We start from the raw sequence: 57,671 nt of genomic DNA, 5'->3' as shown, positions 1-57,671 counted from the left end.
ATTCACCGTAGCGGAATGTCTTTCAAAGCTGCCCGCTGCATTTCAATCAATATGTTATTATTTTCTGTTGGTATATCGTTATATTTCGGTTGATACATATCAATATAAATTCGTTCAATTCCATCAATACTGTAAAGTAATTCTGTTGTTGGAACTATAACCACATCTTCAATATCGTCTTTATCGCTTATTGCAGAACTGTAAGGACTTATTCCTAAATGCTGGGCGATTCTGCTTTGGATATTTACTGATTGTCCGATATAGATAATATTATTAGATTTATTTAAAATTGCGTATATCCCACTTATCTTAGGTATAGCTTCATTCTTTAACTGATACTTGCCAGTTGGAGGATGAAACTTAGAAATGCATGGTCTTGCTTTATATCGTGTAAGTTTAGATAGTTCTGGTATGTTTATTTGAATCATTATTTTCTATCCTTTATTTTGTTATATAGTGTTTTTTTAGTCATTCCAAGCATCTTTGCAATAGACGGTACGGATATTTGCTTTTCAATCATTTCATCGAATTTCTTCCAGTCCACTTTTTTAGGTGGTCTATGCATAGGTTTTCCGGATTTAGTACCATTCTTTAAAGCATGTTTTATCCCCGCCTGTGTTCGTTCAAGGATTAAGTCATGCTCAAAGTCATTGAAAAGAACAAAGATACCAAATTGTAGCCTTCCGTGTGGGGTAGTAGTATCAAGTTGTTCTTTAATCAAAATCAATTCTTTATTATTATGAGTAAGATTGGTCTTTGCTTCAAGAACAAAATTAGTTGATCTTCCAAACCTTGACAAAGTATGACATATAATCCCATCGCATGAGTTTTCAGGTTCAAGTATTATTTTCATCATCTTATCATAGTTGGGTCTATACTCATAAGCACTTGAATCATTGTCAATAAACCATTTTAAGATTTCAATGTTATTTGCTTGAGCATAGTTTGTAATAGCATCTTTTTGAATTTTGATGCCAGACTCTAAATCTATACTTTCTCGACAATAAGCATAGAATTTCTTAGTTTCTGCGTTTGGTGTAAGAACCATATCCTTATAGATGATACGTTAGTATAAAAAGCTTATCCTTTTAAAAGTGCTAACTTATTACTCCGATGGAAACTAACCAATATCTTTATAAGGATGTACGTAGTATGTATGTATGTACGTACCAATATGCTAAGATAAAAGGAGGATAAGAAAATGATAAACAAGGAAGCAATAGAAAAATTAAAGTCTGAAACAAAAATAGGCGATAAATTCGGAGTGTATTATAATGGTAAAACTTTCAAGAATTATACTGAAGTTGTAAGATTCAACGATAAATCTGTGTGGCTTAAATGTGAGTCCGTTAGCCGAGAATCATGGAATACGGTATTAACTTACTTAAGAATGAAAGTATATCAAAAGGTTTAAATTTTTGAGGTGAACTACTATGGCAAAAGGACATTTTAGAAATTGGGAAACATATCGATGTGAAAAGTGTGGTTTCAGTGAATATGTCAAATACTCTAAAAATAAGGGTATTTGCCCAGATTGTAAAATTGCCCTGAAAATAATATGAGGTAAACTACTATGAAAAAAATAGAAATACATAATTGTATAGAGTGCCCAAATAAAAAAAATACCTCTAATATACAGGGAGCTTTTTGTGATAAGGCAAAGAAATTTTTAGGAAAAGAATTAACAATTATTCCTAAATGGTGTCCATTACCAGACGATGGTGTCTTTGAAGAATACTGTGGCGCATGTCTAAAGATAAAACCGAATTGTATCGATGATCCACACAGTAATCTTGGAAATCCGAGTTTTATATGTCTGGATTGTTTGAGGTAAATCATGAAATTACAATGTAAACGCCCTGACTGCAAACACTGTTGGGAATATACTGGACTTAAGAACTATCCTGCTCAAGTATCCTGCCCGATTTGTGGGAATAAACTGAGATTACCGAAGCCAACGCCAAAAGAAGACTCAACATGACAAATCCATTGATGGTTCATCATCAACCGTAAACTTGACAGAACCATCGAACACCAAAGTATATATACCTTCAAACCAATTAACATGTGGTGATAACATGAATTTCAAAGACAAATGCATAGAATTCTCAACTAAGAGAAATAACGAACAAAAAATCAAGCAAGAAAGAAGAGATCAAGTATTCATCGAAAAAGCGACAGATAATATTCGAAAAGTTTTCAGTTTGGGAACAAATAAATATGACGCCATTGAATCATTCAGTGGCATAATCGACGTAAAAAGAAAAGGTGGATATATAATTTTCACCGTGGATAACATAGATTTTTATATTAGTTCTGATGACAAAATAAATGTCATCAAAACATGCGACATATGTGGTGACAAATATTGGCACCCTGTTGAATGTCTTGCCGATATCGGCAATGTAATCAATACTCCACATCCAGATAATGGTTGCCGACGTATCAAAGAGCACACCGAAAAAATCCCAGTAGAACAACAACTTGTAAACCTGATCCACCAAATCGCACGAGAAGAATAAGATGCAATCAACATCACTTGATAACACATTACCACAAGAACCACCATCAGAAAAACAGATGTGTGGCTCTTTTTTCGTTGGAAAAGATGGTCTTGAGGCAAGTATTCGGCTTGACCTTAATGTGCAGCACAAGAACTACAAACAATTCAAAAAAGCCCTTGACGATATAATTGACCAATTCGAAGGCGATGGCCTGATTGTGTATATGAGTGGTGTGTGATAAATGCCATCAGGAGATACAGGACTCATGCGCGTTAAAAGAAGCGTGAAATCAAGAACAAAATACTGTAAGTCTAAACATTGGGCGGAGTGTACCTATGGCACTCTGACAGAGAGAAATGCTAAGATATGTGCATTACAATTCTGCCACTACAAAACCGCCGATGGTTGCAGAACAGTGGTATTTGCCGGAGGGAATGTTGAAAAAGAACGAAATTCCTTACATGGCTTAAATTCATAACAATCATCGTCGTTATCACTTTAGCCATCGGTTTCATCTCTACAACAATATCATTGTACCCAGAACATTATAACGTATTATTATGGATACTTGTTATTTTTGGTATCCACCACTATACAATTGGAAAAGTAAAAGAATGAGAATACAAGTAAGGAATAATCAAATGACAAAAATAATAATTATAGACAAATGTTCACATTGTCCTTATAGGAAAACAACAGGAAAGAAGTTTTTTGGAAAAAATATCCATTATGTTTGTTTAAATTCAACAACAACATATACATTCGATCCAGAGAGCCAACCAAGAGAAATCGTAGATATAAATACAATTCCGGAATGGTGCAGATTGAAAGAAGCGATTCCGAATTTAAGGGGATTGCAACACGAGTACGATATAAAAGAAATGATGAAGAAATATCTAGGCGAGAAAAATGAAACAGTGGGAAGAATTTGATTTAACAACCGGAAAACCAACCGGTCAGACAATGCTATTTATGGATGGAATTACACCTGAGTATTACCTGAATATCTGTAATTCTGGATGGATAATGAGTGATTCAGGTAAGACATGTATGAATCCAAAAAGCGACAAGACATGGCATATAAGAAAGTCATGAAAGAGGTAACAATAAACTAATTCTCCTTGCCATCTCCCAATACTTCTTTTTTCTTGCCTTTAAATTTCACTTATAGGACGATTTCTTACCGCGTCCTATATCAAACTACCCCACCAAGTCCTATAACTCAAATTTAACCGCACCTCTACGCTTCCTATTTTCCGAAATTTAGTGAATAATTAAATAATTATTCCGTTATTCCATTATTTAACTCAAATCCTTTATATACAAATACAATACTTATATTCTTCATTATGTCTAAAAATATCCCCGTTAATGACCCAATATTTAATTCTTTTAGCCAGTTCAAAGAATTTACAGCTAAATTAATTGGTGACAGAAAATTAACTAATGATAAATTCCTTGAAATGTTAATGAATGATTTTACAATGAAACCTCAAGTTCTTGAGTACATTAAAAAAGATGAAGAAATAATCAAAAAATTATCTAAGGTGTAACCATGAACAGAAAACTACTCTTAATCTTATTTGCCATTACATTTCTGACCAGCACAGCGATGGGTGCGGATAATTTCATGGTCACATCTACTATGGAAACAGTTCAGGCAACAGGAGGAGCAAATGCATGGTCAACACCAATATCATTCACGCTTAACTTGACGGATTCCAAAACCATATATGGTACGACTGTAACATATGCGGATATCGGTAATCAAAATACCATAATACTGTTCCGTATCGTGGGCGGGACAGCAACCGATGCAGCGCTTGGGAAATCACAATCTGCGTGTATCAAAGGAACATGCATAAACACGCCAAATGAAACAACTCCTCAGAACGTCGGTGATATCCGACTCACTGTTACAGACATAAAATTACTCACAACATCTTCTGCCAACACATCCGGAGGTTCCGGAGAACCAATAGATGTGTACTTGAAACCAGACTCATCCAACCGGATCAATGTACCAAAGGATGATGCATCAGCAACTTTCGACATAATCCAATATAATCAGAAATCGGGCTGGTCGTCAAGCACATCACAAAAATCCCTTAATCTATATATTCACCGCAACTACGGCGAAATATCAATCATGTCTGTTGAAACAGATGGTATATATGATGATTTCCAGCCGGTACAGGGCGAAGATACGATGTATTATGTCCTGAAATCAAATACGAAATACACATTTAAAATCAAATCCACCACTACTGGAACATGGTCAACGGAAAAAACCAATACCTACACAATTACAATCAAAGGACTGGCAGAATCAACATCATCCTCAAAAACCGCACCGCTTCCAACTGCACCGTATGATGTAGTTGTTGGTGTAATCAAGACCATGCCAATGTCGGAGAATGGAAAATTCGACACATTAGGTGGAGTAACAATATCGTCACAGACTGCAAATACTCATGATCTGACTTTCAGCCAACCAGGTACATACACACTCATCTACAAGACAGATTCTGGCACAACACAGCAAGTAGTATTCAATGCAGCATCAAAACAAGATGGTGTCGCACCTGTTGCAACAGTAAAGGCTAACCAGGTTCAACCCACTGTCGGAGGATTCGACACCAATATGATATTGATAATCCTCGGTGCGGTTATTGTTATCGTGATTTTCTACATGAAGAAAAAGAAAGGCGGTGGCGGGAATCACATACAATCGGGTAATAGAATAGGTTAACCAAATGACCGAAATAAATTTTGCATATCGGTCTTACTGGTTGTTACCACATATCTCATTAATTGAGACTACTGGTAAAGGATTTGCCGTGACACCAATAGGAATATACGATCCTGAATATGGTATTAGGGCACCGCCATATGTACCAGGAAAGTTCCTTGATGAAACCGGTAAGACAGTATATCCCGATGACATGTATCGTGACCATGAGGCATTGTTTTTCGCAATAAAACATAAACCTCTCGGTAATTTTCCATACCTGCGCAATATTGGCGATGGTCATTTTCACGACAAGTATATTGTTTCCACGAATGACATATCTCCAAATTCCGTAAAATGTGTCGACCCAGACGGTAACATACTCATATGGGGAAACCTGAAGCAAAACCCGCCACATTCAGAAACACTATGGAATAATCGACAACTCACATTAATAGAAATCACACCGCAGCTTTCACCCGAAGAATTACAAGAGCTGGCACTTAATGAAGATTATGTATCAAAAGTTCTTCAAGAAAACAAGAAATCAATAGCAGATGTCTATAAACACAGGAATGAAAACCGACTTCTAGTAACCCGTGTTGCCGGTGGTCTATCCACAATCGCATTACTACAGGCAAAAATAAGCAGTCTCCTTGACAATTATGAATTGATGATGGAAGAAGTGATTAACCTGCGTCTCGAAGTCAAAAAAGACATGAACAAAGGAATAAAACTAGCCGAGGGAAAATATGGTATCAATGCGCCATGGGATAAAGTTCACGACGATGAAATGAAAAAGACAGTAGAACAGATTCGTCTGGAAATGCGTAAAATCACCGCTATGGCAGAAGCAGATGGTGTGATGAACGATCCGATGAAAGCAATGTTATTCCAGCAGGTGCGAACGGTACTTGGTGATGATTTTATCCGTAACATCATCGGTACATCAGTGCAGACACAACCAGTTACACCGGTATCACCAACACAGCAGGTAATGAACTATGCAGCACAGCATGACAATAAACAATTATCTGATACCGAATTACAACTCCGCATCAAAGAAATGTTAGATAAAATGGAAAGAGAACAATCAACACCTAACTCGGCCACCGCACCAAACCAGGAACAACCACCGCAAATAATCATCGGCGGAAAACCACTACAGGCACAACAATATGTCAGATAACGAACTACAGGCACCGATAGTAAAAGAACCACTCGACCTAGAATTATCTGACAGTGAAAGAGAAAAACTTAAGGAAATCGCAACCGACCTTTACATACTGGTTTCCCAGATAAAAACACCATTTGAAACACTTGAAACACTGATGCAAAGAAAAGTCATTGTCAACGATAAATTACATTTCCAGCTAAATGAAGAAGAGGATATAGAATTTTTCCAGAAAATCCTGAGTCTCAATCAAACACTTGGCGCGGCGCATAGCACACTGGATTCATATATCAGGTTCACGAAATCATCACCCGATTTCGATAAATTCCTCAATATAATCTATAACTTCGTCCAGAATTACAATTTCCATCGTGGCACACTTTTTTTTCAGTACAACGCAGAACTGGGCGTTTATCTGTATCCATACTTTGATGTTGACCCAGCTCTGAAAAAAATGAATCTGTTATATCATCGCTTATGTGGCACCCTTGGTGTAGGCGGCCGATATATTGAGATCCAACCACCATCAACCCGATCTTCTACAGACCCATCCGACAACTTTATGCGGCCACCATACGAACCATATCTTCCATATCAACAAACTGAGTATAAACCAAAATCAAGAGACATAGGAGATGCATTCGATACATGAGCGCAATTACATTTCTCGATCGTCGGATGCCGCAAACCGGTGTTGCACATACTCCATTCAGGCGCATCCACCCCGGACGTACACATCCCATCACACAACGAAAAGACGAGATACCGCGTCAGGAACGCGCAATCAGGATTGGAGACCACATCAACCCGTACACTGGTGAAATATTCCCAGGTCAATCATATCTTCCATTCTCCAAAATTGTCGGTACCAACTGGGCAATAGGCGTATTCGGATCAAGTGGCAGTGGAAAAAGCGTCGCTATGCGTAACCTTATTGAATATTTTTCCATCGTGGAGGGACGATGTGTAATCATTTTTGATGATACAAAAAACCAGTACTGGTCATTCAAACATAAACAAGACCGAGAACCAATGATAGCGAAACTTCGTTCACTTGATATCGAACCTGTTGCGATACCCGAAGTCATCGTTTATTCGCCATCATATGATGAACCAGTACTCGGATTAGATACTATGCGACGAGATTTTCACGTAGACAAACTTTTATCCATAAAAACATCTGCCATCACCGCAGAAGCATTTTTTGAACTGGGTAATGTAGATGCTACAGGACGAATGTACCACAATCAATTAAAACGAATCCTGAATATTCCGAATCACGAGAAGACAATTGATTATATCAAAACACAACTTTCCACGGGTATGGAAGATCCGACACTCAAACGGTCAATCTCATCACTGATAAATATTTTTGACCCACTTTGTCTCATGGGAATAATCAGAGACGATGGCACAGATGTAAAAGAAATGCTTCACCCACCCCGTGCAAACCGACCCGGCCGCATATCCGTAATCAACCTTGGAACATCAAAAGCAAATGATTGCCGTAAAAATGCAATTGTTTCTACCATCTGCCAGCAGATTTTTGACGCAATGCGTGCAGACAGGACACTACAACCTGTAATAGTACTCGATGAAGCCAAATCCTATATCGGGAAAAAAGCATCAGATGCAACATCAGATGGATTTTCACTTATTCATCTACAGGCTCGTGCATGGGGAGCAACTCGTATCTGGGGATACCAGAACCAGGATGATATACAGGAATGGGTCTTCAACGGAAACACACCATATTTTATCCAGATGTCAAAATCTCTCACGTTAAAGAACGGAACCACACTAAGTGGGTCAGGATTTGCGCACATATTCATAAACGGCAGTGGCGACCCATCCATCCCCGACCTCGATATGTATGCAAAAATCCTCCCTTGTAAAACAAAACACGTAGATTAAATTCACTATGTACACAAAACCATCACCAAAATTCGATACGGTACTGAACGAACTCATATTTGAATGTAGTATATGCCACAAATGGAAGCCGCAGCGTCAAATACAAATTCACGATGGATTCGATACCTGCATCGACTGCGATGAGCCAGTGAAAACAAATCCACAACACGACCTTCCAAAAGTTATCATCAACGGCGATGTAATACTTCCTACTCCAACGGCTTTTAACTTGTTCTATGACGATTTTCTGTTCTTCAAGCAACCAATCATCCCATCTCTTAATGGCACAACTCTGTTACTGACATCCGGTAAACAACAAATCCAACTCAGTCTCACTGGTATCATTCAACTCTTACTTGAAAAATATCAACATCCGCAACTATATGAATCTCATTTCCAGACCACATCACCAGAATTACAAGTCCAGATACGTGAATCGTATACATCTATCCAGGATTTTCTTTCATCCTGCCTGCGCCGTTTCGATAAAATTATCCTCTTCGATGATCCACGAATCTCAGAATTTGCCAAATCATACTACACAATATGTTCAGTACCTCTCAACCTGAAAATTCAATACATGGAATGGGAAAAAACCCTGATTTCAGCCTACGTTTCCCAAGAAATCCAGAAAGGTCTCCATGAAAAAGACAAAGAACTTAACCGTATCCGTCAGGATTACATGACAAAACTTGACCAGGAACGAAATGGAAACAATGCAAAGAAAGAAGCATACATCCGGGAAATCCATACTTTACAGTCCACTGTCGAATCTCTCAACTCTGCCCATGCCCGCATGAAAGAAGAATCTACTAACAACAAAAACCTATCCGACGAGTTGTATGAAAAAATAAAATCACTCGAACATACTAACGGAGACCTTGAACTCGAACTGTCTAAGGTGAAAGCAAAATCCGACGACCTTGAAAAACAGATGAAAAGGTTTGAAAAACAGACATGGACACAAATAATGGGTTTCACGCCGGAACACCCGACATACATCAACAAAGTTGCCGGAGAAACAGTATCATTCCCATGTCCTCTCTCATCTTTCGCATCTAAATATAGTTTCCATGAACTCAAAGACGGAGAGATGATTTACAAATCAAAAGATTCCGACGCATTATTTTCCGTCCCTGAAGCACTGGACACTATGTTAATATCAGAGTCCCGTTCCGATGAAACAACTACACCGGAACCTTCTACGAAAGAAAAAACCAAAACACCAAAATACATGGAACTCTTGGAATTCATACCATACGGCGAATCTGGTGCTATAGGATTCGCGGCGTTATCAGAATTATCAGGTGTAGATAAAACAAATCTTTCACGATATGTTAAAACACTCAAAGTCAGTGAACTAATAGAAGAGAAATTTGATATTACAGAAAAACTAAGAAAAGTGTATAGGATTGATGAAACTTGAAAGAAAAAAATAAATTCAATGAAACAAAATTCCTTATACTTTCGGTAATCCATGACTCTGACAAATACTTATCATCAAGAGAAATATCTGAATTATCAGGAGTCGATCTTCATACAGTACGAGACCAATTAAGCAGGCTGGTTGGAGTACAACGTGCAAAACAATCCGGATATATCTGGAGATACCAAAATCCCAATCTCACAAAATGCAAAGACCGATACCTTTACCGATACCTGAAAAACAAAGGGCGTCGCATATATGAAAAATATGCTGAATACAAAGAATTAACCAGAGTAACAGGAATAGAAATCCCATTAATCTGGCCAAGACATGGAATAGAAAAAAGTAATATTGTAAAAGCAAGACAACTCTATGCAAAACTCAACTCCACAATCTCGAAAAGATAAAACAACCTCCTCGCACAACGAACAACTGTGGTGGCTGTACAAGCTATGATTACAACTTTACAATTCTACAAATTTACAACTACACATGACTGAAAATCCTCCAAACCGAGAACAAATCCTACTGGATATAGAAAATAAAAACGACATACGTAATGTCAAACCGGAATATCGTGTCGTCTTGGATATGCTTCAGATAACCACGCCTACGTCAATACAAGACCTGATAAATGACATCAATGAAGAATACAAATGTGAGATGTTCAACTACAAGCAACTTTATGATACCGTCAAATCCCTTTCTAAGATCAATGTTGTCCACATCAATGAATTAAAACAAATCTCAATCGACCCGAATTACATCCTGAAATCCCAACCCGCTACCATTCCCGTGTACCAAATGTATGTACTTATCGGAACAGTTGTATTCCTCATGATAACACTGGTGTTCAACCAGATGATACCAATATCAATCACTGCTTTGATAACAAGTATTCTTTGTACGGCAACTCATCTGTACAGTAACCGATAATTTTAAATATTATGTATACGTATAATGATTTGGATGCGTGGCACATTTTTATACAACCCACCAACACTCCCTATTCCCACGCATCCCCTATCCAACTAACAAGGTGATAACAAATGTCAGAACAAAAATCAGAGTACAATAACTTCACAAAACTCTGGGACACGTCAGTAATAATAATATGCGGACTTATTTTCTTGAATATAATAAATCATATGACAGAATTCATTATACATGATGATCCGAGATTATTACTTAAGTTGATTGCATATGCACTATCAAGTATATTAGCATTTATTATAGTCTGTGTTATATTTGGTATTTTGTTATCGGAAAATAGTATTAAAATTATCGATACATGCGCATATAATATTACTGTTGTTATAGCATTCCCATTCTTCATATGTATGTTAGCGACAGTAATTATTTTTTTATTGTTTTTCCTCTAACAAAACATTTTCTTATTTTTTAAAATCACGATACGTCTTTTTTCATGTCTCCCGTGTGTCTTTCGAAATCTCGAATTTTTCAACATTGTTCACACTTCCTTGAAAAACGGACTTTTCGAAATTTCGAAATGAAAAATTCAAAATTTCGAAATGAAAAACGATAAGTTTCTTTATATACCCCAACATAACCAATTAGTTGTATCTGTTCAAAAAATTTACTTTTGAACAGGAGGTTAAGAAAAAAATGACTAAACAAGATAAAGGAAATCTCCTTAAAATACTCGCAATAGTAGCCGTGGTGCTAGTTGGATATTGGATGTTCACTGCGCCATCAAGCACACCGACACCGACAACAGGATCGCTTTTATCGGGGCAAATTTCACCGCAGGGCGGAGAACCTGTTAGAAATACAGTTATTGTTCAACAGGCTGCAGCTCCAGTCAGTATGACCCCTGTAACCGGAACAATCACATTGAAACCCCTGAGTGCAACCGGTGCATCCGGTGTTACGTCAAATATGGTCTTACTTGATCAATCATATGCAGTCTATAATGAGAGAGGTGCATTTGATGAACAGGCAACAAGATATAAGATCATGAAACAGATAGCTGATTACGGCGTATCAACACTCAAATCATATGCAGGCGGACAGCCAGCAATACTCACTCCATCATCTGGCGCATGGTCACAGTCAATCACCGGCGCAATTGGTGATAAGTTCGTAGTTTTCACAGCAGTCGGCGCATCCTTGAATACAGCACCGGCAAAAGAAATCAACGCATCAACCGCAAAACTCGCAACAATCACTGATTTCAACCGTGCAACAGAAAATTTCTTCGTTACACTGAACGATGGAAAATCCACATGGTCACTCTTTGATTATGCAGCATACAACTTTACCGATACCACATTCCAGGACAGGACAAATTACACTGTCGGCGATGGTGGAACAGCAGCAGTATCACAGACTGTAACATTCTATTCGAATGCAACCGCAACCGGTGCAGGATGTTTCGACTGCGCAATATACATGAAAGCAGATAAGAACTATACAAGCAAATTCAAAGACCTTGTAATCTCTGCCCGCGCAGTTAAACCAGGATCAACCGAACCATCAAGTGTGAAGTTCACATCCCTGAGAGTTGGCGATACCGACTTGGCAGCACAGGTACTTCCGAGCGCAAATACAACTGAAGCAGTCTACTTTGTTGGGTATATCCCCGATAACTTTGACACTGTCAGAACAGCATCAGACAAGAATCACCTGACATGGACTCTAACCACCGATACATACGGCAGTGACGAGTACGTCAGACTGTACATTGTCCACAATGCAAGAGCAATGGGCACCACAAATGGTATCTTTGATGCAGACCCTGAAATAATGGAAATCCAGTTAAGCAATAGTGCTTCAAGCGGATTCGACGTGGCAATTTAAGAATGATTGTGGCATAGCCCACATCATTTTTTAAAATGAGGAAACATATGAAGAAATCAATAATCGTACTGTTCATGGTCATAACAGTAGCACTATTTATACAGAGTGCATCTGCCGCAGTTTACTACTTGAACGGTACAGTCAATGCTTCCGATACCACGCTGGGATTATCAGGTGTCACCGTCACTGGAAACACCACAAACACTACAACCACTAACGCTAATGGATTCTGGTCACTGGCTAACAACAACAACGGTACTGTGTCGTTGACCTTCAAGGCTAATGGTTACACAACAAAATCAAACAATACTTTGATCAATGCCGCAAGTAACTTCAGTAACCAGACACTGACCATTATAACGCCGACACTCACTGTAGCGGAATCAAGTGTAACTCGTAACGCTGCTACACTAACGGCAACTATAACAGCAACCGATACAGTGAATAATAACTATGTTGGGACTCGTGTCAGATACAGTAAAGATTCAGGTCTTGCGAATTCATTTACCACCAGTTGGACTAATACAAGTGCGACACCCGCATTTACGTTATCCAACCTCGATCTTGGTGTGAAATGGTATTATTCAGTCGATACCTACAATTCGGCAAACGGATCTTATACAGCAAGTTCGACAGGTGACTTCACGACACTGAAAGGTGCATATGATGAAACACGTGACTTGAGTAATGTACCACTAGATGTCCAAATAGCGCAACAGAACCAGGCAGGTCTCGTAGGTGCATCAATCCTGAATCCCCAGACACCGGAAGAAGAAAATACAAGAAATCGTAACATAATCGTCTTTATCCTCGTCGTAGGACTAGTATACGTACTATTCTTTACCAAGAAATAAAGACAATTATTTTTTATTTTTTTATTAAAATTTCACAAGAGTCTTCTTTATATACTTTAAGTATAATGATATATTACAACTATGGAAAATCCCAACTGCCACTGCTTGAAATGTGATCGAAAATGGTTTTCAAAATTACGTAAGTATGCTAACATTTTACCGAAAGCATGTCCCCAATGTCATAGGTATGACTGGATGAACCCAAGAATACGCAAACGGAGAACCTAATGAAATTTGACATTCAATCATCATCTGCTGTTTCCGGATATCTGATACTTTCCGGTTTATTCAGTGCATTTTTTGCATACTTATTACAAGATCCGATGTATTTTGGTTTTAGTCTATTCATATTTGCAGGACTTGCTTTGGCCGCAAGTAATGATACTGGAAAAGGAACAGTCGCACAAGACCTGACCAAACTTGGATGGTCATCGACAAATATCTTCACAGTTGTGCCTCTTGGAATAGCAGGAGGCATAATTGGATTAATTATTGGCTCGTTCATCGTCAGTAACGTAGAAATGAATATCCTTGTACCCGATTTATCTACTATTGCACAATATTTCACTTCAGCCAGTGTAGTACCGGCAGGACTTGCAACTACAGCAAATATCGTGGGTACTGTAATGGTAGTTGCTCCCGCCGAAGAAGTCCTTAAACTTATCCTTGCTCCGTTCGCCTTGAAATCAATATTCAAAAATACAGTAGTTGCGCTATTTCTTTCTATTCTCTTTTGGACAGCAATGCATATACCGACATTTATTGCACAGGGCGCATCGACATCCATGTATCTCGTACTTGTAATATTTGGTATTATAGGCGCAGTATTGTTATTCATAACACAGAATATTCTTTCCGCAATCATTGCCCATGCAACTTTCAATATTGGAGTAATCTTGTCATCTGCAAGCGGAGATATATTTGGAGTACTTACCGTAATTGCGATTATATCTATCGTCATGTATATCTGGTTCAAGAGTCCGGAAAAAAGAGGTCGTCATGCAAGATAACGAACAGCTCGTAAAATCCATCATCATTATAGCTCTCGTTTCCTCACTATTTGTATTCAGCAGCATCGTAATATCCAGTTATCCACAACATATCCTTCTTGGAAACGATACGGTAATTAATAATGCAGTCGGTAACTTTATCAATAACACCGTAAATGTTCGCGGAAACCAGGTTCAATTCGCGTCTAACGATATTATAACTCTTAACGGACGTGAATACATCAAAATCACGGGTCGGCAAGTGCAGGTTGGTAATAGCACATACGCTAGTGGTATCCGAACCATTAACCCGTCAGTTTCTCAGAATATCCTATTTGAACAAAAGATTGGTACAATGAATATTAACAATGCCGGAAAAGTCATTGTAGATTCAACTGAAATTGTGCTTATCCCAATTACAACAACTGCGATACGAATTTCATCAACAACTGATAATTTTGATATTGAATTCGTAAACAATATCGCATATGTCAAAGTCCAGAATGTTCTTCTCAAACTCACCAACGACGGAACCACTATCAACACCTACCTTGTCGGTACCGATAAACATCAACAGATACTATTCGTGGTGATATGAATGGTGAGAAAAGAAAGCACCGACTACCTGTATCTATCAATTCTCACCGGCTTCATAGTCATCGGACTCGGTACACTTATTCATGACCCATATTTACATTCATTTATTGCAATTATCAATGGATGGCCAGTTACCGATTATACTAGCGGGCTAGCAACCGGATCAACAGATATCCTGGCGTCAATTAATGCATCCACCCCTAGCCTGTGGATATATTTCATGTTCCCATCCATGTCAATATACATAATTTCATTTACTCTGCTCCTATACAATCCTAACCGTTTGATAATAATCGTGGGTCTTCTTCTTCTGATGCTAAATTTTGCATCATTACTCCCAAATATACCCGGTTCGGATGCATACAATGCAGTACAACTTCTCATATCACGTGGCTGGTCAGAAGTATCAGCATATACACTTCATTATATCATCACTTTTATAATAATATTAATCCTTTTATTGTTCCTCTATATTGGTATCGAAAACAATCCTAAAGATGCAAGGTCAAGATCATCAAATATATTTAGATAAATATGGTAAAATTCAAGATTGAAAAATGGTTAATGTTTGAAACAGTTATATTTATAGTTATTATTTTAATGGTTGCCGGAGAACAATTACCGATAGACACACCAATAAACGTAACACCTACTCCAACACCTACCCCTACCCCTACATCAACCCCTGCACCATCGGGAAATCACCCAAATATATATCTTAATACAAATGAGATAACCAATATCAAAAACAAAATATCTTTAGGACAGCAGCCGTGGAAAGGTGCATATGATAAATTCATGTCCGAAGATGTTCCATCAGCATTAGGTACAACAATTCAAAGTGTTACTTATGGTGGGAAAACTCCTCCTAGTGGAGATATTCACGATTATTTTTCTGAACCACCGTATATAAGTGATGGTGTTTTTGACCCAAATGCAGATAGGACAGACTACAACTCGGCAATGGTAATTGGAAAAGCGGTGCGAGACCTAGGGCTGGCGTATGCACTTACAGGAGACAATAAATATGCAGATAAAGCAATACAACTTATCAATGCATGGACAGTCAATCCTGCAACAAAAATGAATCCAAAAGTTACGACCTTTAATAGTCAGGCTTATATTGAAATACCAATTACAATTACTGGCATGTACTACGGTGCTGATTTAATATGGAATTATCAGGGCTGGAATATCAACGACAAGAACGCATTCAAAACCTGGGTTGGGAGTACAAGTACCAGCCGTGGAAGAACCAAAGAGTTGAACCCACAAAATTATGAAAACTGGAAAATATTATTTATCAGCTCATCTGCAGTGATAACCGGTAACAGTAATGATATGGATTGGTCATTCCAGTATTGGAAAGAACTTATCCCCAAACAAATTAATACTCAAGGCCAAATAATCAACGAACTTAGTAGAACAAGATCGCTTTTCTATTCGATTTATTCAATCAATGCGATGACACAAACTGCGGAAATTGCCCGCCATCAAAACATGGACTTGTATAATTATAAAACTGGTGACGGAAGAGGACTCGAACTGGCTTATGACTATCATGCTCCGTATTTAGCAGGTAAATTAACATGGCCGTATCAAGAACTGCGACCAGACCTATTGGAATATGCAACATATGAAAATGCTTATTCATTTAAACAAAAATCTTCTTACATGGATGTTATCAATAGAGGAGTACGACCTCTATATGAAAAGAGAACTATGGGAGCAGTAACTCTAACACATGCGCATGTATAAGTATATATACCTAACGAGTCAATTATTGTATGGTGATAACAAATGAGATATGTAATTGTATTATCAATACTCATCTTAATGGTGGGTGGTACAGCCAGTGCGTCACCACAATGGACGCATTTAACAAGTAAAACAAGTGATATTCCTGATCCTGGATATAACACCGGGCAGCCATCAAGTCTGGTATTAGATGTCAATATGGATGGTATAAACGATTTCATAATCACTAAACGTGACTATGCACCCACAATTGTTCTATACCTCGCCAATACAAATGGCACAGGATGGACAAAATATAATCTGGAAAATACAATCTTGGCAATAGAGGCCGGTGGTGCATATTACGATATTGATAACGATAGCGATCTTGATATTGTCTTTGGTGGTGACTGGCGCAGTAACAAGGTGTGGTGGTGGGAAAATCCATACCCGAACTACAATCCATCCATCTCATGGGCACGTCATGAAATAAAAAATGCCGGGTACGTAGGTCATCATGATGAAATATTCGGTGATTTCAATGGAGACGGAAAGACCGAGTTGGTATTCTGGAACAACTACGCCACACCATCAAAATTATACATCGCTGATATTCCAGTAAATCCAAGAACCGCTACATCGTGGAACTATACAGAAATATGGGCAAGTGATGTCCATGCAGAAGGACTGGCGAAATCTGATATAGACAAAGATAATCTTGTTGATATTATTGCAGGAGGCCAATGGTTCAAATATACGAACGGCACCTACACCGCCAATGTAATAGATAATACACAGCGTGAACCACGCATAGCTATTGGTGATATTAAAAAAGGTGGGAATACTGAAATAGTGATGGTTCCCGGTGATAAATCAGGTGCACTAAACTGGTATGAATATACAAATGGTACATGGATCAAACATGAACTACTATCATCCGTAGAAAATGGACATAGCTTGAGTGTTGCGGACATAAACAACGATGGAAATCAGGACATCTTTGTTGCCGAAATGAGATTAGGTGGTGGCAATCCTGATTCAAAAAGCATAATATTCTATGGTGATGGTAACGGATCATTTGAGATGACCAACCTATCACAGGGAATAGATAACCATGAATCGAAAGTTGCTGATTTAAATGGTGATGGTCTATTTGATATTTTAGGTAAGCCATTCAACTATGACATACCAAGAATAGATATCTGGTTACAGAATAAAACAACCTTATCTCTTGATAACTGGCAATACCATGCCGTGGATTCATATCGTGCAAAATACAATGGAGGGAGTTTCTACAGTTACTTTGGGTTATCGGCAACCAATTCAACAATCGGAAGTTGTAAAACCATTATGTCTGGAAAATATGTTTACGAAAATCCATCATGTAATATGAGCAGTGTATGGATAAGAAATACATTACCAGTAGATTCTGATGGCGCATTATTTGCCAACATAGATAATGATATGGATACCGATATAATTGCTTTCAGTTTACCATACATATACTGGTTTGAGGGCTCAAATCTACAAAGAACACTGAACATACCTAATGTAAATACTTATCATAGAAACCCGCAAGCATCGAGAGTTGTTGATATTGACAATGACGGCCGAATCGAAATAATGTTTGAAGGCGGTAACGAAGTAATATCCACAGATGGTTTATATGCGTTGACTGTACCAACAAATCCCATGACAGATCCATGGAACTTGACACGACTTACATCAACCGGTGGTGATGGATTCGGTGTTGGAGATATAGACGGTGATGGACTCCTTGACGTCACAATAGGAAAACCGCGCTCACCTGATGGTGGCCTGAGTAATATTTCCTGGTATAAAAACACGGGAAAACTCGAACTCTGGACAGCAATCAACATCGGAACCACTGAACGTTCAGCAGACCGTTTTGAAATCGTAGACCTTGACGGAGACAACTTTCCAGATATCATAGTAAGTGAAGAAACTTATCCTGACTTTGGAATTCCTGGAAGCGTATATTGGTTCAAGAATCCATCCTGGGAGAGAATTCCGATCGGCACTTACCACGGTTATTATGCCCCACAAAGTATGGGCGTCGCAGACATGGATAACGACGGTGACAACGACGTAGTATTGGGTGAACACCAAAATCAGAAACGTGTATTTGTCCTCGAAAATAACAACGGAAATTTCACCGAACATCTCGTTGGCTCAGGAAAAGAAAGCCATGGTCTTATTGTTTCCGACATCGATAATGATAGAGATTTCGACATCGTTCACATAGGATGGAATGATTATCAGTTCTTACATCTCTGGGAGAATAAAGCAACTTCCAACACATCAACTCCTATCGCAGTACCAACCTACGATAACAATGCGGTTTACAATGTCAACTTCACAGTGTCTGGTGGCATATTACAAATCATAGATTTCCTATCCAGTCTTACAAATATTAGCAACATGACAATAACACTAATATCATCTCCACCAGACCCAACTACACCTACTCCTACACCTACTCCCACTCCGACACCAACACAATCGGCCAATTTAATTAAGAACGGTGATTTTGAGTCGGGTACGACACAGTGGACATTCTATACCAACAGTGCGGGTACATTTACCGTTGTAAACGGCACAGCAAAAATCAGCCTGATGGGATACGGGTCAAATGTCCAGTTATATCAAGCAGGGATAACATTGGAACCAAATACGCGTTATCGACTGACATTCTCGGCTTACTCTAGTTCAGGGCATGATACAGTAGTCAGACTACTACAACACACATCTCCATATTCATTATATATGCCCGATCTTACAGTAAATCTCGGCACGGGATGGCAGGATTATACGACAGAATTCACGTCGCCATCATATACTGTAACAAATGGTCGATTGATGTTCTGGTTAGCTCCATATGCAACAGCAGGAGATAACTACTACATCGATAACATCCGGCTCGAAAAAAGATAATCATTTTTTGATTATCTTTTATAATTTTTTTCAACATAACATTTAAGACATCGGACGCCGTATATAATTATGACAATAAAATCATATTTATATATAAATAATTAAATAGAGGTAGTCCAATGAAAATTAACACACTGACAAAAATTATAATCGGATTTCTGACCATCCTTATTATTTCAGTTCCGAGTGTCATGTCTATTTCAGTGTCTGTAAATAGTAGTACAACAACTCCATGGAAAAACGTTACTTTTGATGGGACTACATATAACTACCTGGATTCAAAAATCATCACTCCTATTGGATATGGTGATGAATTTACTGGTATTTTAAATACCACAAAATGGAAATGGATACGTGAACCAGTGGGAGCATGGGGGATATATCCTACATACTTATCCATTAACACTTCCAATACCGATATGTACTCTGCGGTAAATTCTCCATTACTGTACACAAACATTACTCCAGACGAGAACCTGACAATAATAATGAATATTACTACCTTGCCAATAATGAATTATCAAGGTGCGAGTATTGTATTTTATTCAAACGACACGCACTGGATACGTTTACAATATGCTTTTGATGGCGTACCACGTGTAACCATCTGTAGCAAGGCGGGATCTGGAACACAATCATGTACTGCATATAGTGGAAGCAGTCCAGTAGGAAAACCAACATATATAAAATTCATAAAATCAGGTAGCTCATACATAGAATATCACAGTACTGATAAAATAACATGGGTTACAAGTGCTTCAAAAACCATATCTATTAACCCAACCGCAATAGGAATAACAGTAATGCAAGCATCGGATAATCCAATAATTCCTATTGATATCGATTATTTTGTAACAAATAATTTTACAGCTAGTGGTAACACTACATCATTCCATAATTCCGGCGCAGGTAATGTAGTAAATAAAACCGATTTGAAAATAAAAGGAAATTTTTCAGCATGCACAGGAAACAATACAACTGGAATATGTGACCAGTATTTTGGAGATTTTACTGTTGCGAATCTGGGTGTATGGAATAACCAAACATTGAGTATCACTTCTCTTCATCAGGATTATTTCGTAAATATCACTCTAAAAGACGGCAACCAAACAAATTCATCGCAAATATATGAAATTATCCATTATACTTCAAATCAATTCATTCCACCTATACCATCAAATCTCGCAAATACATCAGGAAATTTCTGGGTCAATCACACCTGGACATCCAGCGCAGGATATGATACGAATTCATTTAACGTCTCAGTTAACGGCACCTGGACTAATGGAAGTGCAAATACCTTCTATAACAATTCTGGTCTACCGGTACACGCATGGTCAAACATAAGTGTGTACTCCTATAACTCAACAGGTAGTGGAGTAATGAACGCCACCCCTGTATCCCAGAATACCCAGCTTTCCAACAATCCCATATCAATAAGCAACATCAGCGATACTTACACAGCAACAATTGGCAGCGCACTCACCATCTACCCTGCATCCTCAGACTTGGACTCTGATACACCCACCTTTGCCAACACCACTACAAAAGGCACATTCTACACCAACAACGGTACATTTATCTGGACACCACAAGCCGGGGACAGTGGGACTTATGATTGGCAAATAAATGTATCAGATGGCTATGGTTCATTAGCATACAAAAACTTCAGTGTATCTGTCAACAGTACTACACCCGGCGCACCCCTCAATCTAACAGCATCTTCCGGTAATTTTTGGATAAATCACACATGGAACACATCTGTCAATACGAATTCATTTAACGTCTCAGTTAACGGCACCTGGACTAATGGAAGTGCAAATACCTTCTATAACAATTCTGGTCTACCGGTACACGCATGGTCAAACATAAGTGTCCATGGTTATAACACATCATCCAGCACTCTCGGCAGTGGAACATCCCTAAATACTCAATTATCAAACAATGCTCCCACATTCTCCACATCTATATCATCATCAGCACTCACACTCGGTCAGTCCGTAACCATCACATCAGAAATTACAGATCTCGACAATGACACGCTCATGAATGTAACAGTTGGAATTACTTTTACGAGCTTGGGCGGAAATGAAGTCAATTATTCGATGACCAACGGGACTGGAAACAACTGGACTTACATATACAATCCCGGAACCACTGGAACATATAGTATTTCTCATATCTACGCAAATGATACCTATACCAATGCTTCCACTGCTACAGCATTAACATTTGTTGTCTCGCAGGCATCCGGTGGAGGTGGAGGTGGAGGTGGAGGAGGTGGGAGTGGAACAATAATAATCACACCGAAACCGGAGAACGTTTCTTCATCTTCAAAATTAAACATATCACTCACAAATCTAACGAATGGCGCAAGACCCGTATCAGATGTAGAAGCCATCAATGATTGTCTGACAAATAACTTATTTTTATCCGGCACATGCACAGATGCAACGCTCATTACCATCACCGAAAAATCAAACTGGTATACTCTTGCAGGCGCATGGTTGGGCGCATTTTTTGCTTTGTGGACACTAACACTTCAAAACAACAAAAAAAGAAGTTTCATATATGACCCGATAATATACGCCATTGTCACTATCGTCGCATCCCTAATCATTTCTCTCGCAGGGGTCAACGTCATGTTCCTTGGGAATTTCCTGGCTAATAATACATTATCAGCATACACATTTTTCACACTGACGACGTATGGATTTATTGTTACCTATATACTCGACGAGATAACAGCTAAACAACAATGGAAAACCCGTAAAATCCCAATATAAGAAAAATTGTGACACAAATATTTTTTATAATGTGATGTAGATAGATGAAGAACAATATTTAATGTTTGGGGATACCGATATATAGTATTACAGCAATACGAGTGTTGTCAAAAACAGTATGTATAGTACATTAAGTACATGAGTTTGATAAATATGGAACTAAAAATAAGGTTAAAATCCCCGATGCTTTCAATCAGAAACGGTATGATTGCAGAAACACACTCGATTTTTCCACCCGGAAAAACAGCAGATACAGAAGATTACGGAACAAATAGTATGGCAAATAACGTAGCTTGTATGGTAAGCCCATTCTCGTTACTTGGTTGGCTCAGAAGAGGAATTACTGAATCCCTTATCTCGCAGGGAATATCACCATGCCATAATTATGACCTCACCAATGTCTCAGCGAGTAATCAGGATTATCGTGGGTATGCGAAGCAGGATTTAGCACATGGATACCATAAGAAACGTATGGGTAAAGGTGAATCTAAAGAGAAGCCTGAATGTGAAGCCGTTACTGGCGAACCCTGTATCGTAGCTCAGATGTTCGGTGGATTTACGGGACATCACAGAGTATTTTCGGTAATGCCTGTTAAAGTATCGCCTGTAAAAGCTCACTATGAAAAAGGTATTCGGAATATCACAGGCATGGGTAATTTCAGAAAGATAGCAATCAGTCCTCGATCTGCTGTAGATGGCACACCTTTTGCCACGCATACATCTGATGTGATTTCTAACTTTGATGCAATTATGCATCTAAGGATGTATGAAGATAATGGCAATAGTTCACGTTTGAACCTGCACACTGCAATGATTATGCGTGGTATTGAGTACCTTTCAGCACACTCCGAAGAGTTCCAATCACAGCTTGGAGGACAAAGAACTTTCGGTGGCGGATTTATAGACGCTTCATTCTTACCACCAACACTAACACGAGATGAGGTCAGAAAATACCATCTTCTACTGATAAAGAACGAAGATGATGCTGAAAATGGCAATACATTCCCCGCAGGAATAAAAGAGAAAATACTTGCATGGCAGGAAACACAGAAAAGCATAAATGAAGAACTTAACATCGAGTTAAAACGCCAAAGGGAATTATTTGGGATTGATAAACAATGGTGGAACAAGGAAGTATAATCACTGTTTATTTCGGGCAATTCGATTCACCGTATGTCGGTTCTCCCTTTTTAGTAGGGGGGAACCAGATATACAGTTCGATCATTCGTGAGAAGGGATTAAGCGAAGCTAAAAGTTTACAAAAAGTATCACATGGAGTATTTCACTCTATATTACCTGAATCCATTAATTCACTTGGTAAAATGTCTTATAATAAAAAGGACTGGAAAGGCTGGCCTGTAGGCACACACATTACTCTTTCTGATAAGACCATGAGTAAATATGAAGACTTCTTTCAGTTGAGGAATTACAGTACACCATTCCTGAAAGAAAACAATGGGAATCATGAAACAGAAAGGATAATGAGACACCACAATATAGCTATCCAATCCGGTGAAAACTTTGATTTATTCCATGCAGATCGCTTATCTTTTTTCACGGTTGGCGACCATGAGATTGACTTGAAACAAATGCAATTTGGTGCTAAAAGGAACATGGGATTTGGATTGTTTACTATAACAAATTCATATTCTTTCAATCTAAACGACTTGGATTATTCAGTATTTGGAGATGATACGAAATTGATTGATACTGCAAAAAACGGCATTACAGGAGTATTAAATCATGCTAAATATGGATATGGTGAATTTAAATTGGATTCATGGGGTCAGAAGGGATGGCTAGTTAGATTGACAAGCCCGCTTTGCCTTGACTCAACAGTTCAAGGCGCAAGGCATTATTCAATACCACCTTCATTTATGAGAAGCGAAGGGTACAGGAAACATTCTGAATCATTGTGGATTAAAGGAAAGGTTGAAAAGTTATATTGTGTTTCGGATGGGAACGTGTTTTTATATGCAAATTGATGAGAAGATAGAACAGGAAATTAAAAATGCAATAAAGCATGATTTCCATAAATTGAAAGGTGCAAAACATAAGAATGATATGAAATTATCCACATCAGCAGATGCAGACGCATCGAAGATGTCGCGTCCGCACATAACAAAGAAACCCGTCTATGCAGATAATGTAAGTAATTATAGATTATCGCTATACAGTGGTGATTTGTTATACGAATCCGGTCAGGGAAACCGTGATAATCTTTGTGCTAAAATTCGACATAATTATGACATGAATAATACTGCTGAAACTCTATATCAGCGACTTATCTCGGATACATCATTATCACAATTCAATGAAGCACCCGATCTTCCTTACACAAGCTTGAAATATCATACAATTCTCACCACGAACCTTCACTGGAATTATTTAAATAACCACAAGTTAAGTGAACTTCGACTCAAAATAGTGTCATTAGATGAGGTAAATTATATTTATGACCAGATTTTTAAAGATGAACGAAATAAGAAATGCTTAATAATAGCAGATAAAGAATTATATCCAAACCACGAAACCGTTGCTACTATAGGAAGCGTACCATTCACGAATTTTGGGGATGTTATTAGTCGCATGACTGGAGATGTTTATTTAGATAGAATAACATTCTCGAATCTCAGAAGAATAAAGTCGTGGTCTGTAGGATTACAGTATCTTGAAGATATTTGTCGTGGATCTTTATAAGGAAGGTGCATAACTGAAGATACACGACAAAAATTACTGAAATTTGCGAAGAAAACAAGATGCGGAGATAAAATAAATGTTTGGTTTAAGTTATAACAGTGAGGATTAAAAGATGGTAATGTCAAAGAAGCAGGCAATGCGTATTAAGAGTTTAAGTTATAACAGTGAGGATTAAAAGACATCTGTCAGAACTCGGTCTTTGACCATAATTCTTGTTTAAGTTATAACAGTGAGGATATTAAAAGACATCACGAATGTATGAAAAAACATCATGTAGAAAATGTTTAAGTTATAACAGTGAGGATTAAAAGATATAGTTTTATATACTTTGTACACGTTCTAAGTGTACCCCTTTTTTTGGGAAAAATGGTGATAACGAATGAAAATTTATACGTCAAATAATTGTCCAAACTGTAAACTTTTAAAACTATTATTGTCCAAAAAAGATATATGTTTCGAAGAGGTTGATGGAACAACCACCAAATCAGTAGCATATCTCCGTGCGAGAAAAATAGCATTACAGCTACCAATTATCGAACAAGATAGTAAGTTTTATACTTTCGATGAGTATAAAGAATTATTGTAAAGGAGTATTTCAATGACAAATGTTAGAGAATCATCTGGTCATATAGATTCTTTTAATAAAGATAAAATTACAAATTCTTTGTTAAAAGAATCTACATTAATTGAGAAATTAAATGGGCACGAAAAATTAACATTGGAACAGGCAAAGTTGGTTGCAGATGAAGTAGATAAACTAATTCAGGAACACAATATAGATTATTTATCTGCCCCGCTAATACGCGAACTTGCATGTGCTGTAATGCTTAAAAACAACATGGAAGATATCAGGCGAGTATATACGCGTGTTGGTATTCCATTGTTTGACCTGTTCCGGATAATTACAAACCCAGAAATTGAAAACGCAAACCTCGTCGATAATGCTGAAACCGCTCATAAATATGTTGCAGATAAGGTTCTCAAAGAAGGTGCTTTACTTATTTTGCCACATTATATCTCTGAATCTCATCTTTCTGGAGATATTCATATTCACGATCTTGAATATTTCATGACTAGGAGCTTCTGTATGGATTGGGACTTACGAAATTTCTTTTTTTATGGATTAGATTCGTCTGGAATGAACAAAACAAATATTGCGGGAGCCGCAAAAAACGCAGAAGTTGCAATATTGCATGCAGCCAAAGTATTAGGTTCGGCACAAACAAATTATGCAGGTGGACAAGGATTCTATAATTTCCTCACATTCTTAGCACCATATTTCAAAGATAAAAACGAGCGAGAAATAGGACAACTAATGCAAATGTTTGTTTATGAAATTGCACAAACAATGGTTGCTCGTGGTGGACAAGTCGTTTTTTCTTCTGTACAACTAACGCCAGGTGTCCCAGACCTATGGAAAGACAAACCATCAGTATATGCTGGAAAAGTTCACCAAGATGAGCCATATGGCATGTTTGAAAGAGAAGTAAGGTTAGGATTCAAAGCAATAATAGAACTAATGACTGAAGGCGACTATAACGGTAAACCTTTCAATTTTCCCAAACCTGAGATTGGATTCATGAAAGAGTTTTTAGTAAAATCCGAAGATGATATCTATTACGGTACTGATATTCCAACGTATGATAGTTTATATGATCTAGTATTCAAATTATCAGCAAAGTTCGGAACGCCATATTTTGACAATATGGTACCCTCGTATCGTAGCCATGGAGAAAAATCAGTCGACTGTTATCAGTGTTGCGCTTACTCATTCTCTTCAAGCACACAGACGGATGACTCGTTTGATAACAAGCTTTATTTCAAAGATAATATTGGTTTTTCAATGGGTGCATGGCAAGTGGTTACGATTAATTGTCCACGACTTGCATATCAGTCAACCACACCTGAAGATTATGTGAAAAAGTGGTCTGATATGGTTGAGATTGCAATCGGTGTGTTCAAAGAAAAAAAGAAATTTATGGATATTCAACTTGCAGCGAACCGTATACCCTTTGCGCAACAAAAACCAAAAAACCATGCACACCAATCAAAATATTCTTTGGTTGACTTTGATAAACTTGTCTGGGTCATCGGTATGATTGGAATTGATGATGTAGTCAGACATTATACAGGAAAATCAATGCATGAATCAGTTAAATCATTCGAACTTGGACAATATTTATGTCTTGAAATGAAATCAATAATTCAAGAAAAAGCAAAAGAACATAACATGAATCTGGTATTTGCAAGAACACCCGCTGAGACAACAGCACAGAGATTTGCGGTTGCAGATATCCTTGACCCAACATATACTAAATCTGCCATGAAAATTGTAAGTGGAGACGTAAAAACAGCAATATCAAAACTCCACACTACAAAAAATCTTCCAATCTACTACACTAATGGTACTCATGTACCAGTAAATGCAGAATGTTCATTGATTGATAGAATACGAATAGAAGAAGATTTCTTTGACATTCTCGATGGAGGAAATATACATCATATATTTCTAAATGAATGGAATTCTGATCCAATAGGATTAAAAGAATTTGCGATGGGTATTATCCGCAACACAAAAATCGGATATTTTGCTTTCACAAAAGTACTTACTCAATGTAAATCTTGTTTTCACGTAGAACATGGCAAAATCGATAAGTGTCCACAATGTAATGGAACAGATATAGATTATGTATCGAGAGTAACTGGTTATCTCAGTAATGTATCAAGTTGGAATGCGGCAAAACAACAAGAGTTCCACGACAGAAAAGAACATGACCTGAGATGAATTCCATATACCATTTTCCAAATTGCGGTAACACAATAAATCATGCACATTTTCAACACTGCTTAGATTGTGAATCGGTAAACATGTTTTGTGATAACAACTATATGACATGTTATTCATGTGGTTCTGACAATACAACGCATATTATAATATCTGGAACTGATGAAGAGATAGAAACATTTAAGACATCTAAGAACATTAAGAAATAAATGTTGACAAACAACAACAGTCAACATTAAAAAACACCCGGTGGAAAATGAACAAAATTAAAGATGATAAAACATTGTTAAAACCCGAATTTACCGAAAACTTGGTATTAAATGTATCTGGTGCAATGTATCTGAAATTTCCTGTAAAATTCAAGGATAATTTTCAGATACAAACAGCAGTACCGGAATCATATAGCATAAACACAGTCGGCGATAATACGGAATTGACATTTGTTTTCTCAAACAAAAAATTAAAGAAAGTACCAAAATAAAGGTAAAATATTATGACAGAACAAAAAATAGAACAACCATCAAATGAAGCATTTACAGACGCAATCGTAGAAGGACTCAAAAAAATCGAAACACAGACCGGTATCCGATTCTCAAAAATTGAAGAGGACTACCTAAAATACTTTGCCAATCTTGCCAATCAGCCACTTGCAAAACGCAGGCAATATGCATTGATGCAGGTAAAATCAATGACCGCTAACATGGCCGACAATCCACTTGTCGATTACGAAGTACTGGTGATCGGATCTTCTGAATTACCAAAATCAGCAAATGTTATTTGTTATACCATGATGAAGCGCAAGGATGCACAGGGAACACCAAATGGCGATCCACTCGACTTCTTCAATCCGGCAGAAGGCAAACTCGGTATCCCGACAATCGCAGCATTTTTCGAAGGCAGTCCAATACGAATGGTCGACAAGTTAACACCATTTTCATTCTGGAATGCTAACCTGACAACAACAGGCACAGGTGTACCAAGACGTGAAGTCTCGGCAACATCATACACAAACTTTGTACCCATAAACAAACCCGAAGTCACAACTGAACAGATCGAAGCATTCAAAAACAAAATTGCCCCGCTAATGTCACTTGCCCAAGTAAAAACAAATCCATCAAAGAAACTGGCGGCTCGTAAAGAAGGCGCAAAACAATACGCTGATTCACTCGACCTGCGCAGGTGCGAAGTCACGATCAAACGCCCATCCAAAACTGCCCGTAAAGAAGGTGGCGGATTCGTGTGTTCATACACGGTAATTGATAACAGCTTGACAGAAGCAGAAATGCTAAATGTCAGGGATGCAACCGGGAAGGTCACAAAATACGGTGGTGTTCAGATTTATCTATCCGCATCATTATATGATTCACTGAACCTTGCGGAAGAGTCAATCATTGAAGTTATCGGAACGGCAACAGTTGATAGTGAGACGGGTACACTTGCCCTGAACGCATTTACCATCATACCAATTGTCAAGAACGAAAAGAAAGCACCGGCATCACAAAGAGCACCGGTGTCACAGACAGGCGCAGTCCAGGGTAGATCACTGGCTGATATGGCAGGCGCACCAACAAATACACCTCCGGCCACATACGTCTGAGGAATGAACCATGTCCGACCTAGTAACACCATCTATAAAAACACTCAATCCACTTCCAAGGTCGGGTCAGCCTCCGCTTGCTAATCTAAAGCTCGCGGAGAGCAAAGATTTCGCTACAGTTGTAGTATTCGGAAAAGGTGGGCAGGGAAAAACTTATGTCGGCATCAGTAAAACACCGACACCAGTGGAATGGATCGATGTAGATCATCGATCCGACACCCAATTTAAGCGGTTCAAAGACCGAATAGCGCACCTCTATACTCCGAACACACGTGAAGAAATCGAAAACTCAGTTGCATGGGCACTATACTACCTGAGAGAGCACTACGAAAAAACAGGTGTCAAGGGAACAATTGTCCTTGACAGCTACACAAAATCCAAGCAGATCGTAAAAGAAGATATGTTGATAAGCCTTGGAAAACCGACAAACTCAAAAACAACGATCGAAGAAAAATCACAGATAAAAGCAACAATGGCTCGTATTATTGACAATATTAAACACAGTCAGATGAATGTTGTCGTTACTGCCGAGGAAGGTGTTGAAATTATCGGTGAAGAAAAAGAAAACGGTAAACAGAAAATTATCGGTGTAGTGCCCGGTGTTTGTAAAAATACCGACGATCTGGAGTATTTCTGCGATTACATTGTCCATCTGTACTCGGCACAGGTAAAGCAGGCTAACACATCACAATTCGTAGAGCGGCACTTATGGAAGTTCCGTAAATCATCCACATCAAGAATCGTGGAGAATGCAGATTTGGCACCGCAGGAAGACTGCGACTGGGATAAGATAATGAACGAAATCAAGTTGCTCAATCAAATTGAGTTGAAAAAATGAATGACAAAATCATCAGCGATATTCACAATGTAATGAAAAAACATTTCATTGGAAGCGAGAAAGTGACAAAAATGGCCGAGGACTTCAGCCAGGATGAACTCGAATTGTTCATAGAAGAGTATGAAAAGAAGTTCAAAGAGTGTAATTAATGTCCGAAATAAAAATATCTGGGTCAACCCAGAACCTAAAAGTACTATTTGATGCACTGGCATTGACCAGAAGCTCAAAATCCGCAGGCAACGCCGCAAAGATGATATTTCCACGCCGAAAAGTGATTGTGGTAAAACGTCCAACCGGATCAATACTATTTGCCAGACAGAAAGCAAACAGTATTTACAGCCAAGTTTTATGCAAAACCGATGTCGAAACACCTTTCATAAATCTTGAAGGCGAAGGCGATGTCATATTCAATATGGAAATCGCACTGAAAAGGTTAAGTGAACTATCAATATACAAAGCAGTATCCATAGTCCACAACACTGAAACAAACAAAACGGTTTTCCGTGGCTCAAATACGGAAGAAGACTATGAGGAATGGGGAACACATTCTTCAGGTAGTGAAATTGATGACGCGCGAAACGAGTTACCCATGGCATGTGATTGTGGCAAACTCTCAACATGCCCCAAGTGTAGCGGATCGGGTATAACAGTAGCACCGGAACTCAGCTATAAAAACAAGATAATTCTGGTACCACCCGAAAAACATCCATATGCAAAAGTGGATATTCAATTCGAGATTGACAGTTCGACAATGCGTACAATCGGCGACAAAACAGAACAACTCCTTGATGAAACCTACCCTCTCGGCTTTACCCCGAATAGCCTGCTGGTATTTGCCGGAGACGCAGAAGATATATCAAACGACAATTTCAAAAAACATATACCATTGACGTATATCGTCAACAACATGGTCGGAAAAAATATCGTTCTCGGAAGTGATTTCAGAAACGTATTCGGTTCATTGAACGGAAAACTCATGATCACATCTGAAGATACAGATCCAAAGAAACAGAGTGTATACATATCCAAAAACGATATGGGATTCCACACCGGTATCAAAATGCAGACCAAATTGAGAGATGTGGATTGATATTCCACACTCTTTTTTAATTCCATGATATACACTCCATTTGAACGAACTACAATGAGATGCACATGCGGTGAACTCATGGATATTATTCAAGAAAACACACCCACCAAATGTACATGTGGTCTCAAATGGAAAATAACCAGAATACTGGAGCAGGTAAGATGACAGGTAAACGCAGTATAACAGATACAGTAAATTTTTTGGCAATTGGATTAATACTCACTTTTGGGTTAGCGATTATCGAAGCAGAACTATTCAATTTTTTCAGAAATGATTTCCTCTCAGACATAGAATTTTTCACTTATACTTTCGACCTCTTATTTGTATTCGGGATACTGCATTACAAAAATCAAGTTTAGGATGTGAAAACAAATGATAGACATGAGAATCGGCAATAGTTATGACTTAATAAAAACATTACCCGATAAATCAATTGACTGCGTAATGACAAGTCCTCCGTATTGGGGCTTACGTAATTATCAAACAGAACCTATAATATTCGATGGGGAACAAGGATGTGAACACGAATGGGTTGAGTTTAAAAAAGAATGGTGTGATAGTTCGATAACAGGGAATAGCGCAACCGTTGGAAATACACTGAAAGACGTACAACGGTTTAACTATTCGCATAATACTTGTTCACTCTGCGGTGCGTGGCGTGGTCAGCTCGGTCTTGAACCCACACCTGAATTGTATCTCAAACACATGCTTGATTTATTCGATGATGTTAAGCTGAAATTGAAAGACTGTGGCAATGTTTTTGTGAACTTAGGAACAAGTTACGCATCGGAAGATATATTCATCATAGAAACAGAAAGTTATTTGTGAACACAATGTATTTACATTAGAATTACCATTATACTACTATGCCAAATAAAACAGTGTGGTGTCCCGTCTGTGGGAAGAAGGGATATAGTTTAAGTGGATATTGTAAAGAACACTCACCATTTAACAAAACACATGTATGGACTGATGATGCAAAACAAAAACAATCCGTTTCGTTGAGAAAATCTGAAAAAGCGAGGCAATATCACGATTCACGAAAAGGTGTAAAAAGACCCGAACATTCTCAATTTTTAAAAACTTGGTGGGATGATCGTCCAGAAGAATGCAAAAAAGCTAAGGAGAGAGGGTTACGGTTAGCTTCAGATAAAGCATACTTACAAAAGTTGTCGGAATTATCATCAGGAGATAAAAATCATGCGTGGCGTGGTGGTATAGCAAATAGAAGATATAAGGGATTTTATAAAAAACTAAAAGACAAAATCCGGTTGCGTGATAATTATACATGTCAATTGTGCAATAAAAACGAAGCCGAGTTAGGTTATACTTTATCTATAAATCACATTAATTTTGATAAAGAAGATAGCAGAGAAGAAAATCTTAACGCATTATGTAAACGATGCAACTCATTGATAAATTTTGACAGGGAATTATGGACAAAATACTTTCAAGACAAACTTGCCAACACCAATTCAGTTGGAAAATAAAGGGCATTGAACGAGTATGTGAACTATGTGGATTACATCAAACAGGCTATACTATCAAAAGAAAAAGCGATGTTATGATACCGGAACAATTCGCTTTAGGTATGGTAAAAAGAGGCTGGATTTTGCGTAACTCAATTATTTGGGTAAAGTCTAATCACATGCCAGAGAGCGTGACAGACAGATTTACGAAAGCGCATGAAGTGATTTATTTCTTCACCAAGCAACAGAAGAATTACTTTGATCTGGATGCGATACGAGAACCTTTGGCAACATCTAGTATAGCAAGAATATCGCAAAAGAATGTTATGAATCAAAATGGTGGATTAAAACAGTATGAACTTAGGGGTAATCCAGAAAACGGTAACGGTTCTCGATGCAATAAAATGGTGCAATCGCTGGCTAAGAAGTATTCGGGCAAGTTTGAAACTGAAAGGGATCCCGAAGCATTCGGATGCCCAAGAGCAAGAACGCAGCGAGCCACGTATGAAGGGAAATGGAAAGATAACGAGGAGTATATGAATAAAATACAACAGCGAATCAATGATGCTCGCGCCAATGGTGTTCCTCATGATCAAGCTCTAAGTAATCCCAAAGGCAAGAATCCAGGTGATGTATGGGATATCAGTACCCAACCATACCCAAAAAGCCACTTCGCAACATTCCCATTAGAACTGGTGAAGATGCCAATCTTGGCCGGATGCCCACCAAACGGTACAGTATTGGATCCATTTGCGGGAAGTGGTACTGTTGGTGAGTTTTGTCGAAACAATATGCGCAATGCAATCTTGTTCGAACTGAACCCGGAATATAAACAATTGATTGTAAATCGTGCTAAACTTGATGAACCGGAAGTTACTTCGATGACGAATTCAACAGAAATATAAAACAAAAAAGGTGGTAACAAGTATGATAACAAAAGGATTATGTTCAGAAACGCTATCTAATATTTTACCGAAAAAATCAAATGAATCGTGTATAGCAAACATTAAATTGCTATTAACATTATTTGATTATAATCATAATTGTAAACACTGTAAAGAGATGAAATCATGATTTGTGAATTGCACAATAAATTTTGGAAAGTTTTCTTTTGGATACTTGGAATATCAAAAGATTACACCAGAGATAGAGAAGTATCATTAGGAGCAGTTATTATCGATCTATTTATAACCACGATTTTTATTGTTGGAATGATTACAATTCCACGTTTTGTGATAGCCAGTACAATAGTTTTGATGATTTTTATACGTATTATCAAATTCTCCCAAAAATCCAATATCCTGAACCATAAATTCGTTTGTAAGAAGGTGGGAAAATGACAATGATTCAATCTTTCCCGTACCTTTTTGACTCCTTTGACCGATTCGTCGGCAATCCGCTACAACAAAAAATCCACTCTTTTCCTGAACTACAACATTTTATTACGGCAAATAACGGTATCCATCCATGTTTTGTCACTCTAAACTCGTTCCAGAATGATGCAACAGTTTGCCGGACAATATTCAACGATTTCGATGCATGTTTCAATATGACATGTAAATTTTGTGGAGAAGTTATTAAGGAATCCGAAAACGTGATATGTAAATGCGGAAACACAACACAATTCATCAAGGAATCCGAGGAAATCAAGAACATAAAACGTGCTGAAAAAATCAAGCAGGCACAAAAGCTGGCCGGCGTCTATAACGATTACCACATCCCATATGTACCGCATTACACAGCTGAAAAAGGTGTCCATATACTTCCTCTTTTTTTACCTCAAAAATTTAACGATAGCGACTTAATAACAAATCTTTTTTATTTTTTCATTAATGAATCAAAGTCTTTTGATAAGGTTGACCTGAAAATCTGTAAATCCTGTGGTCGCACCGTCGAAGGTACCACCTGTATATGTGGTTCTACATTGTTCAAAACGCAATCATTCAAGGTACCTCATGCAGATACTGTAGTCGTTCCAGACTTACGGCGACTTATCCGCTTACCTTCAAAACGTACAAATGGTCTCAACTGTATAGCAATTCCGCCTGAAGACTTTATAAACATGCAACCTGAAGAAATGTTTCAGTTAGCCAGGACACCACGACAGTCCGTGCCGGTAAAACAGCCTACCATGAAAATGTCAGACTTCAAATTCAAACCTGTAGACCTTGACCAGTTCCAGACCAATAAAACAAGTCATGATTATGCGATTGACTCAACACGTTCATCGTTATCGGAAGACGTAAAACTATTTCTTGAAACAATGTTTCCGCATGGATGTTTACGTACTCAATTAGCAACACTTGAACCACGTGACGAAATCCGGTCAAGCGCAGTAATTCATATGAAAAAAATTGGTATAGCACCTATTGAAGCAATTGATTTCTTATCGAAACTCGGATGGCGAGACTATGAATATAGCAAGACCGCACCTAGAGTATGGTCAATATTCCAATCAAAAAAATGTGAACGATTCCCTCACAAGAAAATGAAAAACGCAGGACTCTGCAACAAAAAGGAGTGTAAATTCAGATGAATAAACCATTATACGAGATAGGAATCATATCCGGATTCATGATCATGGCTATGCCCACATTTGTCGGATACCCGAACGGAACAATACTAACATCGATTCTTGGATCAGGAATAACTCTATACTCAACCTTTGTGTACGGATGCATCGTTTACAAAGAACGAAAAATCACGACACCCGAAAGATAAGTATATATACTTTCGTACCAATCAACAATAGGTGATAACATGAATTTAACCAATAGGGGAAAAATATTTATTGTATTTAATATCACAGCCGCAATAAGTATGATAGTTTTTCTTTATGAAATTATGACATATCAATTTACTGGTAAAATAGCAAGTATTACATTTACAATATTACTCATATCTATTATCGGATGTTTGCTATCGTGGGCTTGGATCTCATGGCACGACTAAAAACATATCCCGTAATATTTATCGATACTCGTGAACAACTTCCATACGAATTTAAAGACTATGGTGTCGTTACGCAGGTCGAGACAATACATGCGGGAGATTATTCATGCGGTACGAAAAAAGGAGATGTAATCACCAGATATCTCGACGAAATCTCAATAGAACGTAAGACACTGGATAACTGGGTTGGTGATATTTCCAGTACCGAAGGACGCGAAAGGCTCGAAGCCTCAATACTAATGGGGTCAAAAAAACGATACTATGCGGTTTTCATAGAGGCAACATCCGATGAAGTATTTGCACGAAAATACAAAAGCCTTATACCTCCTCAGACTGTCATCGATACGGCAATCCGATGGAGTGTGAAATATAAAGTCCCGATCGAATTCGTAGGCGATCGTACATATGCAGAATACCGCACTTACGAAGCACTAATGGGATTTCTGGATTACAAAAAGCGAGGAATACTATGAAAATAGAATATATAGAATGGATAAGAAAATTTCTTGAGAATAATAATCCGAAAAGAAAATGTAAAGAAGCAGTTAATGCTATGAATCTTCAGTTCCCAGAACTAATGAAAGTAAGGGGGCACGTTAAAACTATTTTGAGTGAGAATAATGAACCACATTGGTGGCTTGTAGACACGGACAGAAATATCATAGATCCAACATCATCACAATTCTTGGTAATTATAGAATATATCCCACATGATGAAACACAGCCGGAACCAACAGGAAAATGTCCAAATTGCGGAAATTATTGTTATAATTATTCATCAGTTTGTAGTGATAAGTGTGGAGAAGAATATAAAAGATATTTCAATACGTAAGGTGAACAAATGACCAAGGAACAATGTGATTCATGTATATATAAAACCGAACAATGTTACGGATTTGCAATGGAGAAACTATTTCCTGTATATGGTGAATTGGAATGTGCAGATCATGTTTCAGAATTCGAAAAACGAGTTAATCAACATGGAGTAAAAAATGATTAAACCAAAATCAGTAGATGTAATACATGAAAGTAAATCTTTCGGAAATGCATGGTATAGAGGACTCAGACATATAAAAATGTTCGGGCAACCCATAACCTTCGGAGATGAAAAAGAACAAAAGTACGCAACAGATGTTTGTCTTATTGTAAATCTTACAGACAATGTTTTACAAGAGGCAATCGATGGTAAGTTCCATAGACAATTCCCAACCCGTCAAAAAATGCGAGATGGATATATTCACGAGTGGGATCGTGGATTTGACTGGAGAAAACAAGGCTTTACCTATTGCTACGAAGACAGGGTAGAAGCATACCTTGGATATGCATTTTCAGAACAGGATGGAGAATTCAAAGAAATACCAATTGACCAGTGGAAACTCACAAAAGAAGACCTTGCACAGCAAATAGCAACCCAGATATCATCAAACCGTAACGTAATAGACATAGGAAATCCTTCAATTGACCGATTCGAAATACCGGAATCTCCGCCATGTCTGCGCAATATCCAGATTCGTCTGGAAGGAATCGAAAACGATATACCATATGCTTCAGCACGCTGGATGTTTCGATCTCGTGATTTTGGAATGGCCTGGCCAACCAATATTACAGGAATTCTTTCAGCAATTAACCGAGAAGTCTTGATTCCCAACAAGGCCAAGTTAATCCAGGTCATCGACATCAGTACATCGGCACATGTCTACCGTGGTGACTATAATCTATTCGACGATGTGACAGCATGATAAATGGCTCCTTGCTCAACTACACTTCCGATCTCGATAATTTCGTTATCAAGATGAAAGAAAAACTCGAACTCCGGGATTCAAAACACAATCACGAATGGACAACACAAGAAATGAAAGAAAAACTCGTAGAAGAAATTCTTGAATTCTTCCTGATAAAGGACATCAAGACACGTACAATCGTCAAAAAAGCCTTGGTGAATGCAGATATGGATATGACTGAATCTATCGATGGTGCAATAATGATATGGGGATATGACCTATCGGTAAGAAATAACAAGGTGAAATAATGTCAGATATTAAAACACTTCGTGAATACTTCCCCAATACTTTATTGTCAGATGATGAATTGTTGAAAATATGTGAATTTGTCACCGAGAGACTGGGAACGATAGGAGAAGTGGGTCGACACATGAAACTATTGGTAATTTGGGAAGAGGAAAAACAGATATGAAAAACATAATTGTATGTATAGAAGGGTCGGATGGCATCGGGAAAGAAACGCAAACAAAACTCCTAACTAAATCACTAAATGGAACGCGTATTGAATATCCGTATTATGATTCTGTCAGTGGTTGTTTGATAGATGATGTACTTACAAAAAATATACTCAAAGACCAGACTACGGTAGACCGTGCACTTCTCATCCAGAGTCTGATGACAAAATCGTGGGTTCAAAGGGTGAGCGCAAGCCTCCGGCTTTAGCCGTGGAGATAGCGAACCCTTTGCATGAGGTACTATGAAAAACATAACAATCATGGCGGCTGAACAAAAGAGCAACAATTGCTTAGAAGGTTGCGATAATTCAGTCGCCGATAGCTATATTAACTTTCAGAGTAATATAGATTATTGCTTAGAAGATGCGAAAATGAGATCAAACACCCCCTCGTTCATAACAGAACTTCCATTAAAAACCACATCCGCAGATGAAGCAATAATACTTGTACGTCTGGATGCTGGCAGGCAGTTGTATCATGCCTGTTTAGGGGAAGCACTCAAACGACTTGCACGTATTCAGCAATCAAAAGAGTATCAGGAAATCCAGAAACTCTCGAAAACAATTAACGGTAAGCCGAATAAGGAACGAACAAAGGCTTTTAATGAACTCAACAAGAAAGAAGGGTTTACCGACTACGATATTCAACATTATGCAACTGGAATAAGGAATAGCTGGATGGAAGAACATATTCACGCTCATATCGCTCAGAAATTAGCATTGAGAGCATTCAATGCAGTCCAGAAAAAAGCATTTGGAAAAGCGAAAAACGTGAGATTCAAAGGAAAAAACCAGATGGATTCTCTGGAAGGAAAAAACAATGAAACCGGATTAATATTCAGGGGCAATAGCCTCTATTGGTCTGGTCTTGAAATCCCATGCATAATCGACCCGAAGAATGCTGTAATAGCATACGGCTTAAAACATAACGTCAAGTATTGCCGGATTATTCGAAGAAAGATCAATGGCAAGAACCGCTTTTATCTTCAACTTATTTGCGAAGGAATACCATTTCAGAACCCAAAAAACAAAATTGGGACAGAAGAGATCGGATTGGATGTAGGGGTGGGAACAATAGCAATGGTTGCAGATACAAAAGCTACCCTGAAACAGTTTTGCAGTGAACTAATGCCGGATCAGAAAAAGAAACGAAAACTGCAACGAAAATTAGATAGATCATTACGGGCAACCAATCCAGACAATTATAATAAAAATGGAACAGTCAAGAAGGGAAAGAAATTCAAGAAATCCAACCGGTATAAAACAATAAGCCAGGACTTAGCCGAAACCGATCGAATCTTAGCTGCACATCGAAAATCCCTTTACGGTAAAGACATAAACGAAATAATATCAATGGGCACGAGAATCCAGACCGAAGACGTATCATATAAAGGCTGGCAAAAGCGATACGGCAGGTCAATTGGTATACGTGCTCCATCAATGTTCATGAATAGCCTCAAGAGAAAAGCTGAAAATGCTGGTGGCTACTTATTTGAATTTCCAACACCGACAACGAAACTATCTCAAATATGCCATATATGCGAGCAAGCTGTTAAGAAACCACTTAGCAAACGATGGCATATCTGCTGTGGTATCGAGATGCAGAGGGATTTGTACTCTGCATTTTTGGCAAAATGTATTGGAAAAGAAACAAATGCCCTTGATTTAGTCAGAGTGAAAGACCTCTGGCAAGGTCTGGAATCTATCCTTAGCGATGCGATTTCAAGGGCGAAACAAACTGCGATAGGTAAGGTTTGCCCTACCAGCTTTGGATTCAAAGGAATCCAGAGCCAGAGTGGTTCGCTCGTTAATCCTATACGAATTAATAGTGAGGCTATGGATGCTGTAATCCCCCTAGATGAGAGCCATAGAGAGCTTATATGAGCGTATGGGAATCTCACGGCTTTAGCCGTGGGAGAGGGTTCAATTCGTCAACAGCTTCAACGTGGGTGAGCTGGTTAGAACCCCTTATTTTAGTTAGCATCTTCAATCCCTGGTCTCCTGTTTGTCCGGGGTCGGCATAGTTACGGCTTCTCCCAGACGGGTATAATTACTGTTTTGACTGCGGTAACATCTGCTATAATCTCCACAAACATATAGCCTGGATATGGTCTATCCCCAGTGGCAAAAAAATTAGCGTTATACTGTTGTGATATCATGCTACTTTCCCGTATATCATTTTAGAGAGTGTATTATTCCTGAAATCAATACATCCTAAGCTTCCCTGTTCCTGGTAGCATAACCGACAGGCTATAAACGGATAATGCATATCTGCATTTTTACCTTCTATAAATATGTCAGTACATCCGATTTCTTTTTTTATCATGGGCTGCCATCCGCATCCATCATATTTAGTTTATATTCCAAAGTTTCGATACGTTCTTTTTGAAGATTTGTTTTAAATTTGAGTGTATTGTTCTCATCAATATAGCGATTGATTAATTTCGATAAATCCGCGATCTTATCCGTTTCATCATATCGCCTCATGGCTTCTCTGATAAGGCAGGTTACTGTATCTTCTTTGCTCTTATGACCATGAGAGGCTTTATGCTCTGAAATCATCCCGTGAACATCCGGTGGCTGTTGTTTTAAGTGTAATCTCATTGATCGTCCTTTGCATTATAATAAACATCTTCGTATTCTTTTTTAATCTTAAGATATGCATCATAGGCAATTCTCATTTCCTCTGCTTTAGCGGCTCGTTTCTCATGTGCGTTCATTGTGTTTCCCCTTAACTTCTTTACATGCGCATAAAGTATCCTGTTCTAATAATTCAGGATTCTCATAGATGTTTCCAATGATCTCAGGGAGAGAGGGCACGCCTATAAACCATTGGATAATATAATTAGCCCGTACAAAATTGGTTTTTGTGATGGCTTTCAGAGTAAAAGCGTATTGCCACCATTCAACTAACAGGAGTCGGTTATACTCATCTTTTAAGATATCGCCCTCATAAATCTCTTTGTCGTTCTTGTCTTTGAGTCCTGTAAATTGCATTAACTCGATTTCATTCGCTGTTTGTGGGACTATATTATCTTGTCCCATCTCATTTAAGCTCATATACTCTTTCATCTCAAAAGCAGGATACATCCTGTTTAAGATTGTATCCCATGCTCTAAACATTATTTCTCGTTTCATTTCACACCTCATTACTATAAATAATAAAGAACGCACAGGGGTATAATTTTACACATTCGTTATGGTGTTTTTTACATTCTTCTAATACCGTTTCATGCGTTCCATGCACATTAGTGAATTTACAGTATTCAACGCCATATGTGCATGCTTCAACAGGCGGATCAAGTTCTATATCTCGTCTATTAAATAGCATGTTCCCGGATGAAAAGGTTTTGCAGACCGGGCAACCTATAACAGGATTTCCCCCACAAGTCGCTTGTGAAAATATACGCACGATTTTTAAGACAACTCCACCGCATTTCTTGCATTTAGCATTAGGGATAATCTGATAATAATCCTCTTTTAGCATATCCATCATAACTTTATAATCTTCCAAGATTCGGGATAACGCTTTTGATTTATCACCTTTCTGCTTAATCAGGATTTCTTTTGCAAGTTCAAACGACGATTGCCTTGTTAGAATTGAATATACCTTTATTCTTCCTCCGATGCATCTATTTGATCAATTCTACCAATCACTGAATTTAAGACGTTTGTTTGTTCTAATACCTGTTCGTTCAATTCATCTATAGTCTGTTCTAATTCCTTCTGAAGCCCTTCAAGCTCTTCTCTATCCATTTCATCTATTTTTTTGTATAGTAATACTGCCATTTTATACACCCCTTTGCTTCATCGTGTCATATTGCCATAATAAAGCCATAGCGTCTTCTGGTGTCATGGTCTCATTTAGCACTTTACCCATAGCTTCCACGATCTCCTTATGCTCAGGCGTTACAGTAAATCTGAAATTCTTTACTGACTTATGAGTTTTCTTATACTCAGTCAATTGTAACAGGTAGTTATGATATCCGATCTTCTCCCCAGCCACTTTTAAAGCGTTATACACCTGCTTTATCTGATTCTCCTTAGTCAAGTTGATTCCTCCAATTGTGGCAATCTCATAACTTCATGTCCATTGCAATCATGAAAAACAATCCAGCCATGAACGTATATTTGGGCTGAATCATCCAAATTAAAAACAATGCCTTCTTGGTTGTTCATTTATTCCTCTTTATATTTCGTCATTTCCAATTGATAGGGGGGCTTAATGTCATTACTGCTCAACTGGACTGTATTTATTTTGTTGCAGGATTCTTCATGGAAAAAGACTGGAAACATTTCACGGAGCTTCTTAATAAATTCCTGCGCTTCTGCATAATCCGATTCTGAAAAATATTTAACGTCTAAAGTTATCATTGCTCTTCCTCGTTTTTCAAATTGATTTCATCATAAATGGTACTTAAGAATTGGTCGCATACCTGCCGATCTCCGCACTCTTGGCAACTATGATGATCTCCTAATACCGGGCAATCCGGTATTTCAAGGCTCATATTGCGAACTTCTCCATTGCGTCGTGAAATTCTCTGTTCACTTTATCGCGTGGCGTTGTTGGGGTATAAATCGTAAACCTCGCGGTAACTTCAATCTCAACTTCTCCATCACCATGATCTTTTATGACTTTCTGTGTAATTTCTGCCATTTTCATCTCCTTTTCGCCTCAAATGCCAACATACCCGTTTCAGTAGCAATAACTAAATATTCTTGTGATTTTTTATTACTTTTAACGTCTTCGTCCCATTCTCTAATAAGAAGAACTTTAGATGTTATAAAATTAAAATCTAACATAGCTCCTCTATTGCTCTTTGCCTGCATTCTTCATGAACTGAAATGGATTTATGAGTATGTCCCATGTTATGATTATCAATTGCGAGAACATCATACCATTGGCCGACTTTGATAGGCTCTTTGCATGCATCACACATTTCTTGGCGTTTACATTTTAGAACCATATTTCACTCCTGAGAATTATATTTCAATTTCCTCAATATCGGTTGTGTCTGCCGGTAAGCACAACCGATGAAAGATTCCCGTGTGATCTATTTTGATAAAAGCGGCTTCGGCATCAAGAATAGGTAATTTGCATTTATAGCAGATGTAAGTGTATGCTCTTTTTTGTGAATCCCTTTTAGTCATAGTTTCCTCCAAAGAAGATTAATCCAGAGTCCTCAGCCATGTTTGATATTGTCTATCCATTGAATCAAGATAGGCGTCTTCTCCGGTACAAACTCCGCATTCACAATCTGTTCTATCTCTTCCGTGATATTCTGGTACTTTCTTTGTCATAATTCGTTACTCCTTTTACTATATACTAACTATAGTTACCATTCTATTAATAGTTATCCCTTCATTTCCTTTCGTTGATTCTCAATGTATCGCTTGACTACATCCTCATTAGTCCCGCCAACCGATGCAACGTAAAATGAATGAGTCCATAATTGCGCAGGAATAGAAGCTTTCAATTCAGGAAACTCTTTTCTCAGCAGGAAAGAAGACTTGCCCTTAATCCATTTCATGATCTCAGAGCAAGACCATTTCGGATCTGCTGCAAGAAGCATGTGGACATGATCGGGCATGACCTCCAAGCTTTGTACATCCCAATTATGAAACTCAGCCAAATCTATTATAATTAGCTTTAGCCTGGTATCAATCCCCGGCATTAACAGGGGCTTTCGATACTTCGGACAGAACACGAAATGATATTGTAGAGCCGATACACTATGGCGACTATGTCTTAATTCCATATTTATCGCCAATGGAAATTTTATTTAAAATGTAGATTGATTGTGTACAATCGTATAGCCGGCGACGGTGATGAAGCTACTAAATTGTACTATTGGGTAATCTGCATGGGTGATGAAGAGCAATTGTACAATACCCGACCCCTTAAGAAAGACTGGAATTAAAAAAGTAAAGGCAGAAGTTTGTCAGGGGTTCTTATTTCCGTATGCTAATGCGGCTTTAGCCGCTGGTAGCTTACTATTATGAAACCAGTGAAAAACAGAAGCGGATAAACGAATTATACAAATCTTTTGCACGACAATTTCACTATCCCATGGTCAACGCAAATCAACCAATCGACGTTGTTCATGCCGAAATTCTCTCGATAGTGAATAACTATATATCTAAATAATACCATATTAAACAAAAAGGTGATAACAAACAATGCCATTAAAAGAAATCTGGATAGAAAAACATCGACCGGGAACACTCGAAGATATAATCGGTAATACGCAGGCAATGGGAATAATAAAAAAATATGTCGTTGACAATAATGTACCTCATTTCTTGTTTTCCGGTGATTCAGGAGTTGGAAAGACCACAACTGCACTTGCAATTGCACATGCAATGTATGGCACTTCGTACAAATCACATTTTACCGAAATAAACGCATCCGACGAGAATGGTATTGATGTAATACGTGGCAAGATAAAAGACATTGCAGACAAAAGCAATGATAAGATTATATTTCTCGATGAAGCCGACGCACTAACTTCGGCCGCACAATGGACATTGCGTCGAACAATTGAGAAATACGCAGATAGGACACGGTTTATTCTTTCCTGTAATTTCCGTGGTAAAATAATTCAACCTATTCAATCCAGGTTGACACCAATTCATTTCTCACCACTCAGCATTACCGAAATGAATATTCTAATTGACCGGATATGTACAAAAGAAAACATTACTGTATCTCCTGAAGTCAGATCTGTACTATGTCGATATGCAAAAGGAGATGCACGACAAATCATAAACCCACTTGAAGGTGCGTCCATGTTGTCTTTGACAATATCAATGGATGCAATCCAAGTATTCACCCAGACACCTGACCTTGACACATGTAAACTCATTGTTACGACTGCTGTATCAGGTGATTTTATATCAGCACGTGAAATACTCCTTACTATGTTGATTAACAAAGGATTCGATAACGAATCGATTTGTGAATCTATTCTTGAGGCATGTACAAACATCACATTCTCCCAGGATAAGAACCACAATAACCGAATTGTAGCCACAATAAACGCAATTGTAGCTAATCATGCGTCACATATGGCATCAAGTATACCCATCGTTGAATTCAGCGGCATATTGTCAAAAATTGCCATGATACAGACAATAAGTAGTGTAGAGCAGGTAATATAAATGTCAAAAAAATCAAAACAATTAAGTAAAACTCCAGAATTAAAAGAATTCGTCGATTCAATTGAATCAGCATTCTCTGACGAGTTAGCAGAAAAATTTGTCAATATCGAAAAAGACCAAGATATTTTTAATCCGGCGCGTTTAACCGAAGAAGTAACTAAGAAAGCAATTGAACTTCTGGAGATATGTGATGTCAAAACAAAGGCAAAATTAGAACTCGCTGTCAACGAATTCATCAGCGGAAAAATCGAACGTGACAATGTGTTCTATAAACTCCGGGAATGGTCGGATCTCATCGCCGAAGGTAAAGCCGGGACACAACTTGAAATCGAACTTCTCGAATCTTTGTCAATTCGAATAATTTTCCTGTGGTATGTGCGCAAGAAAACCATTGAACATATCGAAATCGTAAACACAATGGAACTTTGATATCATGATAAACAACCTTCTCAAAACAATCCACTACAAACAATATGATGTCCGGTATGAATGTTTCTCAACCAATGATAGTTCACCCGTTTCTATTACAACATATCCCAGATTAGTCATAAAATCTGCATTCACAAAATCTGGTCAGTATATCGGAGACACAAAATTTGCAAGATTTCTGTTCAAAAAAGGAATTCAACCAGAATTTCGTACTCCATCTTCTCGAATCTGTTCAATAGGTTTCAACGTATCAGAACAGAAATGGTATGGTTGGAGACATCGTGCCATTGTAGGGTTTGGTATTGGTGATAAAATCTTTGAATCCAATTTCGGCGACGATGATATACCATATACCCAACACGGTACCATCACTATAACGGATCTTGTACAAGCAAAACAAGCAAGTTCAAACTTCGCAGAATACGTAAACTAAAGGATAACTATGAGTAATTCACGAAGGCGATTGGAACTATCCCACCCTGAACTGTTTCCAACATCGACCGAAATTGACAACCGTAGACAACTGTTCACATATACATTCGGCATATGTAAAAGCATATGCATATTCATAATGGTTCTAATCACGATAATAATCATCATTCTCGCCCGTGAATATAAATCATCGGGTATCTACATAACATTTTTTGGCACAATTGCCAATATAATAATAGGTATGCTTGTCGCATACAATCTTGGAAATAAAATATCAAGGAGTATAACATGATTGAAGGTCTAGTAGCAATAGGCGCAGGACTTGCAGTGGGTCTTGCCGGTATAGGCGCAGGAAAAGCAGAAGCAGTTATCGGTTCATCGGCCGTAAAGGTAATGGCAGAACAAGAAAGATTCTTCGGAAAAGGTCTCTTAATGACTGTTATACCCGAATCCATTGCAATCTTCGGACTCGTGGTTGCTGTGGTACTACTGTTTATATTTTAAAAGGAGATATAAGAATGTATTTTATCCGCAGAGAAGACACAACTGAACCCGTAAATGATGCAGAACCATTCGAATATGGTGGTGTATCATTGTTCTCACATCAGGTTTATGGCGAGTATAGAGTAACAGAAGCCATAACAGGACTAATGCTTACAGCATCGGACGACAGTAAAGAAAATGCCGTTAAGAAAGCAAAATCTTTCATTGACAAGAATCCTGATTTAGTCAAATCAAAGATTAGAGAGGCACTGAAAAGAATTGCATCTGAAACATCTCCAATGGTCACATGCGAGATATGACCCTTAGTTATTCATCAATCCAGCGGCATGGATACACATTTGAAAATCAGTTATATGGATGTCAGTTTTCGTATTATCTTAGATACATAAAACAAATTCCACCTACAGAAATAGATTCCAAGAACTGGAAATTTGAAAAGATTCTCCATTCCGTATTTGAACATTTTTATCCCAGCCTGAACTTAAGCGCAATCCGCGATTACCCATCACCGAAAAATTATTTTGACATTATCCTCGGAGACTTACTAAACAAAAATTGGGATTATACACTATCGGAAACAGCATTTAAGGATGCGGTTTCAACATTACTGATATTCTCACAGAACGAGTCCAACAAATACCTTGCATCCCTGAATGGTGAAACCCAGTTCATGCCGATACATCTGGAATTACCCCTCAAAGAACCTTACAACATCTGCATTGACAAGGTGTTATTCGACCATTCAATGATGAATTACAAGACAGCAAAAGAACTTCCTGACTCAATCAAAATCGAGCATATCCTTCAGGCTGGAATATATGCAATCGATTACCATGCAAAATTTGGTATATGGCCACCGAAGATGGTGTTTTACTATGTCCGGCACAATAAACCAATAATTGTAAACATTACACAGCCGGTTATCAACATCGTAACCGAAATATCGAACAATGTAACCGAAAATATAAATAATGGAAAGTTCACTAAGAATTCAAATGCGTGTACGTGGTGTGATATGCGCCATGTATGCGGATTAGAAAAAATACGACTGATCTAAAATGAAAATCAAACAAAAAGAACTCAAGATTTTGTGCTGTAAAATATATGAAAAATTCGGAGACAAAAAAATCACATCAAACGATGTATTTAACGTCATTGATCTACCACAACGTAGAGTCGGGATAATCCTCCGCCAAATATGGTTCAGCGGATATGCGGTCAAACACAAAGAACGTCTTAATGGCACCGTCCAATATAGTATGAAAAAACCGAGTCCTACATAAAAAACATGATACCAGGTGACAACAAATGAGCGAAATTCAACAAGACATATTAGCTGTACTTAGCACATTAGAAATAGATGGAAATAATGTTAGAATAACGGAACAGTTAGATAGAAAACTGTACCTCGCAGTAAACCAGGTTCTCGAACGAATTGGAGGTAAATGGAATAAGAAAGTAAAAGCTCACGTATTCAGCATTGACCCAGTATCTCGATTAGAAGCCGTCATAAACTCTGGTCAATTTGACCCAAAGATAAAGACAGGATACTTCCCAACACCTGAAAAAATAGTCAGGCAAATGATAGAACTTTTGGATATCCAGCCAGGTAATTCAGTAGTAGAGCCGTCGGCCGGGCAAGGACATATATTGGACTTATTACCAAATAACATAAACTACTCTATCAAAATAGGCGAAATTCTTGCAGAAAATAGAGGACTTCTTAACCTAAAAAAATATACCGTAGACTTTGTTGATTTCCTCACAGAACAGGCAGAGTATGACCGAATAATCCAAAATCCCCCTTTTGAACGCCAGCAGGACGTTGATCATGTGAATCATGCTATCAATTGCTTAAATCCAGATGGCATTCTCGTATCTGTAATGTCAGCAGGGGTTTTATTCAGGAATAACAAAAAGACACAGCAATTCAGGGACGATGTCTTAAACTATGCCGAAGTAATCAAATTACCGGAAGGCAGTTTCAAAGAAAGCGGAACCATGGTTAATGCGATAATTATCAAGTACACGAAATGAAACTATTAATAACCGATCTTGATTACGTCGTAGAAAACAATGAGTTAATTGCCCGTGCATTCGGTCGATTGGATACAAATGAGCGAGTAACTGCACGAATACGTGGCACTCGACCATTCTTTCTTGTTAAGGCCGACACTCAGATTTCACAGGATAGCCGTATCACAGAGATTGTTGATGGATGGACAGACCTGAAGGGAAATCCACTTAAGCTTATCTACACACGGTTCCCTAAAGATGTTGCACAACGTGTAAAATGTCGAGATTGTTCCGGACTCGGTCGCATTATCCAAGACAAATTAGAGATTGTTTGCCCGGCCTGTAAAGGAGATGGGCAGATTGAGATTGGTTTAAAGTCCAAATTTGACCAGACATGGCAAGCAGATGTAGTCTACCCACAAGTACTACGGATATACTATGGTCTAAGTGGAGAGATAGAGATTCCGTCCTTGAACTGTCATATTAACGATGTCAGGAAAACATGACAATTCAACCCCGTCTTAACATATTTGATATAGAAACTTTTGATTCGGTAGATACCGTCACTGCACCTGAACCAATTCCATGCATGACGTTCTATGACTCATTTACCAATACTTACCATGTTTTCTCATTTGGTTTCAAAAAACATGAATTACTACAGGTAAAAACGCGTCTGCAACAATACTGGTCAACAAATCTTATCCCCAAGCTCCTGAAATATAACTTTTCCAATCCAAATATTATTTTCCATAATCATGATACTGAACGTCAGATGCTCGGCGACCTCCTCACGTATATCAACACTAACCATCCCGATATAATCGTATCATGGAACCAGAAATTTGATATGCCCTACATTGTCAAACGAATGGAAAATCTCAAATTACCATATAACGCAATTAGTGAAACAAATCGTGTTTGGCTTAATAAAAAAGATGAAATTATCCATATTGAAGGAACAACAACCATAGACGCAATGGAGCAATATGTATATAGTTTATCCCAAAATCCTAGGTCTAAGTCACTTGATTTTTCCGCAAATAAAGAATTCGGTGTCGGTAAGATGAAACGAACATCTATCAAGGAAATGCGTCTCAAAGATCCAGTTGGACTTCTCGCATATAACATCGTTGATGTCCAGCTCACATATGCTCTGACATCCGAATGTCAAATCATTGACAACATGCAGACCATAGAACGCATTTCAAATGCTGGCCTTGATAACCAATCCCCCTTACGAATAGTCGATTCTTTCATAATGACATTCCTGCGTGACCGGAAAATCGCAATACCGACAAATGCCCACGTAAAAGGCGACGGTAAAAAGGAAGGCGGCGCGTTTGTTCACAAAGCCACAATTGGAAAACACGCCAATGTAATCGTCCTCGACTTCAAAGGATACTATACATCAGTAATGATGGATGGTAATGTTTGCGCATCCACAAACATCACACTCGATGAAATCAGACAAACCCAACCCCTCTCCGACGATGACATCAAAGATTATATTTTTAAGACTTATATCCACTGCCCCAATGGTGCCATGTTCCAGAAAGACAAAACTGGTATTATACCCGAAATTTTAATCCACGTTCGTAATGAGCGCAATCGTCATAAAAAACTAAAGAAAGACGCAACAGATGAACAGACAAAGAACGTCGAGGATCGTCTACAACTCGGTTTCAAACGCATTGGTAACATATTCTATGGCCAGTACAAAAATCCATACTTCAGGCTTATGGACAAGGCAATCGCCGAAGCGATCACATCAGTCTGCAAAGCTCTCACAATAAAAGTAATCGATACACTAGAAAATCTCAATATCCAGGAACTATTAACCAATGTCAAACCAACTCTTAACTTACCAGACGATAAGTTTAATACACTATACGATAAGTTCAATACATTTATAACATTAATAATATATGGAGACACTGACAGCCTTTTCGTTAAATTACCACTATCATTATCGGCAGAAGAAATGACTATTGTCGGTAAACTCTTGGAAAAATATGTCAACTCCCTCATTCCAGCATTCACAAAGGAAATGTTCAACATCGAAAACAAGTTCATCGAAATTGAATTCGATGAAAAGAAACGCATGAAATCTTTTGTTCAGATGCCACTTCAAGGAGACAAAACCATAGGTGCGAAGAAACGATATTTTTACCTTGCCTACAAAGATGATAATACTCTCGACCCCGAACCACATTTTACGGGCATGGACGTAATCCGGAGTGATACCTCACCGTTAATGGTCGAAGTACAAACAAAACTATCTACAATGATACTCAACGATGCACCATACAAAGAGATCCGGAATTATCTCCTCGCAACATATAACAATTTTACAAAACAAAATCCCGACTTGCTCTTAATCAAGGAAACAATCCACAAATTCGATAACGATTCCCTATCACTCGTAATCGGTGCGAAATATGCCAACCGTTGCTTACATAAGTCTTTTAAAGCAGAATCAACTGTATATTACCTCTATCTTGCAGCCACTCCCTCCAACTATCCACGTATGGAAACCAAAAACTTAAAACCATTATGCCTAAATTACAACGAATCCGTGCCGCGAGATTTTATTCCATATATAGACTGGGAAAAAATGCGTGACCTTGTTCTCGTCCAACCGACCGAAACAATACTTGGCGCAGTCGGATATTCATGGTCAAACATCATCACAGGCACACGCGAAAACAAAGAAATTCAAACAATTGCGGTCACAACCGAACTATAACAAAAGTATATATACATTCAAGTCAATTATTACGTGGTGATAACATGGATAAGAAATTTAAAGCATTATTTAAGAATTCCAGAATAAATATACAAGTATGGCAACACATAACAACAAACCATACCTTGGATATGACATGGGCAGATGGATTCATCCAGAAAACCGAATGGCTACAATATGTTGGCAAAGACGATGTCGATGGTATCGAAATATATGAAGGTGACGTATTCACATTTGAATATTTTGAAAATCCCCATAAAACAATAAAAATGATTGGAACCTTTGTCTATGGAGAAGATCTCGGATTCGATATCGAAATCTACAATAATGATCAATATCTAATTCTTCGTTACATAAACAACGGAATATTCAAAAATTTCAAAGTTATCGGGAACATAAATGAAACATCCGATATCGTCGAAAAATTTGCGGAGAACCAATGATAAAAGGAATCTTAACAGACAGCGTAACACAAGAAAAATCCACTGTCGAATTAGAATACGAAATCGAAACCACTGAACATGGGAAAGTGTTTCAACTTATCGGCGGCGTAACCGGATACGAATCATTCTACATCAAAAATGGTAATCTTGACCGTATGAAAGAACACGGCTGGCATGCATGTGTCGGGACACCAAACTCATGGTCTGATTTATTTATTCCAGCCGAAGAAATGCAAAAGGTGATAATTTGAAACGAATAGGATTGTTAGGTGGTCCGGGAAGCGGAAAGTCAACTCAATGTGCAGATTTTTTCGCGTCGATTAAAACAGAATGTATATTGGTTGAACAAGTCCAAGAATGGATCCGGGAAAACATAAATAAAAAAATCCTCCCACCGAATAATCCATGGATACAATTTTTGATCTATTATGAACAAAAATTAAAAGAGGATTCCATTCCTGAAGAAATCCAATACATGGTTACGGACTCACCTATAATTTTGTCATATGTATATGCATTAAAATATGCAAAAATCCCAGATGACAATATGCTAATGGCCAAAATGTATGAGTTTTTTCTTCATGACACCAAGCGGTATGACTACTTGTTCTTATGTAACCGTGAAAAACCATATGTCAAAGACGGAACGAGAGTACAGGATGAATCAGAAGCAAAGGAACTCGATGGAGTAATTCGACATCTACTGAAAAACCATAATATGCCATATACAATATTAACTGGCACAACTAAAGACAGAACATCAACAATGCGAGAGGTAATAGGTATATGACAATCTTTACTCGGACATATCCATGTTCCAAATGCAGCGAGGAAGTCATCTGGAACTCAATAACACGCCTCCAATCTTGTGATTGTGGCGAATTTCCTCTGATTATGAAACCAATTGATCCGTCAAGGTGGCGTATAAAATGAAAAATTGTATCAGCATTTCGAATATTCAGAAAGAATTCATATCGGCAAGAGAAACTGCTCGTGAATTGTGTACGGGCAAATTATGTAAATATACAGACATAGTATCAGTACTACGGGAAAAATATCCAGATATCACAGATACTGAAATAGTATCGATATTATCACATAAAGACTTCGTCATATTTGACCATCGGTATAAAATTGATAGTGGAGATACAATATACTATATCCACAAGCCATATTTTGGGTTATTTGGCACTACAATCAAAGAAACAAAATTAGCAGTGCGCACGACATATCACGAATACATAATATTTTATCCTAATTGCACTGATGGTAATATACGAAAACGGCTTCAAGCAATGACACCAAAAGAAGTTTTTATGATCTCAAATGCGACATATTATGATGTCTACAGAGAATGTGGTATTCCATTTATCGAAGAAGATAATAAAGTCTATCAAATGTCTGACCGAGGATATGAGATAAAGAAATATCTCGGTGTGCTTTGTGACAAAAACGGAAATGAAATTCGAGAGAAATAATAGAGTATATTCCATGACAATTCTTCAACACTTCCCGGAAAAAATCTTCTACCCGAACCAGCGAGAAGCTCTTATCGAAATTGAAAATGGTATCAAATTAGGGAAACGATTTATTCTTCTTGAAATGGGCACAGGTGGCGGTAAATCAGTAATCATGTATACTACTTCCCGTATGCTCGGAACAGGACATATTGTTGTTATGCAACATGTATTACAAGAGCAATATGTAAGGACACTTCATCTTCCCGAACAGAAAGGACGCGGTACATCACTATGTAAATATTTCCAATACCAGAATCAAGAAGTACATTGCGACGCCGGAAAATGTATTACTGATAAGAAATTCAGATGCGAATTCAAACCAGTGGTCAAAATATCGGCCATTGTAAATGACTTCATCAACTCCCATTACTCATCTCGTGTCAGGCCAGAAGTATTCAAGGCATTTGAGCGTTTCAAACTAACAACGGACGCAACCGAACAGCAATTAAAGGATGCATTCCGTAAACTTGTTTTACAGCATCATCCGGACACGGGAGGAGACCCAGAGGAATTCATCAAAGACAAAGACAATTTCGAGATAGCATCAGCAAATCTTCAATCACCATCTGTAGTTGCTCAAATCCGAACAGATAATAACTTCGCTTGTACTTCGGGACGTGGAGAATTATTTTGGCAATCATCCATTCACTGTAATTACTGGCAACAGAAATGTGAAGCAATATCATCACCAATCGTAGTACATAACTATCCATACCTTATCGGTGAGGCAAATTTTGTCGGTGATTTTGGCAACAGGACACTTTTAGGATGTGACGAAGCACATAATCTAGACAAAGTAATATCGGATTTCGTAAAAATAACCGTCACACAAAACGATCTCGATCTCGTAAACATCACATTTCTTAACCATGGTAAGGAAATAGTAGATTGGATACCATTTCTCAAGGACATGAAAACAAAAATCTACAAAAAACTATTAGACGAAACCGGTGACTTAGAAACACTTAAAGAATTCGGAAATATATCCATATTTAATTGGGGCGACACTGAAAAAATTACAGAATTTCTAAGTCTGCGATTCGGAATTGATTGGATACATCATGCCGATGTTGAATCAACCAGTGACACAATTCAGTTCTCTGCCAGTGACAAATACATCTTACTGAAACTTACTAGTGACAAGACCAAGGTGAGCCTAGTCTCCGATGATGGAAAAACCATTGAGTACCCTGTCAAAAATGGAAAAGTATATCAGTTCGAGACCAACGAAGATACTATTGAAAAGAAAGAAATAATAGTATCCAAACTCGAAGAATGTTTCAATAAACTCGAAAAGTTTTTTTACGGATACACTGAACATCCGGAGAACTGGACTGTTATGTTAAATTACGATGGAAATACCATCGACAAAATCGAACTCAAACCAACATACATAGGAGACTATGCAGAAAGTTTATTATTCCGTCTAGGCAACACAGTATTGATGATGTCTGCCACAATTCTTGACCCGGTAATATTTTGTCAGGAACTTGGTATACCACTTGACCAGGTACATTATATCAATGTGCCATCATCATTCCCACCGGAACGGGCACCAATATACCCGCTTAACATTGGGAAAATCAACAGTCGTAATTTTGAGGAAAAAATAGATGTCAGCATAAAAGCACTTGAAAACGTGCTTGATATCCATGAACATCAGCGTGGTATTGTTCACTGTACATCCAGAGCAATCAGATCATTGATCCTCAACAATATCGGAGAAAAATACCGATCACGTCTACTTGTTCCAATGGCCAGTAACAAAAAAGTCGTACTGGAAAGAATGTCCAAAATGGACAATGCTGTATTAATGAGTATTTCCGACACAGAAGGACTTGACCTACGCGACGATCTTAGCAGATTCCAGTATTTCCCTGTACTACCATTTAGTAGCTTGAATGACCCGCGTATAAAAAAGAAAAATGATATGGATACTGTTCTCGAAACATCTGCAAAAGAACGCGGGGAACCATTTGTGTCCAGATACGAAATAGATATGTTCCGCAAACTTGCACAGGCAAGCGGCCGCAGTATCCGAACACCTGAAGACTATGCGTGGACATATGTCGCACCGTCCAGTCTCGGATATTACATACAAAAATTCTCAAAATACTTCGAATTCAAAGGTATATATCCAAGTTCATTTACATCCCTAAAATCCAGAATAAAATGGGATAAAGAAGGATACGGGAGGAATACAATTTGAACACAAAATGCGCCACTTGCGGCAACATGCACACAAAATATGTAGAACCGCCATGCTCCACTTGCATGCACAACCCACATATAATATCCAATATAAATAATCATACGGAGAACCAAAAATAAAAAAAAATGCTCTCAAACACTTGTCGTTGTGGCGCAGAAAAGAAATTTTATAATCTACTGTGCACAGAATGTATGGATAAATATCTACCACAGTCAACACTAGCAGATTTTAACTTGTGGGGTCAAGGGGTAGAGAATTCCCCTTCCGAGAGGTGGGGGATGAATCGTACCCCTTGAACATGAGTCACAGACACCGAAACAACTATATTGTTTCAGATACGTTGAAAATCAGAGTAAGAAATAGTATGCAGCTAACAAAAAAGGTTAGAATTTTTCCCACACTTGATCAAGAAGAGGTATTATGCTACCTATCAGAGCAGTGCAGGCTACTCTATAACTTTGCTCTATCTGAACGAAGGAAAGAATGGGAATTGAATAACATCAGAGACGATTTTGATGTTTTTCCCTGGGGAAAAACATCTTATTCGGTTGATTACAAAAAACAACAAAACGATCTTCCGAGCATAAAAGAAAAGTACCCAAAATATAAGGCTGTATATTCAAAAGTTTTGCAAATGGCAATTCGAACTTTGAATGCAGATTACAATTCATTTTTTGAACAACGAAAAAACGGTGATACCAAAGCACATCCACCAGGATTCAAAGGCAAGAATTATTTCACAACAATGATCCATAACCAGAGTGGATTCAAGATAAATTCCAACACGATCACACTGACACAGTATTATAAAAAAGATATTTCTCTGACATTTGATATCCCATCATCAGAACAATTCGGACGAGTATATCAGGTCTCAGTATTCAAAGACGGGAACAAATACTTCCTGTCAATCGTCCATGAAGTATCAGAAAAACCATATGAAGATAATGGATTATATCAGGCAATAGACCCTGGGATAACAAAAACGGTATCTGCTGTGAATACAACGGGTAAGTTCTTTGAAGCCAAAAACCCAAGACCGGATAAATACTGGAATCCAATCATAGACGCCCTACAATCAAGAAGAGATCACTGTAAGAAAAAGAGCAGGAAACATACTCACATTCATCAATCCATGACAAAGCGACATAAAAAAAGAAGTAATCAGATAAAAGATATTCAACACAAGCTTTCGAGAAGGATGATCGACAATACAAGAGCCAATACAATTATCGTTGGCGATCTTGATGTAAAAGAAATGGCTCAATCCAAAAAAGCCACAAAAGGACTCAATAGATCAACCCAGAATAACGGTTACTTATCACAGTTTGTCGGGTTTCTAACCTACAAGGCATCTCTTGCAGGTAAAAAAGTAATAGAAATCGATGAACGATACACTTCCAAGACATGTTATGTTTGTGGAAAACAACATATCATGCCATTATGGGAGCGTACTATGGAATGTGATTGCGGGAATATGCTTGACCGAGATAGAAACAGTTCTATCAATATCATGTTACGATTCCTATCACAGAACGCCAAGTGGACGGGCTATCAGCAATTTGTTGATAATCTACGACAAACAGGTCTTCCAGTACCAATAACTGTACCGGATGATATTCGTAGGAAGCCCCAGCCCGAAAGGGTGGGGTAGTTCACTCATGAGTCATACAAAAAGATGGTACAACAACCCGAATAGAATAGGACTATACTCCGACCCAATATGGAAACAGAAAAACCCACTTTCTTATCGGCACGATCCGAAATGGGAACGGGTCAGACAACATCGGCAATACCGGCACCTGAACAAAGTCAGGATTCAAAAAAACATGGACATACTATATGAACCAAAAACAAGAGGATGGTTATGAAACTATCGGAACTTCGCGGAATAGATAAAAATATCGATGTCGTAAAGGAATTCCTTTACGATTTCCAGAACCATACAATCGGATATAAAAAAGCCTGCCTGTTACATGGGCATCAGGGAACTGGAAAAACTACACTTGCACATGCTGTTGCGGAAGAATATGGGTTTCCGATTGTGGAAAT

General features: G+C 38.0%; 65 protein-coding genes (1 of these 65 only partly in view). 54 read left to right on the top strand and 11 right to left on the bottom strand.

What is annotated here, in order from left to right; genetic code table 11:
* Nucleotides 1–2: 2 nt before the first annotated feature.
* Nucleotides 3–428 (bottom strand): GIY-YIG nuclease family protein, encoded by a 426-nt coding sequence (locus WC623_RS22340; RefSeq protein WP_372855338.1) that lies wholly within the window; start codon nt 426–428, stop codon nt 3–5.
* Nucleotides 428–1,048 (bottom strand): recombinase family protein, encoded by a 621-nt coding sequence (locus tag WC623_RS22335; protein ID WP_372855336.1) that lies wholly within the window; start codon nt 1,046–1,048, stop codon nt 428–430. Before WC623_RS22335 ends, WC623_RS22340 begins: the two co-directional genes overlap by 1 nt.
* 153 nt (nt 1,049–1,201) lie before the next feature.
* Between WC623_RS22335 and WC623_RS22330 the strand changes: the two genes are divergently transcribed.
* The 17 genes from WC623_RS22330 (at nt 1,202) to WC623_RS22250 (ending at nt 15,010) form a co-directional block, all read left to right on the top strand.
* Entirely contained in the window at nt 1,202–1,414 is a 213-nt protein-coding gene (locus WC623_RS22330) for a hypothetical protein (RefSeq protein WP_372855334.1), read from the top strand.
* A gap of 159 nt (nt 1,415–1,573) precedes the next feature.
* Entirely contained in the window at nt 1,574–1,834 is a 261-nt protein-coding gene (locus WC623_RS22325; protein ID WP_372855332.1) for a hypothetical protein, read from the top strand.
* Between the two features lie 244 nt (nt 1,835–2,078).
* The gene (locus WC623_RS22320) at nt 2,079–2,522 is read left to right on the top strand and encodes a hypothetical protein (protein ID WP_372855330.1); all 444 of its coding nucleotides are present in this window, start codon (nt 2,079–2,081) and stop codon (nt 2,520–2,522) included.
* Nucleotide 2,523: 1 nt separating this feature from the next.
* Nucleotides 2,524–2,742, top strand: a complete 219-nt coding sequence (locus tag WC623_RS22315; RefSeq protein ID WP_372855328.1) for a hypothetical protein — start codon at nt 2,524–2,526, stop codon at nt 2,740–2,742.
* Nucleotides 2,743–3,145: 403 nt separating this feature from the next.
* On the top strand, nt 3,146–3,436 hold the full coding sequence (locus WC623_RS22310; RefSeq protein WP_372855326.1) for a hypothetical protein: 291 nt from the start codon (nt 3,146–3,148) through the stop codon (nt 3,434–3,436).
* Nucleotides 3,414–3,599 carry a hypothetical protein gene (locus tag WC623_RS22305; protein WP_372855324.1) on the top strand — a complete coding sequence of 62 codons (186 nt, stop codon included), beginning with the start codon at nt 3,414–3,416 and terminating at the stop codon, nt 3,597–3,599. The genes WC623_RS22310 and WC623_RS22305 overlap by 23 nt, the downstream gene beginning before the upstream one ends.
* A 254-nt stretch (nt 3,600–3,853) precedes the next feature.
* Nucleotides 3,854–4,057, top strand: coding sequence for a hypothetical protein (locus WC623_RS22300; protein ID WP_372855322.1), 204 nt, complete (start codon nt 3,854–3,856; stop codon nt 4,055–4,057).
* Between the two features lie 77 nt (nt 4,058–4,134).
* Entirely contained in the window at nt 4,135–5,256 is a 1,122-nt protein-coding gene (locus tag WC623_RS22295; protein WP_372855320.1) for a hypothetical protein, read from the top strand.
* A gap of 4 nt (nt 5,257–5,260) precedes the next feature.
* Nucleotides 5,261–6,424, top strand: a complete 1,164-nt coding sequence (locus tag WC623_RS22290) for a hypothetical protein (RefSeq protein WP_372855318.1) — start codon at nt 5,261–5,263, stop codon at nt 6,422–6,424.
* Nucleotides 6,414–7,061 (top strand): hypothetical protein, encoded by a 648-nt coding sequence (locus tag WC623_RS22285; protein ID WP_372855316.1) that lies wholly within the window; start codon nt 6,414–6,416, stop codon nt 7,059–7,061. The genes WC623_RS22290 and WC623_RS22285 overlap by 11 nt, the downstream gene beginning before the upstream one ends.
* Nucleotides 7,058–8,323, top strand: a complete 1,266-nt coding sequence (locus WC623_RS22280) for a helicase HerA domain-containing protein (RefSeq protein WP_372855314.1) — start codon at nt 7,058–7,060, stop codon at nt 8,321–8,323. Before WC623_RS22285 ends, WC623_RS22280 begins: the two co-directional genes overlap by 4 nt.
* 7 nt (nt 8,324–8,330) lie before the next feature.
* Nucleotides 8,331–9,749 (top strand): hypothetical protein, encoded by a 1,419-nt coding sequence (locus tag WC623_RS22275; RefSeq protein ID WP_372855312.1) that lies wholly within the window; start codon nt 8,331–8,333, stop codon nt 9,747–9,749.
* Nucleotides 9,746–10,156, top strand: a complete 411-nt coding sequence (locus WC623_RS22270; RefSeq protein WP_372855310.1) for a hypothetical protein — start codon at nt 9,746–9,748, stop codon at nt 10,154–10,156. The genes WC623_RS22275 and WC623_RS22270 overlap by 4 nt, the downstream gene beginning before the upstream one ends.
* 1,219 nt (nt 10,157–11,375) lie before the next feature.
* Entirely contained in the window at nt 11,376–12,569 is a 1,194-nt protein-coding gene (locus WC623_RS22265; protein WP_372855308.1) for a hypothetical protein, read from the top strand.
* A gap of 47 nt (nt 12,570–12,616) precedes the next feature.
* Nucleotides 12,617–13,423 (top strand): carboxypeptidase-like regulatory domain-containing protein, encoded by an 807-nt coding sequence (locus WC623_RS22260; RefSeq protein WP_372855306.1) that lies wholly within the window; start codon nt 12,617–12,619, stop codon nt 13,421–13,423.
* A 227-nt stretch (nt 13,424–13,650) separates the two neighbouring features.
* The gene (locus tag WC623_RS22255; protein WP_372855304.1) at nt 13,651–14,433 is read left to right on the top strand and encodes a CPBP family intramembrane glutamic endopeptidase; all 783 of its coding nucleotides are present in this window, start codon (nt 13,651–13,653) and stop codon (nt 14,431–14,433) included.
* Nucleotides 14,423–15,010: a hypothetical protein gene (locus WC623_RS22250; RefSeq protein ID WP_372855302.1), complete on the top strand. Its 588-nt coding sequence runs from the start codon at nt 14,423–14,425 to the stop codon at nt 15,008–15,010. Before WC623_RS22255 ends, WC623_RS22250 begins: the two co-directional genes overlap by 11 nt.
* Nucleotides 15,011–15,147: 137 nt before the next feature.
* Here WC623_RS22250 and WC623_RS22245 read toward each other — a convergent pair whose 3' ends face one another.
* Nucleotides 15,148–15,393 carry a hypothetical protein gene (locus WC623_RS22245; RefSeq protein ID WP_372855300.1) on the bottom strand — a complete coding sequence of 82 codons (246 nt, stop codon included), beginning with the start codon at nt 15,391–15,393 and terminating at the stop codon, nt 15,148–15,150.
* 150 nt (nt 15,394–15,543) lie between these two features.
* On the opposite strand from WC623_RS22245, the gene WC623_RS22240 reads away from it, so the two are divergent.
* The 15 genes from WC623_RS22240 to WC623_RS22170 all read left to right on the top strand — a co-directional run bounded on the left by WC623_RS22240 (nt 15,544) and on the right by WC623_RS22170 (nt 35,502).
* A complete protein-coding gene (locus tag WC623_RS22240) occupies nt 15,544–16,767 on the top strand; it encodes an alginate lyase family protein (RefSeq protein ID WP_372855298.1) in 1,224 nt (407 codons plus the stop codon).
* A 42-nt stretch (nt 16,768–16,809) separates the two neighbouring features.
* On the top strand, nt 16,810–19,701 hold the full coding sequence (locus WC623_RS22235; RefSeq protein WP_372855296.1) for an FG-GAP-like repeat-containing protein: 2,892 nt from the start codon (nt 16,810–16,812) through the stop codon (nt 19,699–19,701).
* A 119-nt stretch (nt 19,702–19,820) separates the two neighbouring features.
* Complete coding sequence (locus WC623_RS22230) at nt 19,821–22,487, top strand: hypothetical protein (protein WP_372855294.1); 2,667 nt, start codon at nt 19,821–19,823, stop codon at nt 22,485–22,487.
* A gap of 153 nt (nt 22,488–22,640) precedes the next feature.
* Nucleotides 22,641–23,627, top strand: coding sequence for a hypothetical protein (locus WC623_RS22225; RefSeq protein WP_372855292.1), 987 nt, complete (start codon nt 22,641–22,643; stop codon nt 23,625–23,627).
* Entirely contained in the window at nt 23,606–24,472 is an 867-nt protein-coding gene (locus WC623_RS22220; protein ID WP_372855290.1) for a hypothetical protein, read from the top strand. Before WC623_RS22225 ends, WC623_RS22220 begins: the two co-directional genes overlap by 22 nt.
* Entirely contained in the window at nt 24,462–25,187 is a 726-nt protein-coding gene (locus tag WC623_RS22215; protein WP_372855288.1) for a hypothetical protein, read from the top strand. The genes WC623_RS22220 and WC623_RS22215 overlap by 11 nt, the downstream gene beginning before the upstream one ends.
* Before the next feature lie 598 nt (nt 25,188–25,785).
* Nucleotides 25,786–27,972 (top strand): anaerobic ribonucleoside-triphosphate reductase, encoded by a 2,187-nt coding sequence (nrdD, locus tag WC623_RS22210; RefSeq protein ID WP_372855286.1) that lies wholly within the window; start codon nt 25,786–25,788, stop codon nt 27,970–27,972.
* A gap of 256 nt (nt 27,973–28,228) precedes the next feature.
* Complete coding sequence (locus tag WC623_RS22205; protein WP_372855284.1) at nt 28,229–28,453, top strand: hypothetical protein; 225 nt, start codon at nt 28,229–28,231, stop codon at nt 28,451–28,453.
* Between the two features lie 12 nt (nt 28,454–28,465).
* On the top strand, nt 28,466–29,569 hold the full coding sequence (locus tag WC623_RS22200) for a hypothetical protein (protein WP_372855282.1): 1,104 nt from the start codon (nt 28,466–28,468) through the stop codon (nt 29,567–29,569).
* A gap of 10 nt (nt 29,570–29,579) precedes the next feature.
* On the top strand, nt 29,580–30,407 hold the full coding sequence (locus WC623_RS22195; protein ID WP_372855280.1) for an AAA family ATPase: 828 nt from the start codon (nt 29,580–29,582) through the stop codon (nt 30,405–30,407).
* Between the two features lie 148 nt (nt 30,408–30,555).
* Nucleotides 30,556–31,497, top strand: a complete 942-nt coding sequence (locus tag WC623_RS22190) for a hypothetical protein (protein WP_372855278.1) — start codon at nt 30,556–30,558, stop codon at nt 31,495–31,497.
* Between the two features lie 444 nt (nt 31,498–31,941).
* Nucleotides 31,942–32,325: a hypothetical protein gene (locus tag WC623_RS22185; RefSeq protein ID WP_372855276.1), complete on the top strand. Its 384-nt coding sequence runs from the start codon at nt 31,942–31,944 to the stop codon at nt 32,323–32,325.
* Nucleotides 32,326–32,363: 38 nt separating this feature from the next.
* Entirely contained in the window at nt 32,364–32,987 is a 624-nt protein-coding gene (locus WC623_RS22180) for an HNH endonuclease (protein ID WP_372855274.1), read from the top strand.
* Nucleotides 32,933–33,871, top strand: a complete 939-nt coding sequence (locus WC623_RS22175; RefSeq protein ID WP_372855272.1) for a site-specific DNA-methyltransferase — start codon at nt 32,933–32,935, stop codon at nt 33,869–33,871. The genes WC623_RS22180 and WC623_RS22175 overlap by 55 nt, the downstream gene beginning before the upstream one ends.
* Nucleotides 33,872–34,302: 431 nt before the next feature.
* Nucleotides 34,303–35,502, top strand: a complete 1,200-nt coding sequence (locus WC623_RS22170) for a hypothetical protein (protein WP_372855270.1) — start codon at nt 34,303–34,305, stop codon at nt 35,500–35,502.
* Here WC623_RS22170 and WC623_RS22165 read toward each other — a convergent pair.
* On the bottom strand, nt 35,495–35,647 hold the full coding sequence (locus WC623_RS22165; protein ID WP_372855268.1) for a hypothetical protein: 153 nt from the start codon (nt 35,645–35,647) through the stop codon (nt 35,495–35,497). The two genes, WC623_RS22170 and WC623_RS22165, sit on opposite strands and share 8 nt — an antisense overlap.
* A gap of 258 nt (nt 35,648–35,905) precedes the next feature.
* On the opposite strand from WC623_RS22165, the gene WC623_RS22160 reads away from it, so the two are divergent.
* The 5 genes from WC623_RS22160 to WC623_RS22140 all read left to right on the top strand — a co-directional run bounded on the left by WC623_RS22160 (nt 35,906) and on the right by WC623_RS22140 (nt 40,037).
* On the top strand, nt 35,906–36,391 hold the full coding sequence (locus WC623_RS22160) for an ERCC4 domain-containing protein (RefSeq protein ID WP_372855266.1): 486 nt from the start codon (nt 35,906–35,908) through the stop codon (nt 36,389–36,391).
* Nucleotides 36,388–36,750, top strand: a complete 363-nt coding sequence (locus WC623_RS22155) for a hypothetical protein (RefSeq protein ID WP_372855264.1) — start codon at nt 36,388–36,390, stop codon at nt 36,748–36,750. Before WC623_RS22160 ends, WC623_RS22155 begins: the two co-directional genes overlap by 4 nt.
* Nucleotides 36,751–36,910: 160 nt before the next feature.
* Nucleotides 36,911–37,657: a hypothetical protein gene (locus tag WC623_RS22150; RefSeq protein WP_372855262.1), complete on the top strand. Its 747-nt coding sequence runs from the start codon at nt 36,911–36,913 to the stop codon at nt 37,655–37,657.
* Between the two features lie 53 nt (nt 37,658–37,710).
* On the top strand, nt 37,711–37,947 hold the full coding sequence (locus tag WC623_RS22145; protein ID WP_372855260.1) for a hypothetical protein: 237 nt from the start codon (nt 37,711–37,713) through the stop codon (nt 37,945–37,947).
* Between the two features lie 449 nt (nt 37,948–38,396).
* Entirely contained in the window at nt 38,397–40,037 is a 1,641-nt protein-coding gene (locus tag WC623_RS22140; RefSeq protein WP_372855258.1) for a hypothetical protein, read from the top strand.
* Nucleotides 40,038–40,475: 438 nt separating this feature from the next.
* Here WC623_RS22140 and WC623_RS22135 read toward each other — a convergent pair whose 3' ends face one another.
* From WC623_RS22135 to tnpA, 7 genes are all read right to left on the bottom strand, one after another.
* A complete protein-coding gene (locus WC623_RS22135) occupies nt 40,476–40,757 on the bottom strand; it encodes a hypothetical protein (protein WP_372855256.1) in 282 nt (93 codons plus the stop codon).
* A 102-nt stretch (nt 40,758–40,859) separates the two neighbouring features.
* The gene (locus WC623_RS22130) at nt 40,860–41,291 is read right to left on the bottom strand and encodes a YopX family protein (RefSeq protein WP_372855254.1); all 432 of its coding nucleotides are present in this window, start codon (nt 41,289–41,291) and stop codon (nt 40,860–40,862) included.
* A 474-nt stretch (nt 41,292–41,765) separates the two neighbouring features.
* The gene (locus WC623_RS22125; protein WP_372855252.1) at nt 41,766–41,942 is read right to left on the bottom strand and encodes a hypothetical protein; all 177 of its coding nucleotides are present in this window, start codon (nt 41,940–41,942) and stop codon (nt 41,766–41,768) included.
* A gap of 1 nt (nt 41,943) precedes the next feature.
* Nucleotides 41,944–42,204 carry a hypothetical protein gene (locus WC623_RS22120; protein WP_372855250.1) on the bottom strand — a complete coding sequence of 87 codons (261 nt, stop codon included), beginning with the start codon at nt 42,202–42,204 and terminating at the stop codon, nt 41,944–41,946.
* A 128-nt stretch (nt 42,205–42,332) separates the two neighbouring features.
* Entirely contained in the window at nt 42,333–42,527 is a 195-nt protein-coding gene (locus tag WC623_RS22115) for a hypothetical protein (RefSeq protein ID WP_372855248.1), read from the bottom strand.
* 130 nt (nt 42,528–42,657) lie between these two features.
* A complete protein-coding gene (locus WC623_RS22110; protein ID WP_372855246.1) occupies nt 42,658–42,810 on the bottom strand; it encodes a hypothetical protein in 153 nt (50 codons plus the stop codon).
* A 697-nt stretch (nt 42,811–43,507) separates the two neighbouring features.
* The gene (tnpA, locus tag WC623_RS22105; RefSeq protein ID WP_372855244.1) at nt 43,508–43,912 is read right to left on the bottom strand and encodes an IS200/IS605 family transposase; all 405 of its coding nucleotides are present in this window, start codon (nt 43,910–43,912) and stop codon (nt 43,508–43,510) included.
* A gap of 421 nt (nt 43,913–44,333) precedes the next feature.
* On the opposite strand from tnpA, the gene WC623_RS22100 reads away from it, so the two are divergent.
* The 17 genes from WC623_RS22100 to WC623_RS22020 all read left to right on the top strand — a co-directional run.
* The gene (locus WC623_RS22100) at nt 44,334–45,314 is read left to right on the top strand and encodes an AAA family ATPase (RefSeq protein ID WP_372855242.1); all 981 of its coding nucleotides are present in this window, start codon (nt 44,334–44,336) and stop codon (nt 45,312–45,314) included.
* Nucleotides 45,315–45,743 carry a hypothetical protein gene (locus tag WC623_RS22095; protein WP_372855240.1) on the top strand — a complete coding sequence of 143 codons (429 nt, stop codon included), beginning with the start codon at nt 45,315–45,317 and terminating at the stop codon, nt 45,741–45,743.
* Between the two features lie 4 nt (nt 45,744–45,747).
* Entirely contained in the window at nt 45,748–46,176 is a 429-nt protein-coding gene (locus WC623_RS22090; protein ID WP_372855238.1) for a hypothetical protein, read from the top strand.
* A 287-nt stretch (nt 46,177–46,463) separates the two neighbouring features.
* Nucleotides 46,464–46,679 carry a F0F1 ATP synthase subunit C gene (locus WC623_RS22085; RefSeq protein WP_372855236.1) on the top strand — a complete coding sequence of 72 codons (216 nt, stop codon included), beginning with the start codon at nt 46,464–46,466 and terminating at the stop codon, nt 46,677–46,679.
* A gap of 14 nt (nt 46,680–46,693) precedes the next feature.
* Nucleotides 46,694–46,978 (top strand): hypothetical protein, encoded by a 285-nt coding sequence (locus WC623_RS22080; protein ID WP_372855234.1) that lies wholly within the window; start codon nt 46,694–46,696, stop codon nt 46,976–46,978.
* Nucleotides 46,975–47,736 (top strand): PD-(D/E)XK nuclease family protein, encoded by a 762-nt coding sequence (locus tag WC623_RS22075; RefSeq protein WP_372855232.1) that lies wholly within the window; start codon nt 46,975–46,977, stop codon nt 47,734–47,736. The genes WC623_RS22080 and WC623_RS22075 overlap by 4 nt, the downstream gene beginning before the upstream one ends.
* Nucleotides 47,737–47,987: 251 nt before the next feature.
* Nucleotides 47,988–48,716, top strand: coding sequence for an N-6 DNA methylase (locus WC623_RS22070; protein WP_372855230.1), 729 nt, complete (start codon nt 47,988–47,990; stop codon nt 48,714–48,716).
* Nucleotides 48,713–49,201, top strand: coding sequence for a hypothetical protein (locus WC623_RS22065; protein WP_372855228.1), 489 nt, complete (start codon nt 48,713–48,715; stop codon nt 49,199–49,201). Before WC623_RS22070 ends, WC623_RS22065 begins: the two co-directional genes overlap by 4 nt.
* On the top strand, nt 49,198–51,444 hold the full coding sequence (locus WC623_RS22060) for a DNA polymerase domain-containing protein (RefSeq protein ID WP_372855226.1): 2,247 nt from the start codon (nt 49,198–49,200) through the stop codon (nt 51,442–51,444). The genes WC623_RS22065 and WC623_RS22060 overlap by 4 nt, the downstream gene beginning before the upstream one ends.
* 44 nt (nt 51,445–51,488) lie before the next feature.
* Nucleotides 51,489–51,887 (top strand): YopX family protein, encoded by a 399-nt coding sequence (locus WC623_RS22055; protein ID WP_372855224.1) that lies wholly within the window; start codon nt 51,489–51,491, stop codon nt 51,885–51,887.
* Complete coding sequence (locus WC623_RS22050) at nt 51,884–52,138, top strand: hypothetical protein (protein WP_372855222.1); 255 nt, start codon at nt 51,884–51,886, stop codon at nt 52,136–52,138. Before WC623_RS22055 ends, WC623_RS22050 begins: the two co-directional genes overlap by 4 nt.
* Nucleotides 52,135–52,677: an AAA family ATPase gene (locus tag WC623_RS22045; RefSeq protein WP_372855220.1), complete on the top strand. Its 543-nt coding sequence runs from the start codon at nt 52,135–52,137 to the stop codon at nt 52,675–52,677. Before WC623_RS22050 ends, WC623_RS22045 begins: the two co-directional genes overlap by 4 nt.
* 139 nt (nt 52,678–52,816) lie before the next feature.
* Complete coding sequence (locus tag WC623_RS22040) at nt 52,817–53,365, top strand: hypothetical protein (protein WP_372855218.1); 549 nt, start codon at nt 52,817–52,819, stop codon at nt 53,363–53,365.
* 13 nt (nt 53,366–53,378) lie between these two features.
* A complete protein-coding gene (locus WC623_RS22035) occupies nt 53,379–55,616 on the top strand; it encodes a helicase C-terminal domain-containing protein (RefSeq protein ID WP_372855216.1) in 2,238 nt (745 codons plus the stop codon).
* A 301-nt stretch (nt 55,617–55,917) separates the two neighbouring features.
* Nucleotides 55,918–57,273, top strand: coding sequence for an RNA-guided endonuclease InsQ/TnpB family protein (locus WC623_RS22030; RefSeq protein WP_372855214.1), 1,356 nt, complete (start codon nt 55,918–55,920; stop codon nt 57,271–57,273).
* A 69-nt stretch (nt 57,274–57,342) separates the two neighbouring features.
* Nucleotides 57,343–57,465 (top strand): hypothetical protein, encoded by a 123-nt coding sequence (locus WC623_RS22025; RefSeq protein WP_372855212.1) that lies wholly within the window; start codon nt 57,343–57,345, stop codon nt 57,463–57,465.
* A 21-nt stretch (nt 57,466–57,486) separates the two neighbouring features.
* Nucleotides 57,487–57,671: the 5' end (the start) of an AAA family ATPase gene (locus WC623_RS22020; protein ID WP_372855210.1), read on the top strand. Its footprint extends 1,045 nt past the window's final position; only the first 185 of its 1,230 coding nucleotides appear in the window; its start codon is at nt 57,487–57,489; its stop codon lies beyond the right edge, outside the window.

It is taken from the genome of Pedobacter sp. (genome assembly GCF_041645105.1).
Lineage (GTDB): Bacteria > Bacteroidota > Bacteroidia > Sphingobacteriales > Sphingobacteriaceae > Pedobacter.
This window is presented reverse-complemented; position numbering and strand designations above follow the sequence as displayed.

Bases quoted from the DNA above. Each gene is read 5' to 3' on its own strand.
- WC623_RS22165 (WP_372855268.1), bottom strand. From the start codon at position 35,647: ATGCATCCGTACACAAAGGTTGAGTATAGAGTTATTCCTGATCCAAGA.
- WC623_RS22280 (WP_372855314.1), top strand. From the start codon at position 7,058: ATGAGCGCAATTACATTTCTCGATCGTCGGATGCCGCAAACCGGTGTT.
- WC623_RS22300 (WP_372855322.1), top strand. From the start codon at position 3,854: ATGTCTAAAAATATCCCCGTTAATGACCCAATATTTAATTCTTTTAGC.
- WC623_RS22260 (WP_372855306.1), top strand. From the start codon at position 12,617: ATGAAGAAATCAATAATCGTACTGTTCATGGTCATAACAGTAGCACTA.
- WC623_RS22075 (WP_372855232.1), top strand. From the start codon at position 46,975: ATGACCCTTAGTTATTCATCAATCCAGCGGCATGGATACACATTTGAA.
- WC623_RS22090 (WP_372855238.1), top strand. From the start codon at position 45,748: ATGATAAACAACCTTCTCAAAACAATCCACTACAAACAATATGATGTC.
- WC623_RS22155 (WP_372855264.1), top strand. From the start codon at position 36,388: ATGAAAATAGAATATATAGAATGGATAAGAAAATTTCTTGAGAATAAT.
- WC623_RS22055 (WP_372855224.1), top strand. From the start codon at position 51,489: ATGGATAAGAAATTTAAAGCATTATTTAAGAATTCCAGAATAAATATA.
- WC623_RS22110 (WP_372855246.1), bottom strand. From the start codon at position 42,810: ATGGCAGAAATTACACAGAAAGTCATAAAAGATCATGGTGATGGAGAA.
- WC623_RS22160 (WP_372855266.1), top strand. From the start codon at position 35,906: ATGGCACGACTAAAAACATATCCCGTAATATTTATCGATACTCGTGAA.
- WC623_RS22320 (WP_372855330.1), top strand. From the start codon at position 2,079: ATGAATTTCAAAGACAAATGCATAGAATTCTCAACTAAGAGAAATAAC.
- WC623_RS22060 (WP_372855226.1), top strand. From the start codon at position 49,198: ATGACAATTCAACCCCGTCTTAACATATTTGATATAGAAACTTTTGAT.
- nrdD (WP_372855286.1), top strand. From the start codon at position 25,786: ATGACAAATGTTAGAGAATCATCTGGTCATATAGATTCTTTTAATAAA.
- WC623_RS22070 (WP_372855230.1), top strand. From the start codon at position 47,988: ATGAGCGAAATTCAACAAGACATATTAGCTGTACTTAGCACATTAGAA.
- WC623_RS22140 (WP_372855258.1), top strand. From the start codon at position 38,397: ATGAAAAACATAACAATCATGGCGGCTGAACAAAAGAGCAACAATTGC.
- WC623_RS22035 (WP_372855216.1), top strand. From the start codon at position 53,379: ATGACAATTCTTCAACACTTCCCGGAAAAAATCTTCTACCCGAACCAG.
- WC623_RS22305 (WP_372855324.1), top strand. From the start codon at position 3,414: ATGAAACAGTGGGAAGAATTTGATTTAACAACCGGAAAACCAACCGGT.
- WC623_RS22180 (WP_372855274.1), top strand. From the start codon at position 32,364: ATGCCAAATAAAACAGTGTGGTGTCCCGTCTGTGGGAAGAAGGGATAT.
- WC623_RS22335 (WP_372855336.1), bottom strand. From the start codon at position 1,048: ATGGTTCTTACACCAAACGCAGAAACTAAGAAATTCTATGCTTATTGT.
- WC623_RS22325 (WP_372855332.1), top strand. From the start codon at position 1,574: ATGAAAAAAATAGAAATACATAATTGTATAGAGTGCCCAAATAAAAAA.
- tnpA (WP_372855244.1), bottom strand. From the start codon at position 43,912: ATGGAATTAAGACATAGTCGCCATAGTGTATCGGCTCTACAATATCAT.
- WC623_RS22220 (WP_372855290.1), top strand. From the start codon at position 23,606: ATGGTGGAACAAGGAAGTATAATCACTGTTTATTTCGGGCAATTCGAT.
- WC623_RS22080 (WP_372855234.1), top strand. From the start codon at position 46,694: ATGTATTTTATCCGCAGAGAAGACACAACTGAACCCGTAAATGATGCA.
- WC623_RS22185 (WP_372855276.1), top strand. From the start codon at position 31,942: ATGACAAGTCCTCCGTATTGGGGCTTACGTAATTATCAAACAGAACCT.
- WC623_RS22245 (WP_372855300.1), bottom strand. From the start codon at position 15,393: ATGAGAAGTTGTACTGCATTGTATGCATCCGAACCGGGTATATTTGGG.
- WC623_RS22255 (WP_372855304.1), top strand. From the start codon at position 13,651: ATGAAATTTGACATTCAATCATCATCTGCTGTTTCCGGATATCTGATA.
- WC623_RS22310 (WP_372855326.1), top strand. From the start codon at position 3,146: ATGACAAAAATAATAATTATAGACAAATGTTCACATTGTCCTTATAGG.
- WC623_RS22150 (WP_372855262.1), top strand. From the start codon at position 36,911: ATGATTAAACCAAAATCAGTAGATGTAATACATGAAAGTAAATCTTTC.
- WC623_RS22040 (WP_372855218.1), top strand. From the start codon at position 52,817: ATGAAAAATTGTATCAGCATTTCGAATATTCAGAAAGAATTCATATCG.
- WC623_RS22025 (WP_372855212.1), top strand. From the start codon at position 57,343: ATGGAAACAGAAAAACCCACTTTCTTATCGGCACGATCCGAAATGGGA.
- WC623_RS22085 (WP_372855236.1), top strand. From the start codon at position 46,464: ATGATTGAAGGTCTAGTAGCAATAGGCGCAGGACTTGCAGTGGGTCTT.
- WC623_RS22145 (WP_372855260.1), top strand. From the start codon at position 37,711: ATGAAAGAAAAACTCGAACTCCGGGATTCAAAACACAATCACGAATGG.
- WC623_RS22195 (WP_372855280.1), top strand. From the start codon at position 29,580: ATGTCCGACCTAGTAACACCATCTATAAAAACACTCAATCCACTTCCA.
- WC623_RS22190 (WP_372855278.1), top strand. From the start codon at position 30,556: ATGTCCGAAATAAAAATATCTGGGTCAACCCAGAACCTAAAAGTACTA.
- WC623_RS22235 (WP_372855296.1), top strand. From the start codon at position 16,810: ATGAGATATGTAATTGTATTATCAATACTCATCTTAATGGTGGGTGGT.
- WC623_RS22215 (WP_372855288.1), top strand. From the start codon at position 24,462: ATGCAAATTGATGAGAAGATAGAACAGGAAATTAAAAATGCAATAAAG.
- WC623_RS22340 (WP_372855338.1), bottom strand. From the start codon at position 428: ATGATTCAAATAAACATACCAGAACTATCTAAACTTACACGATATAAA.
- WC623_RS22125 (WP_372855252.1), bottom strand. From the start codon at position 41,942: ATGGCAGTATTACTATACAAAAAAATAGATGAAATGGATAGAGAAGAG.
- WC623_RS22205 (WP_372855284.1), top strand. From the start codon at position 28,229: ATGAACAAAATTAAAGATGATAAAACATTGTTAAAACCCGAATTTACC.
- WC623_RS22050 (WP_372855222.1), top strand. From the start codon at position 51,884: ATGATAAAAGGAATCTTAACAGACAGCGTAACACAAGAAAAATCCACT.
- WC623_RS22130 (WP_372855254.1), bottom strand. From the start codon at position 41,291: ATGAAACGAGAAATAATGTTTAGAGCATGGGATACAATCTTAAACAGG.
- WC623_RS22265 (WP_372855308.1), top strand. From the start codon at position 11,376: ATGACTAAACAAGATAAAGGAAATCTCCTTAAAATACTCGCAATAGTA.
- WC623_RS22135 (WP_372855256.1), bottom strand. From the start codon at position 40,757: ATGAGATTACACTTAAAACAACAGCCACCGGATGTTCACGGGATGATT.
- WC623_RS22100 (WP_372855242.1), top strand. From the start codon at position 44,334: ATGCCATTAAAAGAAATCTGGATAGAAAAACATCGACCGGGAACACTC.
- WC623_RS22225 (WP_372855292.1), top strand. From the start codon at position 22,641: ATGGAACTAAAAATAAGGTTAAAATCCCCGATGCTTTCAATCAGAAAC.
- WC623_RS22240 (WP_372855298.1), top strand. From the start codon at position 15,544: ATGGTAAAATTCAAGATTGAAAAATGGTTAATGTTTGAAACAGTTATA.
- WC623_RS22115 (WP_372855248.1), bottom strand. From the start codon at position 42,527: ATGATAACTTTAGACGTTAAATATTTTTCAGAATCGGATTATGCAGAA.
- WC623_RS22030 (WP_372855214.1), top strand. From the start codon at position 55,918: ATGAGTCACAGACACCGAAACAACTATATTGTTTCAGATACGTTGAAA.
- WC623_RS22170 (WP_372855270.1), top strand. From the start codon at position 34,303: ATGACAATGATTCAATCTTTCCCGTACCTTTTTGACTCCTTTGACCGA.
- WC623_RS22290 (WP_372855318.1), top strand. From the start codon at position 5,261: ATGACCGAAATAAATTTTGCATATCGGTCTTACTGGTTGTTACCACAT.
- WC623_RS22250 (WP_372855302.1), top strand. From the start codon at position 14,423: ATGCAAGATAACGAACAGCTCGTAAAATCCATCATCATTATAGCTCTC.
- WC623_RS22275 (WP_372855312.1), top strand. From the start codon at position 8,331: ATGTACACAAAACCATCACCAAAATTCGATACGGTACTGAACGAACTC.
- WC623_RS22330 (WP_372855334.1), top strand. From the start codon at position 1,202: ATGATAAACAAGGAAGCAATAGAAAAATTAAAGTCTGAAACAAAAATA.
- WC623_RS22200 (WP_372855282.1), top strand. From the start codon at position 28,466: ATGACAGAACAAAAAATAGAACAACCATCAAATGAAGCATTTACAGAC.
- WC623_RS22295 (WP_372855320.1), top strand. From the start codon at position 4,135: ATGGTCACATCTACTATGGAAACAGTTCAGGCAACAGGAGGAGCAAAT.
- WC623_RS22230 (WP_372855294.1), top strand. From the start codon at position 19,821: ATGAAAATTAACACACTGACAAAAATTATAATCGGATTTCTGACCATC.
- WC623_RS22095 (WP_372855240.1), top strand. From the start codon at position 45,315: ATGTCAAAAAAATCAAAACAATTAAGTAAAACTCCAGAATTAAAAGAA.
- WC623_RS22175 (WP_372855272.1), top strand. From the start codon at position 32,933: ATGGACAAAATACTTTCAAGACAAACTTGCCAACACCAATTCAGTTGG.
- WC623_RS22285 (WP_372855316.1), top strand. From the start codon at position 6,414: ATGTCAGATAACGAACTACAGGCACCGATAGTAAAAGAACCACTCGAC.
- WC623_RS22315 (WP_372855328.1), top strand. From the start codon at position 2,524: ATGCAATCAACATCACTTGATAACACATTACCACAAGAACCACCATCA.
- WC623_RS22065 (WP_372855228.1), top strand. From the start codon at position 48,713: ATGAAACTATTAATAACCGATCTTGATTACGTCGTAGAAAACAATGAG.